The sequence below is a fragment of the Bacillus solitudinis genome (genome assembly GCF_002797395.1).
GTDB lineage: Bacteria > Bacillota > Bacilli > Bacillales > Bacillaceae_D > Halalkalibacter_A > Halalkalibacter_A solitudinis.
The window spans coordinates 196,395-254,065 of sequence record NZ_KZ454943.1 but is presented as its reverse complement, the minus strand read 5'-3'; the positions used below and the strand labels follow the sequence as shown (position 1 = coordinate 254,065).

51 protein-coding genes and 2 pseudogenes (2 of these 53 cut by a window edge) are annotated in these 57,671 nt (G+C 36.7%); 39 read left to right on the top strand and 14 right to left on the bottom strand.

The features are described from left to right. Positions 1–739, bottom strand: the 5' portion of a protein-coding gene (locus CEF19_RS01270) for a tyrosine-type recombinase/integrase (protein WP_100404401.1). It extends 263 nt beyond the left edge of the window; the window shows 739 of its 1,002 coding nt (coding positions 1–739); it begins with the start codon at positions 737–739; the stop codon falls past the left edge of the window. 140 nt (positions 740–879) lie between these two features. On the opposite strand from CEF19_RS01270, the gene spoVK reads away from it, so the two are divergent. The 5 genes from spoVK to glnA all read left to right on the top strand — a co-directional run bounded on the left by spoVK (position 880) and on the right by glnA (position 6,469). Further along, positions 880–1,833: a stage V sporulation protein K gene (gene spoVK / locus CEF19_RS01265; RefSeq protein WP_100404400.1), complete on the top strand. Its 954-nt coding sequence runs from the start codon at positions 880–882 to the stop codon at positions 1,831–1,833. A 154-nt stretch (positions 1,834–1,987) separates the two neighbouring features. Further along, on the top strand, positions 1,988–3,259 hold the full coding sequence (hflX, locus tag CEF19_RS01260) for a GTPase HflX (protein WP_100404399.1): 1,272 nt from the start codon (positions 1,988–1,990) through the stop codon (positions 3,257–3,259). Between the two features lie 4 nt (positions 3,260–3,263). Beyond that, positions 3,264–4,520 carry a methionine gamma-lyase family protein gene (locus tag CEF19_RS01255; protein ID WP_100404398.1) on the top strand — a complete coding sequence of 419 codons (1,257 nt, stop codon included), beginning with the start codon at positions 3,264–3,266 and terminating at the stop codon, positions 4,518–4,520. Between the two features lie 119 nt (positions 4,521–4,639). Beyond that, positions 4,640–5,041: a MerR family transcriptional regulator gene (locus CEF19_RS01250; protein ID WP_100404397.1), complete on the top strand. Its 402-nt coding sequence runs from the start codon at positions 4,640–4,642 to the stop codon at positions 5,039–5,041. A 78-nt stretch (positions 5,042–5,119) separates the two neighbouring features. Then, positions 5,120–6,469, top strand: coding sequence for a type I glutamate--ammonia ligase (gene glnA / locus CEF19_RS01245; protein ID WP_100408155.1), 1,350 nt, complete (start codon positions 5,120–5,122; stop codon positions 6,467–6,469). A gap of 71 nt (positions 6,470–6,540) precedes the next feature. Here glnA and CEF19_RS01240 read toward each other — a convergent pair whose 3' ends face one another. Further along, positions 6,541–6,810: a hypothetical protein gene (locus tag CEF19_RS01240; RefSeq protein ID WP_100404396.1), complete on the bottom strand. Its 270-nt coding sequence runs from the start codon at positions 6,808–6,810 to the stop codon at positions 6,541–6,543. A 177-nt stretch (positions 6,811–6,987) separates the two neighbouring features. On the opposite strand from CEF19_RS01240, the pseudogene CEF19_RS23650 reads away from it, so the two are divergent. Then, positions 6,988–7,083: pseudogene (locus CEF19_RS23650) on the top strand (YjcZ family sporulation protein); the annotation flags it as partial. A gap of 149 nt (positions 7,084–7,232) precedes the next feature. Here CEF19_RS23650 and lexA read toward each other — a convergent pair. Further along, on the bottom strand, positions 7,233–7,853 hold the full coding sequence (gene lexA / locus CEF19_RS01230; protein ID WP_100404394.1) for a transcriptional repressor LexA: 621 nt from the start codon (positions 7,851–7,853) through the stop codon (positions 7,233–7,235). Positions 7,854–8,003: 150 nt separating this feature from the next. On the opposite strand from lexA, the gene CEF19_RS01225 reads away from it, so the two are divergent. The 9 genes from CEF19_RS01225 (at position 8,004) to mnmH (ending at position 17,535) form a co-directional block, all read left to right on the top strand. Further along, positions 8,004–8,210, top strand: coding sequence for a hypothetical protein (locus CEF19_RS01225; protein WP_100404393.1), 207 nt, complete (start codon positions 8,004–8,006; stop codon positions 8,208–8,210). After that, positions 8,207–8,854 (top strand): YneB family resolvase-like protein, encoded by a 648-nt coding sequence (locus CEF19_RS01220; RefSeq protein WP_100404392.1) that lies wholly within the window; start codon positions 8,207–8,209, stop codon positions 8,852–8,854. The genes CEF19_RS01225 and CEF19_RS01220 overlap by 4 nt, the downstream gene beginning before the upstream one ends. Before the next feature lie 72 nt (positions 8,855–8,926). After that, positions 8,927–9,166, top strand: a complete 240-nt coding sequence (locus CEF19_RS01215; protein ID WP_100404391.1) for a DUF896 domain-containing protein — start codon at positions 8,927–8,929, stop codon at positions 9,164–9,166. A gap of 426 nt (positions 9,167–9,592) precedes the next feature. After that, the gene (locus CEF19_RS01210) at positions 9,593–11,341 is read left to right on the top strand and encodes an ABC transporter ATP-binding protein (RefSeq protein WP_100404390.1); all 1,749 of its coding nucleotides are present in this window, start codon (positions 9,593–9,595) and stop codon (positions 11,339–11,341) included. 11 nt (positions 11,342–11,352) lie between these two features. Then, positions 11,353–13,158: an ABC transporter ATP-binding protein gene (locus CEF19_RS01205; RefSeq protein ID WP_100404389.1), complete on the top strand. Its 1,806-nt coding sequence runs from the start codon at positions 11,353–11,355 to the stop codon at positions 13,156–13,158. A gap of 279 nt (positions 13,159–13,437) precedes the next feature. Continuing rightward, the gene (gene tkt / locus CEF19_RS01200) at positions 13,438–15,432 is read left to right on the top strand and encodes a transketolase (protein WP_100404388.1); all 1,995 of its coding nucleotides are present in this window, start codon (positions 13,438–13,440) and stop codon (positions 15,430–15,432) included. A gap of 170 nt (positions 15,433–15,602) precedes the next feature. Then, the gene (sirA, locus tag CEF19_RS01195; protein WP_100404387.1) at positions 15,603–16,043 is read left to right on the top strand and encodes a sporulation inhibitor of replication protein SirA; all 441 of its coding nucleotides are present in this window, start codon (positions 15,603–15,605) and stop codon (positions 16,041–16,043) included. Positions 16,044–16,146: 103 nt separating this feature from the next. After that, positions 16,147–16,362: a YneF family protein gene (locus tag CEF19_RS01190; protein ID WP_088105199.1), complete on the top strand. Its 216-nt coding sequence runs from the start codon at positions 16,147–16,149 to the stop codon at positions 16,360–16,362. A gap of 126 nt (positions 16,363–16,488) precedes the next feature. Further along, positions 16,489–17,535 (top strand): tRNA 2-selenouridine(34) synthase MnmH, encoded by a 1,047-nt coding sequence (gene mnmH / locus CEF19_RS01185; RefSeq protein ID WP_227522070.1) that lies wholly within the window; start codon positions 16,489–16,491, stop codon positions 17,533–17,535. 14 nt (positions 17,536–17,549) lie between these two features. Here the strand turns inward: mnmH and CEF19_RS01180 are convergent, their stop codons facing one another. After that, positions 17,550–17,705, bottom strand: a complete 156-nt coding sequence (locus CEF19_RS01180) for an aspartyl-phosphate phosphatase Spo0E family protein (RefSeq protein WP_100404385.1) — start codon at positions 17,703–17,705, stop codon at positions 17,550–17,552. Positions 17,706–17,895: 190 nt separating this feature from the next. Between CEF19_RS01180 and CEF19_RS01175 the strand changes: the two genes are divergently transcribed. Then, the gene (locus tag CEF19_RS01175; protein WP_227521889.1) at positions 17,896–18,399 is read left to right on the top strand and encodes a CcdC family protein; all 504 of its coding nucleotides are present in this window, start codon (positions 17,896–17,898) and stop codon (positions 18,397–18,399) included. A gap of 49 nt (positions 18,400–18,448) precedes the next feature. Here the strand turns inward: CEF19_RS01175 and CEF19_RS01170 are convergent, their stop codons facing one another. Beyond that, positions 18,449–18,880, bottom strand: coding sequence for a DUF2621 domain-containing protein (locus tag CEF19_RS01170; RefSeq protein WP_100404383.1), 432 nt, complete (start codon positions 18,878–18,880; stop codon positions 18,449–18,451). A 130-nt stretch (positions 18,881–19,010) separates the two neighbouring features. Between CEF19_RS01170 and CEF19_RS01165 the strand changes: the two genes are divergently transcribed. The 14 genes from CEF19_RS01165 (at position 19,011) to CEF19_RS01100 (ending at position 35,120) form a co-directional block, all read left to right on the top strand. Then, on the top strand, positions 19,011–19,427 hold the full coding sequence (locus tag CEF19_RS01165; RefSeq protein ID WP_100404382.1) for a hypothetical protein: 417 nt from the start codon (positions 19,011–19,013) through the stop codon (positions 19,425–19,427). A gap of 73 nt (positions 19,428–19,500) precedes the next feature. Beyond that, entirely contained in the window at positions 19,501–20,616 is a 1,116-nt protein-coding gene (gene ald / locus CEF19_RS01160; protein WP_100404381.1) for an alanine dehydrogenase, read from the top strand. A 240-nt stretch (positions 20,617–20,856) separates the two neighbouring features. Beyond that, entirely contained in the window at positions 20,857–21,699 is an 843-nt protein-coding gene (locus tag CEF19_RS01155; RefSeq protein WP_198510222.1) for a tyrosine-type recombinase/integrase, read from the top strand. A 164-nt stretch (positions 21,700–21,863) separates the two neighbouring features. Beyond that, complete coding sequence (locus tag CEF19_RS01150) at positions 21,864–22,058, top strand: hypothetical protein (protein ID WP_100404379.1); 195 nt, start codon at positions 21,864–21,866, stop codon at positions 22,056–22,058. Positions 22,059–22,113: 55 nt separating this feature from the next. Then, positions 22,114–22,317, top strand: a complete 204-nt coding sequence (locus tag CEF19_RS01145; protein WP_100404378.1) for a hypothetical protein — start codon at positions 22,114–22,116, stop codon at positions 22,315–22,317. Positions 22,318–22,576: 259 nt separating this feature from the next. Continuing rightward, complete coding sequence (locus CEF19_RS01140; protein ID WP_157800859.1) at positions 22,577–23,764, top strand: oligogalacturonate lyase family protein; 1,188 nt, start codon at positions 22,577–22,579, stop codon at positions 23,762–23,764. A 19-nt stretch (positions 23,765–23,783) separates the two neighbouring features. Further along, positions 23,784–26,357: an exo-rhamnogalacturonan lyase family protein gene (locus tag CEF19_RS01135; protein ID WP_100404376.1), complete on the top strand. Its 2,574-nt coding sequence runs from the start codon at positions 23,784–23,786 to the stop codon at positions 26,355–26,357. Between the two features lie 342 nt (positions 26,358–26,699). After that, the gene (locus CEF19_RS01130; RefSeq protein ID WP_100404375.1) at positions 26,700–28,250 is read left to right on the top strand and encodes an extracellular solute-binding protein; all 1,551 of its coding nucleotides are present in this window, start codon (positions 26,700–26,702) and stop codon (positions 28,248–28,250) included. A 68-nt stretch (positions 28,251–28,318) separates the two neighbouring features. Continuing rightward, positions 28,319–29,278, top strand: a complete 960-nt coding sequence (locus CEF19_RS01125; protein ID WP_406565331.1) for an ABC transporter permease — start codon at positions 28,319–28,321, stop codon at positions 29,276–29,278. Between the two features lie 33 nt (positions 29,279–29,311). Then, positions 29,312–30,184: a carbohydrate ABC transporter permease gene (locus CEF19_RS01120; RefSeq protein ID WP_100408153.1), complete on the top strand. Its 873-nt coding sequence runs from the start codon at positions 29,312–29,314 to the stop codon at positions 30,182–30,184. Between the two features lie 219 nt (positions 30,185–30,403). Further along, complete coding sequence (locus CEF19_RS01115) at positions 30,404–32,749, top strand: helix-turn-helix domain-containing protein (RefSeq protein ID WP_100404374.1); 2,346 nt, start codon at positions 30,404–30,406, stop codon at positions 32,747–32,749. A gap of 172 nt (positions 32,750–32,921) precedes the next feature. Continuing rightward, positions 32,922–33,617: a DUF1961 family protein gene (locus CEF19_RS01110; RefSeq protein ID WP_100404373.1), complete on the top strand. Its 696-nt coding sequence runs from the start codon at positions 32,922–32,924 to the stop codon at positions 33,615–33,617. Positions 33,618–33,629: 12 nt separating this feature from the next. Then, positions 33,630–34,289 (top strand): YesL family protein, encoded by a 660-nt coding sequence (locus tag CEF19_RS01105; protein WP_100404372.1) that lies wholly within the window; start codon positions 33,630–33,632, stop codon positions 34,287–34,289. A 69-nt stretch (positions 34,290–34,358) separates the two neighbouring features. Beyond that, on the top strand, positions 34,359–35,120 hold the full coding sequence (locus tag CEF19_RS01100) for a DeoR/GlpR family DNA-binding transcription regulator (protein WP_100404371.1): 762 nt from the start codon (positions 34,359–34,361) through the stop codon (positions 35,118–35,120). 48 nt (positions 35,121–35,168) lie between these two features. Here CEF19_RS01100 and CEF19_RS01095 read toward each other — a convergent pair whose 3' ends face one another. The 5 genes from CEF19_RS01095 to glgB are packed head-to-tail and all read right to left on the bottom strand — an operon-like array spanning position 35,169 to position 43,250. After that, a complete protein-coding gene (locus CEF19_RS01095) occupies positions 35,169–37,604 on the bottom strand; it encodes a glycogen/starch/alpha-glucan phosphorylase (RefSeq protein WP_100404370.1) in 2,436 nt (811 codons plus the stop codon). Positions 37,605–37,626: 22 nt separating this feature from the next. After that, a complete protein-coding gene (gene glgA / locus CEF19_RS01090; protein WP_100404369.1) occupies positions 37,627–39,042 on the bottom strand; it encodes a glycogen synthase GlgA in 1,416 nt (471 codons plus the stop codon). Positions 39,043–39,064: 22 nt separating this feature from the next. Further along, on the bottom strand, positions 39,065–40,171 hold the full coding sequence (glgD, locus tag CEF19_RS01085; RefSeq protein ID WP_100404368.1) for a glucose-1-phosphate adenylyltransferase subunit GlgD: 1,107 nt from the start codon (positions 40,169–40,171) through the stop codon (positions 39,065–39,067). Between the two features lie 14 nt (positions 40,172–40,185). Beyond that, complete coding sequence (locus tag CEF19_RS01080) at positions 40,186–41,340, bottom strand: glucose-1-phosphate adenylyltransferase (RefSeq protein WP_157800858.1); 1,155 nt, start codon at positions 41,338–41,340, stop codon at positions 40,186–40,188. Beyond that, the gene (gene glgB / locus CEF19_RS01075; protein ID WP_100404366.1) at positions 41,337–43,250 is read right to left on the bottom strand and encodes a 1,4-alpha-glucan branching protein GlgB; all 1,914 of its coding nucleotides are present in this window, start codon (positions 43,248–43,250) and stop codon (positions 41,337–41,339) included. Before glgB ends, CEF19_RS01080 begins: the two co-directional genes overlap by 4 nt. Before the next feature lie 365 nt (positions 43,251–43,615). Here glgB and CEF19_RS01070 point away from each other — a divergent pair, with 365 nt between their 5' ends. From CEF19_RS01070 to CEF19_RS01055, 4 genes are all read left to right on the top strand, one after another. Next, on the top strand, positions 43,616–44,191 hold the full coding sequence (locus CEF19_RS01070; protein ID WP_100404365.1) for a restriction endonuclease: 576 nt from the start codon (positions 43,616–43,618) through the stop codon (positions 44,189–44,191). Between the two features lie 102 nt (positions 44,192–44,293). After that, a complete protein-coding gene (locus tag CEF19_RS01065) occupies positions 44,294–44,473 on the top strand; it encodes a hypothetical protein (RefSeq protein WP_100404364.1) in 180 nt (59 codons plus the stop codon). A gap of 295 nt (positions 44,474–44,768) precedes the next feature. After that, entirely contained in the window at positions 44,769–47,375 is a 2,607-nt protein-coding gene (locus CEF19_RS01060; protein WP_100404363.1) for a transglycosylase domain-containing protein, read from the top strand. A gap of 198 nt (positions 47,376–47,573) precedes the next feature. Continuing rightward, positions 47,574–48,740 carry an FAD/NAD(P)-binding protein gene (locus tag CEF19_RS01055; protein WP_100404362.1) on the top strand — a complete coding sequence of 389 codons (1,167 nt, stop codon included), beginning with the start codon at positions 47,574–47,576 and terminating at the stop codon, positions 48,738–48,740. Positions 48,741–49,135: 395 nt separating this feature from the next. On the opposite strand, the gene CEF19_RS01050 is transcribed toward CEF19_RS01055, so the two are convergent. Further along, positions 49,136–50,317 (bottom strand): GTP-binding protein, encoded by a 1,182-nt coding sequence (locus CEF19_RS01050; RefSeq protein WP_100404361.1) that lies wholly within the window; start codon positions 50,315–50,317, stop codon positions 49,136–49,138. 269 nt (positions 50,318–50,586) lie between these two features. Between CEF19_RS01050 and CEF19_RS01045 the strand changes: the two genes are divergently transcribed. The 3 genes from CEF19_RS01045 to CEF19_RS01035 all read left to right on the top strand — a co-directional run bounded on the left by CEF19_RS01045 (position 50,587) and on the right by CEF19_RS01035 (position 53,531). Continuing rightward, positions 50,587–51,561: a CobW family GTP-binding protein gene (locus CEF19_RS01045; protein WP_100404360.1), complete on the top strand. Its 975-nt coding sequence runs from the start codon at positions 50,587–50,589 to the stop codon at positions 51,559–51,561. Between the two features lie 143 nt (positions 51,562–51,704). Next, a complete protein-coding gene (locus CEF19_RS01040) occupies positions 51,705–52,700 on the top strand; it encodes a permease (RefSeq protein ID WP_100404359.1) in 996 nt (331 codons plus the stop codon). 42 nt (positions 52,701–52,742) lie between these two features. Next, positions 52,743–53,531 carry a TIGR03943 family putative permease subunit gene (locus CEF19_RS01035; protein WP_157800856.1) on the top strand — a complete coding sequence of 263 codons (789 nt, stop codon included), beginning with the start codon at positions 52,743–52,745 and terminating at the stop codon, positions 53,529–53,531. Between the two features lie 101 nt (positions 53,532–53,632). Here CEF19_RS01035 and CEF19_RS01030 read toward each other — a convergent pair whose 3' ends face one another. Next, positions 53,633–54,241, bottom strand: coding sequence for a GTP-binding protein (locus tag CEF19_RS01030; protein ID WP_157800855.1), 609 nt, complete (start codon positions 54,239–54,241; stop codon positions 53,633–53,635). Between the two features lie 9 nt (positions 54,242–54,250). Here CEF19_RS01030 and CEF19_RS01025 point away from each other — a divergent pair. After that, a pseudogene (locus CEF19_RS01025) lies at positions 54,251–55,062 on the top strand (NmrA family NAD(P)-binding protein). 401 nt (positions 55,063–55,463) lie between these two features. Continuing rightward, positions 55,464–56,111: a pentapeptide repeat-containing protein gene (locus CEF19_RS01020; protein WP_100404356.1), complete on the top strand. Its 648-nt coding sequence runs from the start codon at positions 55,464–55,466 to the stop codon at positions 56,109–56,111. 160 nt (positions 56,112–56,271) lie between these two features. Here the strand turns inward: CEF19_RS01020 and CEF19_RS01015 are convergent, their stop codons facing one another. Together CEF19_RS01015 and CEF19_RS01010 are read right to left on the bottom strand one after the other, a co-directional pair. After that, a complete protein-coding gene (locus tag CEF19_RS01015) occupies positions 56,272–56,886 on the bottom strand; it encodes a class D sortase (RefSeq protein WP_100404355.1) in 615 nt (204 codons plus the stop codon). A gap of 3 nt (positions 56,887–56,889) precedes the next feature. Then, a protein-coding gene (locus CEF19_RS01010; protein ID WP_100404354.1) for a processed acidic surface protein crosses the window boundary here: on the bottom strand, positions 56,890–57,671 show its 3' portion. It continues 181 nt past the right edge of the window; the window shows 782 of its 963 coding nt (coding positions 182–963); its start codon lies off the right edge, out of view — the gene reads right to left on this strand; it ends in the stop codon at positions 56,890–56,892.

The following is a 57,671-nucleotide window of genomic DNA, read 5'->3' as shown; positions in this document are numbered from 1 at the left end:
CGGCTTCATAGGACCAGCGAAAAGTTCCTCGTTGAAAATCATAAGCAACAAAGAAAGGATCCGAACTATAAAGGCGTGGTCTAACAGGTTCGGGTATCGTTGAATAATAACCATATGCAAGTTGTTTATCACTTTTACTTAAGTGAACAATTCTTCTTGAGCGATCATGATTCTCAATGATTAATTCATTTTTTTCAAAACGAATATCGTGCATTGTAAGTTGAGCTGTTTCCTTAAGGGAAAGCCCATAGCTCAGAAAGAAACGAATAATTAATTCATTTCGACCTGAAAAATGAGGGCGTACTTGTTGTTGTTTCTCACTAAGCCCGTGCAACGATGAAATTGTAGATATTAGGATTTTTTCTTCATTGTAAGAAATCCATTCAGAAGTTTGTAGAGCTGTTTGTTTTAAATCCGGAGGAGAATAAGAAAAAATGGCATGCGTTTTAACAGAATGAGAATGAGAGAGCGCTAGTTGTTTTAAGACGGAATAAATACGTCGAACGGTCCTAACTTTATAGTCTCGCTTCTTAATAAGATATGTAAAAAACTGTTCTATCATCGCGGGGGTTAAATTTTTCCACGCCTCGAATGAGCGTGTACCACTATTAATCTCAAGCCATTCGAAGAAATCCAATAAATCATACGTATACCGTTTAATCGTCGAAGGTTGTCTATCTTTTTCAGTTAAATCTTGTATAAAGTCATCAGCAAATGAAGGTAATGCTTTTTCATTCATACTTTAAATCCTCACTTTCTATACATAAGTATAGCAGATTTTCTAAGAATGCTTATGGAAAGAAATAGGCAAGAGTCACAAATTTGGGCTTACTGCGTATACTATGAGTAAGGCGCGTGAATCATTGAAGGGGTGACATCATGAGTAACCCAATGCATACAAGAAAAAATGGACGAATTAATGTTGTACTTAATCATAAACAAAATAAACAGGAGCAAACAAGTAATCCGCTTTTACTAACTGAAGAGGAAAAAGAGAAGCATCAAATATTAGAAAACTTTGAAAAGGAATTAGAAGAGTATGTTGGTTTAGGAGAGGTAAAAAGACTAATCAAGGAAATCTATGCCTGGCTTTACATCAACCGTTGTCGGGAAGGGCATGGGTTAAAAACATCCAAACAAGTATTTCATATGATTTTCAAAGGGAATCCAGGAACAGGGAAAACGACCGTCGCACGGCTCATCGCAAAGTTTTTTCATGAGATGGAAGTATTGGCAAAAGGACAATTAATTGAGGTTGAACGCGCTGATTTGGTGGGAGAATACATTGGTCATACTGCACAAAAAACAAGAGAAGTGATAAAAAAAGCTAGTGGAGGCGTGTTATTTATTGATGAAGCGTATTCGCTTTCAAGAGGCGGAGAAAAAGACTTTGGCAAAGAAGCGATTGATACTCTAGTTAAGGCAATGGAAGACCAACAGCATGACTTTGTGCTAATATTAGCTGGTTATTCAAGAGAGATGGATTATTTTCTCTCATTAAACCCTGGTTTGCCTTCTCGTTTTCCAATAGCGATAGACTTTCCGAATTACACAACGGATGAATTAATGGAAATGGTTCGTCGCATGATTAATGAGAGGGAGTATGAGTTAACGATGGAAAGTGAGCGACATGTGAAGGAGCATTTAAAAAAATTAAAACTCGAACAGGAACGAACATTTAGCAATGGTCGTTATATTCGTAATATTATAGAGGAAGCCATTCGCATTCAAGCTGTACGATTGCTCCGACAAGGATTATATGATCGAGATTCTTTAGTAACAATTATGAAAGAAGATTTTAATTTTGACACGTCTCATGTTAAGCTTAATTAAATGTGTCGATGCCGGGTGAAGACTCGGCTTTTCTTAGTGTTTAGGAAACCACAATTTTCTAGTCAATAGTCAAGAAAAGGCTGCTGCGCAACTCTAATGCATTCAAAATAAAAAAGTTAACAATAATTGTATAGCATAAAAAGGTGGGATAATATTGCAAGATGTAAAGAGAGAAACGCTAGAACGGGTTATATTAGTTGGATGTAATATTCAAAAAACAGAGGATGAATTTGAACAGTCAATGAATGAGCTCAAAAGTCTAGCGGAAACAGCCAAAGGAACGGTGGTCGGTGTGATTGACCAAAAAAGAGACAGAGTAGAATCCTCAACCTATATTGGAAAAGGCAAGGTACAAGAGCTCACGGCATTAATTGAAGAGTTAGAAGCTGATATTGTTATCTTTAATGACGAATTAACATCAAGTCAAATGAGAAATCTTCATCAACAGTGCAATGTTCCAATAATAGATAGGACTCAACTCATACTTGATATTTTTGCATCACGTGCACGTTCAAGAGAAGGGAAACTTCAAGTTGAATTAGCTCAGTTAAGTTATATTCTTCCACGTTTAATGGGACAGGGACAAGCACTCTCAAGGCAGGGCGGAGGAATTGGAACTAGAGGTCCAGGTGAAACTCAGCTTGAAACAGATCGTCGCCATATCCGACGTAGAATGAATGAGATTGAAAGACAGTTAAAAACCGTTGTCGATCATAGAGAGCGTTACCGTGACCGTCGTAAGCTAAATTCATCAGTTCAAATTGCTATCGTTGGGTATACGAACGCTGGAAAATCAACGATATTAAATCGGTTGACAGAAGCCGGTACTCTTGAAGAAGATAAACTCTTTGCTACTCTAGACCCGACTACACGAAAACTATCCCTACCGAGTGGGTTTTCTGTGTTATTATCAGATACAGTAGGATTCATTCAAGATTTACCGACTACACTTATCGCTTCGTTTAAATCGACCCTAGAAGAGCTTCAGCAAGCTGATTTTCTCTTGCATGTCGTTGATTGTTCAAATCCGGACTACGATCAGCATGAAAGAACGGTTCGAAAGTTATTCCTTGAGTTAAAAGCGGATGCAATTCCACAATTAGTCATCTATAATAAGAGTGACAATGAAACAGAGGATTTTATTCCGAATCATCGTGAAAAGTCTTTACAAATAAGTGCTTATAATGAAAAAGATTTATCACGATTATTATGTGAAATAGAAAATGAGATAAAAGCTCTAATGATTCCCTACTCTTTGACGATACAATCGACAGAAGGTAAATTACTTTCCCAGTGTCGACAGGAGACGATTGTTGTAAAACAAGAATGGGATGAGAAAGAGCATTATTATCATGTAGAAGGATTTATGCTCCCTGAATCAGCTCTTGGGCATATTTTTTCCGGTAGGATGAAAGAGAAGGAGTAAATAGATGTTTGAATTATTAAGAAACCAACAAACAATCGAACCTCTTGTTCGAGAAGTAGAAGAGCAAATTACAAGTCATCATCAGGAAGTTGATACCATTGCTCTTAAGAACCAAGCACGTGTAATGAATGCTTTTAAAGAAAATCAGGTTTCAGATTTTCATTTTACTCCTTCAACAGGGTATGGGTATGATGATGCTGGAAGATCAACATTAGAAGATATCTATGCGCAGGTGTTTGGAGGAGAATCCGCTCTTGTTAGACCACAAATCATTTCAGGAACGCACGCTATTGCAACTGTTCTTTTTGGTCTCCTTCGTCCTGGAGACGATTTATTATATATTACTGGAAAGCCATATGATACCCTTGAAGAAATCGTCGGAATCCGTGGTTCAGGACAAGGGTCACTGAAAGAATTCCAAATTGGTTACCAAGCGATTCCCTTAACGGAAGAAGGTTGGATTAATATAGAGTTGATTCGTCAATCGATTACAGATAAAACAAAAGTAATTGGCATACAGCGCTCAAAAGGATATGGTGATCGACCTTCATTTACAGTTAGTCAAATTGGAGAAATGGTTCGACTAGTTAGAGCAGTGAAAGAAGATGTTATTATTTTTGTCGATAACTGCTACGGTGAGTTTGTAGAAACATTAGAACCCTGCCATGTAGGAGTTGACATTATGGCTGGTTCGTTAATTAAAAATCCGGGTGGTGGGATTGTTAAGACTGGGGGGTATATTGTCGGAAAAGCCGGGCTCGTTGAAGGCGCTTCATTTCGTTTAGCGGCACCAGGGATTGGTGCGGAAGGTGGAGCAAGTCTATATAGCCTTCTCGAAATGTATCAGGGATTTTTTCTTGCTCCTCATGTCGTGGCTCAAGCGGTGAAGGGAGCCATATTTACAGCAGCCTGTTTAGAAAAAGCTGGTTTGAATACAACTCCACATTGGGATGAGCGTCGAACTGATTTAATTCAATCGGTTCGATTTAAGAATGCAGAGCAGATGATTGCTTTTTGTCAGGCAATCCAAATGGCATCACCTGTGAATTCCCATGTTGTCCCACATCCAAGTCCAATGCCAGGCTATGAAGATGATGTGATAATGGCAGCAGGGACCTTCATTCAGGGGGCAAGCATTGAACTAACAGCTGATGGACCTATTCGTCCACCATATATCGCTTACGTACAAGGCGGCTTAACCTACGAGCATGTCAAGATTGCTGTTATTCAAGCTTTAGATCACTTGTTATCTTCTAAATAAACCTTGGATAAGGTTAAGTTTGTGTTCAAATTAATTATATGTGAAGTTAGGTGACGTTTGATTGACATCTGATCGACCGTTTAGTAACATAAATAGTGGAAGCTAAGGAGGGTAAAGGGATGAATGATCACATTCGTCGTAACATGCCGTTGTTTCCAATCGGTATCGTGATGCAACTAACAGAGTTAACCGCTAGACAAGTTCGATACTATGAACAAAATGATTTAATTAAACCAGCACGAACGAAGGGTAACCAACGATTGTTCTCATTTCAAGATGTAGATAGGTTGCTTGAAATTAAGAACTTACTTGAACAAGGCGTTAATATTTCTGGTATTAAACAAATTATTCAAATGAAACAGCAAGTAAAAGACCGCGCACTAGAGCAAGAAAAAGAACGTGCAAACAAACAAATGACAGATAGCGAGTTGCGTAAACATCTTAAGCACGATTTGTTTATGGCTGGTCGTCATGGACGAGCTTCAATAATACAAGGACAGTTATCAAGATTTTTTCACTAGATTACCTGAGAAGAACAAGTTTTCCTACTAGTTTTAGGAAGACTTTTCTTAATAAATATTTTGTTGGAAGGGGTTTACATAATGGCATATACAAAAGAAGATATTTTAAGTATTTCTCAAGAAAATAATGTTCGTTTTATTCGCCTTCAATTTACAGATTTACTAGGTACAATTAAGAATGTTGAAATTCCAGTAGATCAGCTAACAAAGGCTCTTGATAATAAGATGATGTTCGACGGTTCTTCAATTGAAGGATTTGTTCGTATTGAAGAGTCAGATATGTATTTATACCCTGATTTAAGTACATGGGTCATTTTCCCTTGGACTCCTGAAAAAGGACGCGTTGCTCGCTTAATTTGTGATGTGTATTTACCAGGAAAGCCTGGGGAGGAGCCAACACCATTTGCAGGAGATCCACGAGGTATCCTTAAACGGGTTCTAAAAGAAGCGCAAAGCCTTGGATTCACAGCGTTTAACATTGGACCTGAACCAGAGTTCTTCTTATTCAAAAATGATGAAAAGGGTGAACCAACCCTTGAATTAAATGATAAAGGTGGGTATTTTGACCTTGCGCCAACAGACTTAGGTGAAAACTGCCGTCGTGATATTGTTCTTGAGCTTGAGGATATGGGCTTTGAAATTGAAGCTTCTCATCATGAAGTGGCTCCTGGTCAGCATGAAATTGATTTTAAATATGCTGACGCTGTTCAAACTTGTGATAATATCCAAACATTTAAACTCGTTGTTAAAACAATTGCACGTAAGCATGGTTTACATGCGACATTTATGCCAAAGCCACTTTTTGGAGTAAATGGCTCAGGAATGCATTGTAACATGTCATTGTTTACGAAGGAAGGCAATGCATTCTACGATGAAAGCACAGAATCTCAGCTTAGTACGACAGCGCTACAATTTCTAGGAGGGATTTTAGCTCACGCAGAAGCATTTACGGCAATTACTAACCCAATTGTAAACTCATATAAGCGTTTGGTTCCTGGTTATGAAGCACCTGTTTACGTGGCTTGGTCAATGCGCAATCGGAGTCCACTTGTTCGTATACCTTCTTCGCGTGGTGTAAGTACACGTATTGAAGTACGTAGCCCAGATCCAGCAGCTAACCCATACTTGGCAATGGCAGCAATGCTATCAGCGGGAATTGATGGAATTAAAAAGAAAATGTCTCCTCCTCCAGCTACGGATCGTAATATTTACGTGATGAGTAAAGAAGAGCGTGTTGAAGAAGGAATTAATGATTTACCTGCTACACTTAAAGATGCAATTGAAGCGTTAATAAAAGATGACGTGCTAATTAAAGCTTTAGGAGAGCATGCGGTTGAACACTTTATCGAAGCAAAAGAAATTGAATGGGATATGTTCCGTACTCAAGTTCATCCTTGGGAACGCGACCAATATTTCGAGAACTACTAAGAAGATAAAACCCTTAACACAACTCGTGTTAAGGGTTTTTTTGTAATGAAAAAACACGCAAATTCTGCGTGCTACCTATTCAATCGTTTAATTTTGTTCATCTTTAACATTTGTGGAAAAATAATAATAATAAAATAGATGCCAATAACATCTGTTGTTGAAAATAAGTGTTGTGGGAGAAGGATAAGAATGAGTCCTATGTAAGTTAGAAACAAAAGAATATTATAACGAGTTAATTGTTTTTTTGAGTAAAATTTATATTTATGAAAGTTATAGATAGCTAAAATGAACGCAAACAAACTTGTGTTTTTGGACTGTGGTTTGTTTTTTTTGTTGTGCATGGAACCCCCCCTTACTTAATGATCTTTAGTTTACCATAGAAAAAAACCTGATACTATACAGAAAAGTTATTCAAACTAAGCAGCGGTAAATTAAAGTTGCGCCCAAACAAAATTTTGAAGTCTGCATACAGTGTAAACGTAAGGTTAATTTGATTTTTTAAAAAGGAGTGTTGTTACATGTCAGCAGGAGCAGTTGCAGGAACAGGTTACACTGGAGGCTTTGCGTTACTCGTCGTTTTATTTATTTTATTGATAATTGTTGGTGCAAGCTGGTTTTCAGGTGGCTACGGAGTAGAAGCAGGCGTACCAGGATATGGATATGGTTACGGTTACTAAGAAATATGCAAAAAAGCATCGAATGATTTATTCGATGCTTTTTTGCATATTAACCGGACAAGCTTCATATATTCGAAGGAGGATAATCAATGAATTGTGCGAAACACGCCAATTACTTTTCCAAGAACGGTGCAATCTCGTAAAATGATTGGTTCCATTGTTGAATTTTCCGGTTGAAGACGAATGTAATCTTTTTCTTTAAAGAAACGTTTAACGGTAGCTTCGTCATCTTCGGTCATAGCGACAATAATATCACCATTATTTGCCGTACTCTGTTGCCTAACAATGACCATATCACCATCAAAAATTCCTGCTTCAATCATTGATTCACCCTGAATGACGAGTACATACACTTGTTCATTGCTCATCAAGTGTTCGGGGAGGGGCATATAATCTTCAATGTTTTCAATTGCAGTTATTGGAAGTCCTGCAGTGACTTTACCAATAATTGGAGCATACATTGTTTGTCTTTCTTCAACAATGGAAACTGGATCAACATTTATTACCTCAATAGCCCGTGGTTTTGTAGGATCGCGACGTATAAGTCCTTTTTTTTCAAGGCGAGAAAGGTGACCATGTACAGTAGAGCTTGAGGCAAGCCCAACAGCCTCACCAATTTCACGAACAGACGGTGGATATCCTTTTTTTCTTACTTCATTTTTTATATAATCTAGTATTTCCTGTTGCCGTTTTGATAGTTTTGACATTGATACACCTCATTCCTGTTTCCTAATTAGCTAAATTGTACCATGCGAACGTATGTAATGCAAACATAGGTTCTAAAAAGTTATTGACACAAACGAACGTTCTCGTTTATCATAAAATAAGAACAAGCATTCTCATAGGAGTGATATAAAATGATAAAGAACCTATCAAGCCAAGAAAAATTTATAGTTGTTGCAGCGATTTTAACATTACTTTTTATTTATAGTACGATTTTGTTCACGGCTAATTCTGGAAATCATGAAGGTGTAACCTTAAATTCAGTTAACATTTATGAGGAAGAACTTTCCGTTCCTGACAATAATTCCTCGACGGCTTTTGTTTTTGAAGAAGAACAATGAAAAAAGCGATAATTTATTGCCGGGTTAGTACAACTAAAGAGGTTCAACAAACATCGTTACACAGACAAAGAGTAGAATTAGAAGGAGTAGCAAAAGAGTATGATTTATTTGTCATTCGGACAATTGAAGAAACAGCTAGTGGATATGATGTCGATAGAGATGGAATTTTGGAACTACTCTCTCTCTTTCGAGAACAAAGAGCGACTATTTTATTAATTCAGGATGATACAAGAATTGGACGAGGCAATGCAAAAATGGCTATTATCCATCAATTGCGAAAGTTTGGTATCCAGATTTATACTATTCGTGACCAGGGCGAGCTTCAGTTATCAGAAGCTGACACAATGGTATTAGATATCGTTTCAGTTGTAGAAGAGTATCAACGTAAATTACATAATGTAAAAATTAAACGGGGTGTTTTATCGGCAATTAGCCAAGGGTACAAGCCTCATGAAAATTTTAAAGGACGTGCTGGAGGCGGTCGTGAAAAAAAGGAGCTCCCGATTGAAGAAATTGTTAAGCTTCGTAACCGAGAGCTTACGTTTCATGAAATAGCCGCGACATTAAGAGGTTTAGGTTATGACGTTTCAAAAGCAACTGTTCATCGGCGGTTTAAAGAATTTCAATCGTTGAATAACCTCTAACTTGATACTCATCATTATGACGTGCTAAACTTAATGAACAATTCTTGTTTGCTAAGAAAGCAGGTGAAATAGATGCTATCGAAAAATCAACTTGCTCGGATTAACGAACTTTCTAAACGAGCAAAGCAAGGTGTTTTAACGAATGAAGAAGCAAAAGAACAACAAGAGCTTCGTCAGCAATACATTCAGCAATTTAGGCAGTCCTTTAAAAAACAACTTCATTCAGTTAAAGTTGTGGATGAAGAGGGTAATGATGTGACCCCCAATAAATTAAAAACTAGCAAAATAAATAATAATCGATTCATGCATTAAAAACTTCTCTAAGCTAGAAGTTTTTTTATTTTCATTTAAACCAGTCTGTCTAGAGCTAAAAAAAAGAATTTTATAAACCGCCTCTAGGCAAAATGAGTGCAGTATAAAAGAACGACCAAGCCCAACCATGATACTTGGTTCCAAAACAAACTTTTAACCGAGATGGAGGAGGACATGAAATTTCATGCGATATCTGTGAAATTTTGTGATCTGCATGTTAAGGTTCTTAGTATTGTGCAAGTAACAGTTAATTTTTTCTATGTTGGTTCATGCGGTTTATCATTATAATGAAACAATCCTTTAAAAAGGGTAAAACAGGAAGGTCTTTTTAGAAAATGTTAGGTGGTGTTTTGATTTCATCTTTTTTGTTCGTAACAACTACTCGTTTCATGCTACAAGAATCAACAACATAAGGCGGTGTTTTTAATGGATACGTTTAAACGTTTAAAGGAATATTATTGGCCATTCAAATCTTATTTTATTTGGTCTTTGTTAGCACTTATTGTTGTTACTGGGATGACGGTTATGTATCCTGTAATTTTACAATATACAATTGACCACGCTATAGACGCAGGAAACTATGAAATAATCCCTTATTTAGTCTTGGTTTTATTTATTGTTATGGGCGTAAAAAGTCTGGCGGCCTATATTCATCAATATCTTGGCGATTTATTTGGAATTACAGCGGTTCATCGACTTCGAAATATGTTATATAAGAAGCTACAATTTTTACCTTTTCGTTATTACGATAACGCAAAAACAGGGGATTTAATGTCCAGACTAACAGCAGATGTTGAAGCATTTCGATTCTTTCTTTCATTCGGTTGTGCCCAACTTTTGAACATTGTCATGCTTGTTGGTTTAAGTATGGCCGTTATGTTCTATTATTCGGTACCGCTTACACTTGTCACACTTTGTGCTCTTCCTTTTTTAGTGGTCGTTGTATCAAAGTTCGATAAACGTGTTCACCCTGGGTTTAGAGGTATTCGTAAATCACTAGCTCAACTAAATACAAAAGTTCAGGAAAATGTTAGTGGTATGCATACTGTTAAGGCTTTATCTCAAGAAGATCAAGAGATTGAAAGATTCGATACAAATAATGAAGATTACCGAAAACGCCATTTAGATATTTCTAGAATATGGGGCAATTATTTTCCGTTAATGGAGTTCATCGGAAATGTGTCTGCTGTATTTTTACTTGCATTTGGTGGTTATTTAACGATTATTGGAAGTCTACAAAAAGGTGAGCTTGTTGCTTTTTTTAGTTTAGTATGGTTTATAATGGGGCCAATTATGCAATTAGGTTTTATTATAAATATGTTTTCGCAATCAAAAGCGTCTGGGGAAAGACTACTTGAAATCCTGGATGAAAAAGAACGTCTAGATGAAGCAACATCTGATAGTCAGCACAGATTGATAGGAGAAGTAACCTTTGAGAATGTATCACTTAAGTACAAAGGGAAAGATAATTTGGCTTTAGAAGATATTTCATTTAAAGCTGAAAAAGGTAAAACTATTGGACTTGTTGGAGCAACTGGATCTGGTAAATCTAGCATTGTTCAATTAATTACCAGGTTTTACGAACGTACAGATGGTAAGGTTCTCATCGATAATAAGCAAATTGAAAACTATTCACTTGAAGAGTTACGCAGGAATATTGGCTTTGTGTTACAAGAAACATTCTTATTTTCCTCTACGATACGAGATAATTTAGCATATGGAAGAGCTGATGCAACGATGGCAGAGATTATCGATGCAGCGAAACGTGCGGATGCTCATGACTTTATTCAAGAACTTCCTAATGGATATGAAACAGTGCTTGGAGAGAGAGGAATGGGTTTATCAGGAGGACAGAAGCAAAGGGTAGCGATAGCTCGTGCCATCTTAATGAATCCGAGTATTTTAATCTTAGATGATGCGACAAGTGCAGTTGATATGCAAACGGAAGTCAAAATACAGCGTGCTTTTCGTGAACTCATGAAGGGCCGAACTACGTTTATCATTGCCCATCGAATTTCTTCGGTCAAATATGCTGATGAAATTCTTGTACTCGATAAAGGTAAAGTCCAGGAACGTGGAACTCATCAAGAACTGCTAAGTAAGAACGATGGAATGTACAGAAGAATTTATAGTATCCAGAACCAAGATCAGAAATATGTGTTACAACAAGCGTAGGGAGTGACAAGATGGAACAAGTAACGAAAAAAGCACGTTTTCATTATTCAACAGACCAAGTCATTGAAAAACCGTTTAATTGGTCGCAAATGTATCGGTTACTTGGTTATATGAAACCATATGCTACATCTCATTTACCAAAGACTATTATTATGATGCTCATCGCAACTGCTGTTCGTTTAGCAGTTCCGATATTTATCGGAGTTGTGGCCGTGGATTGGGCAATCGACTCAGGTAGCTTAACCGTTTTATTTGGGTCAGCGGCCATTGTCCTTTTTTTATATTTAATTGCCTGGATTGCGAACGTTTTCCGAATAAGATGGATGAATGAGTTAGGTCAACATATTATTTTTGATATAAGAACCGCTCTTTTTAAACATATTCAACGTCTTTCGCATCGCTTTTTTGATCAACGATCGGGTGGATCAATCCTAGTCCGAGTTATAAATGATGTAAATTCATTACAGGATTTATTTACAAATGGTGTTGTTAACTTAATTATGGATATTGTCATGCTTATAGGGATAGTTGTTATACTTTTTACCTTAAGCCCAGAACTTGCGATTATGGTGCTAATTGTCCTGCCACTGATGTTTTTTATTTCGACGAAGCTTCGGAGAAGAATACGTCGTTCTTGGCAGGAAGTGCGCCAACGTCAATCGAAGTTAAATTCTCATTTAAATGAAAGTATTCAGGGAATTCGTGTGACTCAGGCTTACGCCCAGGAAAAGGAAAACATGGATTTCTTTGACGATGTGAATACTGATAATTATCAAAGCTGGAAAGATGCTTCACGAATGAATGCACTTTTTCGTCCTTTTGTTGAGATGTCTAGTGCGATCGGGGCAGCCGTTTTAATTTGGTATGGTGCTTCCTTAATTCAATCTGAGACGATAACAATAGGGGTGTTTATATCGTTTGCGTTTTATTTAGGGATGTTTTGGGAGCCAATTTCACGTTTAGGTCAAGTGTATAATCAACTACTAGTGGGGATGGCATCTTCTGAACGTATTTTTGAGTTTTTAGATGAAAAACCTTCTGTACCAGAGGCTAAGCACGCTGTTTCCTTAGGGGATGTAAAGGGTGAAATAGTGTTTCAGAATGTAGAGTTCTCGTACGAAGCAGATCGAAAAGCTTTACACGAAATTAGTCTTCATTTTGAAGCAGGTCAGACGATTGCTTTGGTTGGGCATACTGGATCAGGAAAATCAACAATTGTAAACCTGATGAGTCGCTTTTATGATCCGACAAAAGGAACGGTTTACCTTGACGGAATAGATTTACGTGACATTAAATTAGATGAATTACGTTCAAATGTTAGCTATGTCCTTCAGGATACATTTATTTTCGCCGGTACCATTCTGGATAACATCAGATTCGGCAAACCAAGTGCATCAGATGAAGAAGTAAAAGCGGCAGCAAAAGCTATCGGGGCACATTCATTTATTGAACGCTTGGAAAATGGTTACGAAACAGAAGTTGAAGAAAAGGGGAATATACTTTCTGTAGGTGAAAGACAACTTTTATCATTTGCAAGAGCACTTTTAGCGGATCCAAAAATCTTAATTCTAGATGAGGCAACTGCCAGCATTGACACAGAGACGGAACTTAAAATTCAACAAGGTTTAAAAAAGCTCCTTCACAACCGAACGGCCATCATGATTGCTCATAGACTGTCAACGATTAGAGATTCCGATAAAATTATTGTATTAGATCATGGACACGTGATGGAACAAGGAACGCATGAACAATTGATGGAAAGCAAAGGTGTATATTATCAGCTTGTAAAATCTCAATACACAGCAACTGCAGAATAAAAGGTAGACTTTTAAATAAACTATAAAGAGATAATTGCTCAATGAGCGTCCTAAAGAAGAAAAATCATTTTAGGACGCTTTTTTATAATTTCAGTTAACATATTTAATTATTTTTGAGTATTTTTGAGTATTATTACGTAAATATGTTCGTTTTTATGTTGCTTATTATTAAAATATTGTTGATTTATCATTAAATATTACAAGAATACTTGTGAAAAGAGCAAAGAAAGTATATGATTTAAACGAGAAAGTTTTATTTGAAAGGAAGATGAATAAATTATGTCAACGAAAATTGAAAATTTAGCTATTAATACGATTCGTACCTTATCAATTGATAGTGTCGAAAAAGCAAACTCAGGGCACCCTGGTATGCCTATGGGTGCAGCTCCAATGGCATTTAGCCTTTGGACGAAATTTTTAAATCATAATCCTGCAAATCCAGAGTGGGTGAACCGAGACCGTTTTGTATTGTCTGCTGGTCATGGCTCTATGCTTTTATATAGCCTCCTACATTTAACTGGCTATGACTTATCACTTGAAGATTTACAAAACTTCCGTCAGTGGGGTAGTAAAACACCGGGTCATCCAGAATACGGTCATACTCCAGGAGTGGATGCAACAACTGGACCACTTGGACAAGGGGTTGCAATGGCAGTAGGTATGGCAATGGCTGAGCGTCACTTAGCTAGTACATACAATAAAGAAGGCTTTGAAGTGATGGATCATTTTACTTACAGTATTTGTGGTGATGGAGATTTAATGGAAGGTGTTTCTGCTGAGGCAGCTTCACTTGCAGGTCACCTTAAATTAGGTCGTTTAGTTGTATTATATGATTCTAATGATATTTCTCTTGACGGAGATTTGCATATGTCTTTCTCTGAAAATGTAGAAGACCGTTACAAGGCATATGGTTGGCAAGTTATTCGTGTTGAAAATGGTAATGATGTTACTGAAATTAGTAACGCGATTGAATCGGCAAAAGCGGATGACCGTCCTACACTAATTGAAGTTAGAACGACAATTGGTTTTGGGTCACCAAATAAATCAGGTAAATCAGCCTCTCACGGTGCTCCACTTGGTGCTGATGAAGTTAAATTAACAAAAGCTTCGTATGAGTGGGTATCCGAGGAAGAATTTCATGTTCCGGCTGAAGTTGCACAATTGTTCGCTAAGGTTAAAGAAGAAGGCGTGCAGAAAGAGCAAGCTTGGAATGAATTATTTTCATCTTACAAGAAAGAATATCCAGAATTAGCACAACAATTTGAGTTAGCCGTAAACGGCGAATTACCTGAAGGTTATGATGTGGATGCTCCAGTATATGAAGCTGGAAAAAGCGAAGCAACTCGTAACTCTTCTGGTGCAGCTTTAAATGCATTTGCTCAACATGTTCCTCAATTATTTGGAGGGTCTGCTGACCTTGCAGGTTCTAATAAGACGAACATGAAAGGTTTAGGAGATTTTGGCCGAGATAATTATTCTGGACGTAATATTTGGTTTGGTGTTCGTGAATTCGCAATGGGTGCAGCGGCAAATGGTATGGTCCTTCACGGAGGATTAAAAGTATTTAACTCAACATTCTTTGTGTTTTCTGATTATTTACGTCCTGCGATTCGTCTAGCAGCATTGATGAAGTTACCAGTTATTTATGTATTTACTCATGACAGTATTGCTGTTGGTGAAGATGGCCCAACACATGAGCCTGTTGAACAATTGGCCGCTCTTCGTGCCATTCCAGGACTATCAGTTATCCGTCCTGGCGATAGCAATGAAACGGTTGCTGCTTGGAAAATGGCACTTGAGAGCAAAGATACACCTACAGCTCTAGTGTTAACTCGTCAAAATTTAAAAACAATTGAAGGAACAGACCAAACTGCTTATGAAGGTGTAAGCAAAGGAGCTTATGTTGTTTCAAAGGCAAATGGTCAGGTAGATATGCTTCTGCTTGCTACTGGTTCAGAAGTCCCTCTTGCTGTTGAGGCACAGAAAGTGCTTGAGAAAGATGGTATTCACGCTTCTGTTGTTAGTATGCCAAGTTGGGATCGTTTTGAAAAGCAGCCACAAGCTTATAAAGACGAAGTGATTCCTCCAACAGTAAAGGCGCGTCTAGGACTTGAAATGGCTACATCTTTAGGATGGGCAAAGTATGTTGGAGATCAGGGAGATGTTCTTGCAATTGATGGATTTGGTGCGTCTGCTCCTGGCGAAAAAATTATGGCTGAATATGGCTTCACAGTTGAAAATGTTGTTGCTAAGGCAAAGGCATTGCTTCAGTAATAAATTAGTTTGAAATGAATTATTAGGGAGGGTATTTCAAAAGGCTTTATAACCTTTTGAGATACCCTTTTTTCGACAAAACTAGTGAGGCTCTGCTCCAACTTCAGACAATGATTTTACTCGTTATCACCTATAATGACTTTAAGTACATGGGTGAAAGGGTGAGGATCATGCGGCATTATGAATTATATTTGTTAGAAGAAGAAGTCGCTCGCCGGTATTTCGGACAAGAATCAAAGTTATTCCATCTATTTCTGGAACATTCTAAGTCTTCCATTGAGCAACGAATACTGATTGAAAAGCAAATTGAGTATATTTCGAAACCGCTTCCTAGTCTCTTAGTACAGCAAAAGTTAAAGCAATCATTTAAACATTTAGTGAGCTATAATGTATATAAGCAAACACATTATTTAGAATGGCAACAACCTGCGAGTTGTGCAGAATTAATCTTATACAGTAATCACCTTTCATTAACAACAGAAGGTGGTATAGAGGCTGAAATGATGTTTTTTGAAGTGCTTCGCAAAGTGGATCCTTGCTTTTTTGCTGTTAATCTTGAAGGTCATCGCTTTGGCTGGCTGAACCCAATTAAACAAGTGAAACTTCTTTAAGGGGTTAGAAAAATGGGTTATTTTTTTGGTTGCTACTTTTAAATGATGCGCTGTTACGATATAATAAATAAGGTTGATTTAGTTGAAGGAGGACGTTTTACGTATGTGGATTCATATTATAGGGTATACGGTGGCAGTTCTTGCAGGTTTAGCCATCGGTTTTTTCATTGCAAGAAAAACGATGATGTCATATCTAAAGAAAAATCCGCCCATCAATGAGCAAATGCTACGTGTCATGATGATGCAAATGGGGCAAAACCCATCACAAAAGAAAATTAATCAAATGATGAAAGCCATGCAAAAACAACAAACAAAATAATGAATGGGACAAGCACCTCGCGATGGGGTGTTTTTCTACTATTAGTACACTTCTCGAAAGGAACAATGACTTCGGTCAGCTACCTAATCATATAGATTAAAAAAGAAGGTGTTTTAATTGTCAACAGTGGATGTTGCTCAACTCACTTTAGACCAAATTTCATATGAGACTGATATATTTATTGATGTTCGGTCACCGGATGAATTTGCCGAGTATTCGTTACCAAGAGCTATAAATATACCTATATTTACTAATGAAGAACGTGCAATCGTTGGGACAACATTTAAACAGCAAAGCCGAGAGGCCGCGATGAAGGTAGGGTTATCTATCTTTGCGCCAAAATGGCCAGATGTTGTTCGACAAGTAACCTCATTACAGACCGAAAACCGTCGCATTATTATTTACTGCTGGAGAGGCGGGATGCGAAGTAAAACAATTGCAGCAACTCTTGGCTTAATGAACATACCCTGCTATCAGCTTGTGGGGGGAATTCGCTCCTTTCGTCGCAATATTCAGCATAGATTAGCAGAAGAATCAAAAAAAGAACGTGAATTTATTGTTATAGCAGGACATACCGGAACGAGAAAAACCGAATTTTTAGAGGAATTACAAACGAATGGGTTTCCTGTTCTAGACTTAGAACGATTAGCAGGTCATAGAGGTTCGATTTTTGGACATATCGGCATGATACCTAATAGTCAAAAGCAATTCGATTATTTACTACTGTGTCGTTTGGAAGAACTAAAGGATCATAAAACAGTGATTATAGAAGCAGAAAGTAAACGAATTGGACATGTTGTCTTACCCGATTTTATCATCGAAGGAAAACAACGAGGTACGCGAGTTGAGTTAGTCTACCCGTTTTGGAAACGTGTTGATCATATTCACAGAACATATCAACCTGAGAAAAATGCGGAGCATATCTGGGAGGCTATCGAATATTTGAGAAAACGACTCTCAAAGCAAGTGTATGATGAAGTAAAGGAGTGCTGGGAAACACAAAACTACAAGCAGGTGTTTGCTCTATTGCTTGAATATTACTATGACCCAAGGTATAAGCATGCATTTCAAAAATATAGCGAGGCTTCATGCATGGTGGAATTTACAACATTTCAAGAAGGGTTAGAAAAAGTAATCACTCTACTTCATGAACGAACAGAAAAAACGTCTTAAATAACTAAGCCGTTTTAATTTTTTAATTTACTTCTCTCATATTCATTTAATAATTTATCAAGCTCTTGACTAAGTTCAAGGACAGCTTTCGAGCTTAGCCCTTTAGATAAAGCAATTTTATATAAGTAATCACGTTTTTGTTCAATAACTTCTCGGAGCATTACTGCCATAACTAGTCCCTTCCCTTTCCTATTAATAATACAAATATTTGGTACAAATGACAAGTAAAAGGTGAAGGGTTTCTTATAGAAAAAACTCTTTTTATGTTTAATGAGGTTTGAACGTCAATTAGGTTTGAAAGATCATCGTTTTTCCTGTATCTTTAAAGAGGTGTCAACGAGAAAGAATGGGGTGAGTGGCTTGAATGACATCTATGTAGTCATTTCGACGATCGGTGCTGTTTGTATGGCAATTATAGTGATGATAATCCGATTGAAGGCAACAAAGCGACCTGCTTCTATCAAAAAAATTGTTCTTCCGCCGTTGTTTATGTCTTCAGGCTTTCTCATGTTTTTATATGAGCCTGCTAGGCCAGCTACACTACAAGTAGCGGAGGCGCTTGCTGTTGGAATCATTTTCTCACTTTTCTTGATCAAAACGTCAAAATTTGAAATTAGAGAAAATCAAATTTATTTACGACGTTCAAAAGCTTTTATATTTATTTTAATTGGACTTTTACTAATACGGATTATTTTTAAAATAGTTATGGGGGATATGATAGAAATTGAAGAGTTAGCAGGAATGTTTTTCTTGCTTGCCTATGGAATGATTCTTCCTTGGAGGATTTCTATGTTCATTTCTTTCCGTAAACTTCAGAAAAAAATGCGGAATAGTCCTAATCTGGTCGTCACAGCACAGCCATAATTAAGAGAGGTGGGTTAAGAGGTTGTTTTACCTCTTAACCCACCTTTTCTTATGATATTTCAAGTAAATCTCGGTAAGGAGACATGTCGATATTTTTTTCTTTTAATTTCTTAATTAAGAATTTATGGTCTCTTTTAGGTGTGGCTAAGATATAGCCACGAACAATATAGTCAAGTGTTAAAACCTTTGCCTGGTCCTTAAGCACGAGTTCACCAATTTTACCAGCTATTTTTCCTTTGGCGACGTCACGAAAAAGCTCCGGTACCGGTTCAACTAAATCATTTAATAATTTTTTTTGTTCGTCCTCCCAAAGATGAAGGGTTTGTTCAATATGAAAGTCTTGCCAATCCAAGATGGACTTTCCATCTTCTTTTGGTAGGCGTTTTAAAAATTTTCGAAACATAAAATATCCACCAATAAACATAACCGTAATCAGTACGATTGTCCATAGGACGATAAACCACGAAAACCATGTAGGCATTCTTTTCACCTCGTCTATTCATTCAATCCTATCCTATCATAAAACAAGTTAGTCTGCTAATGCTAGACTAAAATTAAAGTAATATGTCTATCCTTCGAAACATTTGATATGATAGAGACGAGGTGAGTTTATGACGTATTTAATTAACTATGCTATTCATTTATTAATTTCTGTCTTGTTCTTTATATTAATTGCATTCCCTTTCCTAATTAAAGGGACAATGGAAGAAAAGCAGAAACAATCCCGAATTTTGAACACATACCAACGAGTTATTTGGCTCGCACATGGCGGTTTAATTATTGCTCTGGTTTCGGGCATTCTAATGACAACAGATTGGCTCTCAATTTGGGTTTGGCTTGTTCTTCTATGTTGGATTGTACTGGGTGCATTCTTAGGTCTTACAGCCAAGATGTGTAGGCTAACGATAGAGAAATTAAAGAAAAATGAGGATTCAAGCGTTGAGTTTGAGAAATTACGACGTTTTAGTCTGCTACTATCTATCGCCATCATCGTGATGTTTGCTCTTAAGTTTATTCGATACGTATAGAAAAACATAAAGAGAAAATCCTATCCAATTATGAGTTTTTCTTAAACCGAAATAATATGAGGGAGGTTTACAGATGATAATTGGAATACCCAAAGAAGTAAAAAATAATGAAAGTCGTGTGGCAATTACTCCGTCTGGTGTTTCGACCATTGTAAAAGATGGACATCAAGTTTTGATTGAACGGGATGCAGGGAAGGCTAGTGGATTTGACAATGAGATCTATGTAGCGGCTGGTGCAAGCATCGTAGACGGAGCTAACAATGTTTGGGAAAAGTCTGAGATGATTATTAAAGTGAAAGAACCTATTCAAAGTGAATATAAGCATTTTCGTAAGAATCTTATCCTGTTTACATATTTACATTTAGCGGCAGAACCTGAATTAGCAAAAATGCTCGTCGAAAAAGAAGTCATAGCCATTGCGTACGAAACAGTGCAAGTTGGTCAATCACTTCCGCTTTTAACACCAATGAGTGAGGTAGCAGGACGTATGGCGTCTCAAATAGGTGCTCAATTTCTTGAAAAACCCCATGGTGGCCGAGGAATTTTACTGTCAGGGGTACCTGGAGTAAAACGTGGGAAAGTAACAATTATTGGAGGCGGTGTGGTAGGGTCAAATGCTGCTAAAATTGCGATGGGGCTAGGATCTTCTGTTACGTTAATTGATGTAAATCCTGAGCGATTACGTCAGTTTGATGATTTATATGGGAGTGATATCCAAACATTGATGTCAAACCCTCTAAATATTGCAGATTCAGTAGCAGAGTCAGATTTAGTAATAGGTGCCGTTCTTATACCAGGAGCAAAAGCACCAAAGTTGGTAACAGAGGAAATGGTTCGTTTCATGAACTCTGGATCCGTTATTGTCGACGTGGCAGTAGATCAAGGTGGGATTTTTGAAACCATTGACCGCGTGACAACTCATGACGAACCGACATACTTAAAGCATGAAGTTGTGCATTACGCGGTTGCTAATATGCCTGGAGCTGTTCCGAGAACATCCACAATTGCCCTTACAAATGTTACAATACCATATGCTCTTCAAATAGCTAATAAAGGAATATTAAAAGCAATAAATGATAATATAGCCCTTGAATTAGGGGTGAATACTGCATTAGGTAAAATAACGTATCCAGCCGTTGCAACTGATTTAGGGTATCAATATACTCCGGCTAAGGAAGCTCTTTTCTAGATTAGATATCAAATAGGGAGAAGTCGAAGTAAAGCTCTTTGACTTCTCCTATTTTTTATAATGAAAGACCAAATGCGCATCTCGAAACAGACAATTTTATCCACTTAATGTAAGGTTAAAAGTCGACGGATATACATGATTCGGTGATGTATAGCTGTGAAGAGTAAATAGATTTAGTTGCGTAGAATTTGACGTATGTTTTAGATGTGGTATACTAAATCCATTAGGGGGGTAATCACATTGAATAATAAATGCGCTGGAGACACAGAAGATTTTAAAGATGTTATTGAAATGTTTTCTACCTATCTCTCTACTAAGGGAAGAACAGAGAATACAATAAAAACGTACTGTGGGGTTATCCAATCATTTTCAGTATGGCTTGATGAGCGAAATCGTTCACTTAATCAGCTAACAAAACAAGATGTCCAATCCTATTTAGATTTTCTTAAATTAGAAAATCGAAGCGATACAACGATAAATAAAATATTTAACTCAATCCATACATTTACGAAATCAATTGGTCAATCGGAATTAATGGTTGATGTTAAACGCACAAAGGTGGAACCGCAGAAAGGATTGCCAGAATGCTTAACAGAGGAAGAAGTAAATCGCTTGTTAGAAAAGGTGAAAGAAGAGAAAAATATTCGTAATACCGTGATTGTCTATATGCTTTTGCACACGGGGGTTCGAGTTTCTGAGCTTTGTCAGCTTAATAAAAATGACGTACAAATAAATTATCGGAGTTCAACAGGTCAACTTGTTGTTCGAAATGAGAAAACGGAGTACGATCGCAATATTCCGCTTTCAAAAGAGCTTGTGATTCATATAAAACAGTATATTGAGGCAAGGAATGACCAAGAAGAAGCCTTATTTATTTCAAATTATGAGAAGCGAATCGCTGCGCGTACGGTGCAGCATATGTTAAAGAAGCAATACGGTATTCATCCACATAAATTAAGGCATACCTTTTGTTATAATTTGGTGAAGAGGGGTATCGATTTATCTATTGTTAGTCAATTAGCTGGTCATTCTGACCTAAATATAACAAAGCAATATGAAGAATCTGAAAATCATGTAAGCTAGAAGCTAAGAAAAGGGTGTCCTCTGCGGCACCTTTTAAAGTTATTTAAATCGTTTCCCTTCCACCTGCTATTGCTTAGTGTAATTGGTGAAATTCTTACCATAACTCTATCGACTCTATAAAAAATATCGACTATAAAAAAACGTTTCTTAAAAGGGTGAAGCAAATGATAAAAGAAGAAGCGCTCCAAATATTACAACAGCTACGGACACAAGAAATCTCTTCTTATCGAGTAAATAAACAAGACTTTCTTGACTTTAGATCTGTTTTATCAGAGCAAGGGGATATGAAAAACTTTCGGGGCAATGCCCAACACGGAGGAGAAGCTATTTATACATTTGAGCCAGGTTGGACAAAGTAAATTAAATGAATGATAAATGGATCATGGGTAAACGATAACATAGAGGTGATCCACTATGACAAAAAAGAAAACAGAGAACATGCCTTCTCAAACTTTCGAAACAGGAAAAGTCGGTATACAAAATGAACTGAGATCCAATTTTCCATTTGATACGACAGACCAGTATGCTGGCGACTCGGTTGACAAACATAAGGAATTAGAAAATGCGAATGAGGACCTAGCAAAAGAAGAACTGGATCAGATGAATAATAATTTGTAAGAGTGTCTTTCTAAGTTTTCATACTAGCTCAGACGCTGAGACATTTGGTGCGCTAATCCAGCAAATCTCCTATTTGTCCAATACTCTAATAGCAAAATGTGATAAGTATGACAAGAAAGTTCTTATAGAAAAATCAGAACTTTTTTTCTATAAGATGGACTAAATTGAAACAAGCAAGAATGTGATATTGTCGGAAAAGATGTTCCCCTGTAGAGTATGTATTGTATGTAACAGCTACTATCAAGAGGAGAGTGAAAAGATGAAAAAAGGGAAGGTTTGGCCAAGTGAGAACAGTCAGTATCAAGATCCTATTACAGGAACGACGATTAAGCAACTAACAAATTATATGGCTCATAGTTATCACTTGTATTTTACAAACCCAGGCTGGATTGAAGATGGGCGTCGATTGCTATTTGGTTCAGAACGAGAAAATACAGCTAACTTATTTTCTGTTGATATAGAAAATGGTGAGATTACACAATTAACCGATTTTCGAAAAGAATCACAAGTTGGTATTCAAGGAACCTATGTAAATCCAATTTTAAAAGAGGCATATTATATTGTTGATAATTATATTGTCAGCCTTGACTTGAAAGGGCTTACAGAAGAGAGGATTTACACGCTTCCACAAGGTTTTCGTTTTGGTAATATAAGCTGTATAGCTGATGGCAAATCATTATGTTTTAGTTTGAGTGAAGATTTATCTAGCAAAATCTCTAGTAATCTTGGGAGTGGCTATGTAGGATTTGAAGAGACCGAGGCGGCTAGACCACTTTCGCAAATCTGTTTACTTGATTTAGGTTCGGGCGACGTTCAGGTCATTCATGAGGAACAGCGGTGGATAGGTCATGTTAATGCTTCACCTACGCAAGCTAATTTAATTACATTTTGTCATGAGGGACCTTGGGAAAAGGTTGACCACCGGATTTGGGGTATGAATTTAGAAACAAATCAGATTTGGAAAATTAGAGATGGTGCACAAAACCAGTATGCAGGCCACGAATACTGGCACGCGGACGGTCTTCATATTGGTTATCATGGGTTTACGGAATCATTAGATCGAAAAGATGGCAAATTTATCGGGTTTGTCAAATATGACAATTCGGAACAGGAAGAGTATGAGTTTCCATATCAAAATATGCATATCCATTCGAATTCGAAAGAGTATATTATCGGTGATGGTCAACAAGCAAGTGCGTATCATGGAGAGACTTATAAGGATTGCATTTTTCTTTGGAAGCGAACAACAACAGGGATGGAGGGCCCGCGAGTATTATGTAAGCATCGTGGCAGTTTTCATTCACAAAAGGTACACGTTCATGCATGCTTTAGTCCAGACGGTTCGAAAGTATTATTCACAAGTGATATGTCAGGATATGGAAATGTTTATATGGCGGAAGTACCAGATTTCGAGAGTCTACCCAAGCTAGAAGATTTGAAAAAATGAACATGAAAGGATGACGTGTATGAATGTACATTGGTTACATACTAAGCCAAAAACTCCAGTAGGTATCACCTGGGGTGTTCCATGGGGGAAAGGTGAACGAAAGCGAAACGAAACACTTCAATTAAAAGATAAGTCAGGTAGATTAACCCCATTACAAACATGGCCAATGGCATACTGGCCAGATGGAAGTGTGAAATGGTCAGGCCATGCGGCTGTGTTAGATAGTAAAGCAGACCACACATATGAAGTAGTCGTAGGAAATTCAAAAAGTACTAGTAAGGGATTGCAAGTAAACGAAACGGATAAAGCAGTCACGATTCATACAGGAACGACAGAATATATAATTTCAAAGGGACATACTCATTTCATTGAAAACGTGAGCACGAATGCTAAAGGAAACCTTATTGCAATGACTGAAACGAGAACGGAAGATGATGAGGGTACTATAACTCGTCAACATAAACTAACACCTATTATTCAAAAGATTGAAGTAGAACAGTTAGGACCAGTACGTGCTGTGATTAAAATTGAAGGTATTTTTAAACATAAAAGTCGAGAATGGTTACCGTTTACACTGAGATTATATTTCTATGAAAATCTTGACTCATTTCGCATTGTTCATACATTCTTTTATGATGGGGATCCAGCCCAGGATTTCATCAAAGGAATAGGAGTAGAGTTTACATTACCTCTTGAGGGTGATGCATGGAATCGTCATGTTCGATTTGCTGGGGAACTTGGTTTATATCAGGAACCTGGACAGCTTTTATTAACAAGACGTTACCCTGATGGAGATGGTTACTTTCAAGACCAAATTAACGGAAAGTATATCCCTTTAAATGAGGATAAGCACCAGGAATTTAAAAAGCATGTTACCGACAATGCTCAGTGGAACGATTTTAAACTTTATCAAGCTTCTTCTGACCACTATATTATCCAGAAGAGGACGAAAGAAGGCTTTTCTTGGATTGATGTGACAACAGGCGCTAAATCTAATGGATTAGTGTATGCAGGTGGAGAAAATGGAGGTCTTGCTGTTGGATTTAAGGATTTCTGGCAAAAGCATCCATCATCACTAGAAGTGAATCACCTTCTCAAGGAAGAAACATCATTAATCTGTTGGTTGTGGTCTCCGGATTCAATGGCAATGGATTTACGGCATTATGATGACGAGACTCATGTACTAAGTGCTTATGAAGGCTTTCCTGAAATGCGTGCAACGCCGATGGGGATTGCTAATACGAGTGAAATTTCTGTACAATTATTCACACAAACACCATCTCAAGAAGATCTAATGGATTTAGCTAACGAATGGCAGACGCCATCAAGATTAATTTGTTCGCCGCAAACCTATTATAATAGTAAAGCGATTGGCACATGGAGTTTACCTGACAGAGAGGATCCTCTAAAGGCTTATTTAGAAGAACAAATGGATCTGGTTATCACATTTTATCAAAATGAAATTAAACAACGAAAATGGTATGGATATTGGCATTACGGCGATGTCATGCATACGTACGACCCGATACGTCACCAGTGGCGCTATGATTTAGGAGGATTTGCTTGGCAGAACACAGAACTTAGTCCGAACATCTGGCTTTGGTATGCATTTTTACGGTCTGGGAGAGAGGACATTTTCCGGATGGCAGAAGCTATGACGAGACATACAAGTGAAGTCGACCGTTATCATTTTGGAGAATACGCTGGGCTAGGATCACGACATAATGTCGTTCACTGGGGATGCGGATGCAAGGAAGCTAGAATTAGTATGGCAGGTATTCATAAATTTTATTATTTTTTAACTGGTGATGAGCGGACTAGAGATTTATTAGAAGAAGTAAAGGACGCTGACTTTGCAACGGAAAAACTAGATCCAATGCGAGAGTTTTACGCGAAGGACGACTATCCAACACACACAAGAGTGGGTCCAGATTGGGCGGCCTTTACGTCAAATTGGCTTTCTGAATGGGAAAGAACTGAAAATACGTTGTATAAGGATAAAATTCTACAAGGCATTAATGATTTAAAAAAGCTTCCTTATCGATTATTATCCGGACCAACCTTTGGTTATGATCCGAAAACTGGAAAGTTGTATCATATGGGAGATGGCAACGAAGGTGGCTATCATATGGTCATCGCCTTTGGGGCACCGCAAGCTTGGATTGAACTAGCAGATGTTTTGGAAGATGAAGAATGGAAAGATATGCTTGCAGACTTTGGAGAATTCTATCTTCTAAGCGATAAAGATAAGAAAAAACGGAGCAACGGATCGCTGAATAACAGACTCTATAGTCTACCAATGCTTGCTAGTGGGATAATGGCATATGCTGCAGCAAGAAAACAAGATCATAATTTAGCGGAAAAAACGTGGAAGACACTACTAGATGAATCAATTAGTTTTATGACACTACCAATAACGCCAGAGAAAATATCAACATGGCGTGAATTTCAAGAATTACCGACTAATTCTGTGATTTCAACCAACACAATTTCACAGTGGTGTCTGAATACCATCATGGCACTTGAATATATCGGTGATGATATTCCGAAAGACTTGTTGCAAAAAATGATAGGCATAGGAAAAAAGAAATGATACTCGCCTAAAGTGCCTCATTACCTAGAAAAGGGTATGTGATTTCGTTTGAAAGCTAAATATTTAAAAAGTTCAACTGGGCAAAAAAGTGATAATTTAATAAGTTGAAATTGCTATTATCCTTTATGGAACAAGGGTTTTAATTAATATTCATTCAAAAAATACAAGAAGACAAAAAATGAATATTGTTGGAAACGTGAAAGCGCTTTATATTTTGGGTAGGCCAACGGAAGACGTTTGCTCGGAACTTTAACGATAAGAAGGGGGGATAAAATCCTTTTCAGTTTTATTAGCTCAGAAAAAACATTACAAAAAAACGAGAAGATTTAGGGGGAATTTAATGTGAAACGGTCAACATCATTTTTACGTTACTTAGCACCAACAATTGGAACAGTTCTTATGGCTGGTTTAATCGGATGTAGTAATGACACAACAACAGAAACTGAGAGTAATACGAGTGATTCGTCAGAGCAGTCAGAGCAATCAGAAGAAAGATATGAGATTGATATTATGACGATGCATCATCAGCCTGAACCGCCAACTCCAGATAGTCCAGTATGGCAAGCTATTGAGGATTACACTAATACTGAAATGAATATTCAATTTGTACCTTCCGCTTCATATGAAGAACGCTTTAATATTACCTTAGCATCAGGAAGCCTTCCTCATATTATGTTGACAGAACAAAAGAGCCCAAGTTTCATTAATGCTGTAAAAGATGGAGCTTTTTGGGATTTAACAGATTATCTTGACGATTATGAAAGCTTAAGTCAAATGAATGAAATAGTTAAAAATAATATTTCAATTGACGGCCGAATTTATGGAATTTATCGCTCAAGACCACTAGGAAGAAATGCGACGATTATTCGTAAAGATTGGTTAGATAATGTTGGAATGGAAATTCCAGAAACAATTGATGAGTTCTACGAGGCGTTACATGCATTTACTTATGACGACCCAAATCAATCAGGTGCGGACGATACGTATGGTATGGTCGTTACTGAATATGAGGGACCATGGGATATTATGCAAACATGGTTTGGTGTACCGAATAAATGGGGTGAAGATAGTAATGGGGATCTTCAACCAGACTTTATGACAGATGAATACCGTGAAGCATTGAAATTCTTTAAGAAATTATACGATGAAGGTCTTGTTAATGAAGATTTTGCAGTTATGGACCCAGCTCAGTGGTCAACTCCTATTGTAAATGGGGAAGCCGGTGTGCAAGTAAACGTTGCCGATGAAGCAAACCGTATTCAAAACAAAATTTGGGATGCGAACCCGGATTCAGAGGATGTTATGGAAATCTTCCGTTCTCCAGAAGGCCCTAATGGTCACTTTAATCTTCCAACACAAGGATATGCAGGAATGTTTGCAATTTCCACTACTTCGGTGAAAACGGAAGAGGAGCTAAAAAAGGTTCTTCAATTTTTGGATGATTTAAATAGTGAAGAAGGACAAACTCTTGCTAATAATGGAATTGAAGGAACACACTATAATATTGTCGATGGGGAGCTTGATCAAGTTTCACTTGACGATCCAAACTTGATGAACGATTATGAGGATTTAAACCAGCTTCAAATGTTTATCCCAGAAAATCGTTTCCTTAAAGGAAATCAAACACGATTAAATATCTTGTCTGATGAGATTATTGCGGCAAATGAAGAAATCGTTGTCGGAAATCCAGCAGCACCATATATTTCAACTGTTTATGCTCAAAGAGGTCAACAATTGGATAACATCATTAAAGATGCACGAATCCAATATATAGTTGGTCAAATTGATGAAAATGGATTGGATGAAGCCGTTGAACTTTGGAAGCGTTCTGGTGGAGACGACTACATCGCTGAAATTAACCAATTACATGATGAAGCTCAAGCTGCACAATAATGTAACACTTAGCAGGTGGTGCATTGCCACCTGCGCTTCTTAAAATGGGTGAAAGGAGAGAGATGCATATGCTTAAACCAAAAACAGAGCAAGCCGTAGATTTAAATACAGTTCCAATTAATAAACCAACAACATTGGCATTGCTTAAGAGAGATAAATGGCTTTATGTATTATTGCTACCAGGAATTCTTTATTTCCTAATTTTTAAAATTGTACCAATGTGGGGGGTTCTCATTGCCTTTCAGAACTATTCTCCGTTTTTAGGTTTTTGGGATAGTACATGGGTTGGGTTTTTACATTTTGATAATTTTTTTACGAACCCTGATTTTTTCCGACTATTAAGGAACACATTGATTCTAGCATTATACGATTTAGTATTCTTTTTTCCAGCACCAATTATCTTGGCGCTCATGTTAAATGAAATACGGATTAGAATGTATAAAAATGTGATTCAGACACTTGTGTATGTCCCACATTTTATGTCATGGGTTATTATTGCTAGTATCTCGTATGTCTTTTTAACAACTAGTGGTGGTGTTGTTAACGAGATCGTTTCAAATGTAACTGGAGAGAAAATTTCGTTCCTTTCCCATCCAGATTGGTTTCGACCAATAATTATTTTGCAAATTATTTGGAAAGAAAGCGGTTGGGGAACGGTTATCTTCTTGGCTGCACTTGCTAGTGTGAGTCAGGAACAATATGAAGCCGCCATTGTGGATGGGGCAGGAAGATTTAGAAGAATGTGGCATGTTACATTACCAGCTTTACGTAGTACGATCGTAATTTTATTAATTCTACGACTAGGTAATTTCCTTGATCAAGGGTTTCAACAAATTTATTTAATGACAAATTCATTGAATCGTAACGTGGCTGACGTCTTTGACACTTATGTATACTTTGTCGGTATTACACAAGGAGCGTTTAGTTATAGTACAGCAGTTGGTTTATTTAAAGGTGTAGTTGGGCTTATATTAATCTTCGGAGCCAATTATATTGCCAAAAGATTAGGTCAAAATGCATTATTTTAAAAGTCAGCATGGATAGGAGGTTAAAACATGAGTATGCATAAGTTACACAACACACCAGCAGGTCGGGTGTTCGATGTGTTTAATCATATCGTTCTCTTAATTATCGGACTAGTAGCGTTTATTCCATTCGTCTATGTAATCGCTGGATCGTTTGCCACGGAGGCCGAGTTAGTAAGGAGATCATTTTTTGTTTTTCCAGAAACCTTTTCACTAGAAGCCTATAAATATGTATTCTCTACAGGCACCTTTATAAAAAGTATTGGGGTATCAATATTTGTTACTGTTATTGGGACAATCGTTAGTTTAGCGTTAACAATGACAATGGCTTATCCACTGTCTAGGAAAACCTTATTAGGGAAAAACCTAATTTTAAATATTATTATACTCACGATGGTGTTTAGCCCAGGGATGATTCCGTTATATATTGTCGTTCGTTCGCTAGGATTATTAGATACCTATTGGGCTTTAATCCTCCCATTAGCTATTAATCCCTTTTATTTAATTATAGTTAAGGCATTTTTTCAAAACCTTCCGAATGAATTAGAAGAGGCTGCGAAAATTGACGGGTGTTCAGAGATAGGTATTTTTTGGAAAATAGTACTTCCATTATCAAAACCAGTTATCGCAACTTTTACATTGTTCTATGCTGTGTTTTATTGGAATGACTTTTTCCAGGCGCTATTATATATAAGTGACAGCGCAAAGTACCCTGTTCAACTTCTTCTTCAGCAAATTGTTATGCTCGCAAACACAAAGATTGGCGAAGTAGATTCACTTGTGGAGCCACCTGAAGAAACGTTAAAGCTAGCAGTTATTGTTGTTGCGACAATCCCTATCCTCATATTCTACCCATTTTTGCAGAAGCACTTTGCAAAAGGTGTGTTAATAGGATCGGTAAAAGGATAATAAAGAAAAACCATATTACTTCAACACGTAATATGGTTTTTTTTTTATTAAACTTATGTTTTTGTTAGAAAAACCTTAAAAAGTAACACATTTAACAATTATTTTATTAAAATAAATAGATTTCACTGAATTTTGTGGACGTTTAAATTATAATAGAAGTATAACCAATAAGTAAACGCTTACAAATGACGTCCGTAAATTAAGGTGGGGAACAAAGTATTGAAAACGCTTATTCAAACTCAGAAACTCAAGAAAATAGAATGGGGTAGCCAATATTTCAGAAAAAGCTTTATTCTAATATTATTAATTACATTTATACCGGGGCTCATTTCTGGTATTGGTATTTACTGGTTTGGTGTTGGGAAAGTAGAGGATGAGTTAAAAGATTTACATGAAAGTCAAATTAGTCAAAGAGCCCAGAATATTAATGATCAATTTGATTACCTGGAAATGTCTCTTTCACATTGGGCTTTTGAACCTAGATTTAATATGTCCTTAAATGAGTTAAACTTTGTTCAGGAATACCAAGAAACTCGTGATATTATTCGAACATTGCTAGTATTACGAGGAAGTCATCCATTAATTAATAAAGTGGAGCTTTTTGTAGATAATGTAAGAAATCCGATTATATTTAAACCGAAATATAATGTAATTGAAAATGCTGATGAATATTTATTTTATCAGTCTTTGCATGAAAATGAACACACTGTGAGTTGGACACAGTTAAGTTCGACTCCACTTGGAGTGGAATATGAGGATAGACGCCCTATTGTATTAACTCACAGCATTCCTGGTAATAGTGCAGTGCCGTTTGGGACGATAATTGTAACCCTAGATCGAACAAAAGTAGCTCAACTTCTCCGGACGTTAACGCCATATAACGAAGGAGCAACGATGTTATTAAACGGAAAAGAATTACTTCTAGCTACTGAAAGCTCAAACAATTCGACACTAGCGGCATTATTACGGACGGAGGTTCTTAACCAAACAGAACCTGAAGGGTCATTTACGCTCTCCTTTGAAGAGGAGACGTATTCGGTTTCCTTTGGGAATATGACAAGAATTAATTCGAATTGGACGTACATTTCGGCAGCTCCATTATCATCGATTACCTCTCCAATGGTATTTATATCCAAGATAATTGTTATCATAAGTCTGAGTGGGTTGTTTATTGCGTTAATTATGTCATGGTTTGCTTCGAGAAGAATATATAGTCCAATTGCAAAACTAGTTCGCCTAATTGATCATGGGGAATATAAAGAGAAACGTCCTCAGGATGAGTTCAAATTAATCGAGCAACAATTTCAAGAGCTTTCCAAAGAAAGTAAAACCCTGCAAAGTCGACTTACTTCCCACATTCCTCAGTTGAAGATAAGTTTCTTGTCGCAGTTGATTGAAGGGTATCTATACTATTATTCGGAAGAAGATTTACGTAAGCGGATGATAAATTATGGTTGGGTAATTGAAGACCATTCATTTCTTGTCGTGGATATTCAGGTCACTGGGTTATCAGAGTCTAATGTGTCACTCATAAATCAAGATGAAAGTCTAGTGTCATTTGCTGTAACAAATATGATTGAAGAATTAACTCAAGAGTATTTTAAGCAAGTTAATATAATTAACTTTCATGATTTATCGATGGACGTATTCATTGTTTATTCTAAAGATGAGGAAATTGATGGTCTATTGAAGGGCTTCGCAAATCAAGTTATGAATGTGTTAAATCGAATTTTACAAGTACAAGTAACAGTAACAATTAGTGAAGCTACAGATAATGTAAAACGTATCTCTCATCTGTTTGAGGAAGTCAGACAAGGAAAAAGGTACAGAAATTTCCAAAATGAAAATCAAATTATTAACCTTCAAGAACTTGATTATTCGAAAACACAAGGCCAAATCTTTTATCCTTTTGAAATTGAGAAAGAAATTCTTCAATCTATTCGGATGGGACAAGTGGATCAAGCAGAACGATTGATACGAGAATTCATTACAGAGTTAACAGAAAAAGGAATAAAGGAGATTAATATTCAACCAGGAATGGTGCAATTGTTTAGTAGTATTCAGCATGAAATCCTACACTCGGGAATCCATCCGTTTGAAATTTTTGAAGGAAAAAACATGTTTGATGAGGTGGCCCAAATTCGAGAACCTGAACTGATGATTTCATGGTTAATGGAAGAAGTGATTGTTCCGTATGTACAAACCCTCGAAGGACGCATGAATTTTGAATTAAAACTGTTAGTTGAACAAGTTTGTGGACAGCTTCAAGATAACTATATGGAAGACATCTCTCTTGAGAGTTGTGCGGACGAAGTGGGTACCAATCCTTACACATTAAGTAAAGCTTTTAAGAAGGTAATTGGAGTTAATTTTATAGATTATCTCACAACGCTTAGAATTGATAAGGCGAAGGAACTTTTATTAAACACATCTTTAAAAATCAATGATATATCGGAGCAAGTTGGATACCGGCATAGTTATTTTAATCGAATTTTCAAAAAACAAGTAGGTATTCCACCAAGTCAATACCGAAGAGCAAACAGTCAGGATAAGCCTAATTCCTAAAAAAGTGTAAACCACCTTTCTAGGGCAAAAAAGTATGGTTGAGGGAAAGTTTATATGATTTTAAAGTAAGACTAGAATATATAATTTGATATATTGTAAATGCTCTCCAATTGATAATGAAATGTGTCAAGATGGTTTATTGAGCAGTATCGTTAGAATAGGAGGAGAACAAATGGGATTTTATGAATTTAAACAAGGTGAATGTTTATATGCCAATCGTTTATCTTGCGAAGCAGATATAAAAGATTGGCATATCGAAGGAAAAGCAAAACAAAGCTTTTCTGATAATAGACTGCATTTAGAAAATGAATTAGACCCAGAAATCCATGGGGACAATGCTCATTGGGTATTATGGTGTCCACAGGAATTTCCAGATCGAGTCTGCATTACTTGGGATTTTTATCCTCTTAAAGAACCAGGTTTATGTATGATTTTCTTTGGAGCAAAAGGTCGAAATGGTGAGGATCTTTTTGATGCGAAATTACCAAAAAGAGAAGGCAAGTATCCTGAGTATCACTCGGGTGCGATTAATGCTTTGCATTTGTCTTACTTTAGGCATAAATGGAAAGAAGAACGGGCGTTTCGAACATGTAATCTAAGAAAAAGTCATGGTTTTCATCTAGTCGCTCAAGGTGCCGATCCTCTTCCGCCAGCAGAAGATGCGGTGTCGCCTTATAAGATGAAGCTAATAAAGCATGAAGAGGTGGTTCAGTTTTCAATCAATGATCTACCGATACTTGAATGGGAAGATGATGGTGAAGCCTTTGGGCCATTCATTCAAGGGGGGAAGATTGGATTAAGACAAATGGCACCGATGAAGGCTGCATATGCGAATTTAGCCGTGCATGAAGTTTTTCGAAAAGGTTAGGGAGGTGAGAGGATGAATTCGAGTGGTTTTTTCGGTGGCTTTTATCGCTTTGGTGAGGCATTTTTTCTAATGGCGTATGTAAATCTACTATGGATTTGTTTTACGGTTTTAGGACTTGGCGTATTTGGGTGGGCACCAAGTACAGCAGCAATGTGTGCAGTGCTGAGGCGTTGGATGAGAGGCGAAACTGATCGACCTGTCTTTTCAATGTTCTGGGAGACGTATCGTAAAGAATTTGTAAGATCTAATATAGTAGGGCTTGTTTTTGTTTTTGTAGGATATATGCTTTTCGTGAACTTTAAATTTTTTCAAGTTGAAAGCCAATGGATTTTTATTAGCGTACGGTATATGATGATTGCAGTTATGATTGTTTGTTCGATTATGCTTATTTATATTTTCCCACTAATGGCTCATTATGAAGCCACAATTTATCAGCATTTTAAAAATTCATTTATGGTATCTGTTTTTCAACCGTTGCGAACAATCTATACTGTTGCTGCTGCTGTGACGGTGTATCATATTTTATTTACAATCCCCGGACTAATTCCCTTTTTAGGTATTAGTTTGCTAGGTTTTGTTATCATGTGGACAACGTATCGAACGTTTTTACGAATGGATTACAAACAGGAACAACTTCAAAAACAAATGCACGAAAATGCCATCAGCCATTAATTATTTTAGGCTTCTTTCATTTTCATCGTTTATAATAAGAGAAAGACGAACGGAGAAAGAGGTTAAGTCATGTTGATGGAAGAAAGATACAAAAAAATTATTGACCTTGTCAATGAACATGGAAGCATGCGAGTTACACAGCTTAGTCAAATATGTGAAGTGACAGAGGAAACGATACGTCGAGATCTTGCGAAGCTTGAATCCGATGAAAAGATCGTTCGAAGTCATGGTGGAGCGGTTTCAATTCAAGATAAGCATCATGAAATTCCATATGATAAGCGAGAAGTGATAAATGCAGAGGAAAAGAAGAGTATCGCTGCTGAAGCGGTAAGACTCGTCTTACCAGGCGACCGAATTTATTTAGATGCAAGCACTACTGCATGGTATATGGCAGCAATTATCCCTAATATCGTGGTAACCGTTCTTACTAATTCGATTAAAGTGGCGTTAGAATTAAGTGAAAAAGACCGAATTGAAGTTATCGTCATTGGGGGAACATTGAGCCAGCATACACTTTCATTTATTGGTCCACTATCCGAACGATCTCTCGAAAGTTATTTTGTAGATAAGGCATTTATATCATGTAAAGGGATTGATATGAAACGAGGATTAAGTGACTCTAATGAATTACAGGCGCGTTTAAAACAAAAAATCATGGCACTTTCCGATAAAGTTTATTTGCTAGCCGATTCTAGTAAATTTGGGGTTCATGCGTTTACGCGTGTAAGTGAAATCAAAGCTGTTCATGCTTTGATTACGGACAAAACAACGACAAAGGAATTGATTCAGGAGTTGAACGAGTTCGGTGTTAATGTTATCGTTTCCGAATAAAAGAGAAGGTGTCCCCACGTAATGTGGAGACCCCTTTAAGTGTGTTTATTATCTTTTAATAGGTCGAATGTTCCAAATTTCCGATGCGTATTCTTGAATCGTCCGATCGCTTGAAAATTTACCTGAATAGGCGATATTTGTTACACTTTTCGTCAGCCAATTCGTCTTATCACGATACGATTGCTCAATAAATTCATGAGTATCAATATACGAATCAAAATCTTTTAATACAAAATAGGGATCATTATGATAAAGCATATGATAGTATAAATCTTTAAATTCTAAATCATTCGAACCAAAAACACCTTGAAATAACTGATCCAATATTTTTCTGATTCGCTCATCGGTTTGATAAATATCTTTTGCAGAATATCCCCCAAATTGATAATAGTTAAGCACCTCATCAGCATTTAATCCAAAGATAAATATATTGGAGTCACCGACTAAGTCTCTTATTTCAATATTAGCTCCATCAAGCGTGCCGACTGTTAATGCTCCGTTCATCATCAGTTTCATATTACCAGTTCCTGATGCTTCCTTACTAGCAGTTGAAATTTGTTCACTAATATCTGCAGCCGGAATTATTTTTTCAGCTAAACTCACATTATAGTTTTCTAAAAAGACAACTTTGATTCTGTCTCGTACATCCACGTCATTATTAATGATGTTACCAACCTTGTTAATTAATTTAATGACCTCTTTAGCCAGATGGTAACTAGGAGCTGCTTTTGCCCCGAAAATAAACGTCCGGGGAGTTAAATGTTGGTTTGGATTTTCCTTGAGCTCATTATATAAATAAATAACATGAAAAATGTTTAAAAGTTGGCGCTTATATTCATGCAATCGTTTAATTTGCACATCAAATATTGACTGGTCATCGACAAGAATTCCTGTTTTATCTTTAATATATTTTGCAAGAGCTTGTTTGTTCTGATGTTTAACCTGATCAACTTTCTCCAAAAAAGGCTTATCCTTTGAATGTCGAAGTAAACTGATTAATTGCTTTGGTCTTTGGATCCAAGAGGGTCCGATGACCTCTGTAACTAAATTTGCGAGGTTGGGGTTCACTTGAAGTAACCAACGACGATGCGTGATTCCATTTGTTTTATTATTAAATTTAGCAGGGTAGAGCTGATAAAAAGACTTCATTTCTTTTTTCTTCAAAATTTCGGTATGAATACGTGCAACACCATTTACACTAAAGCTTCCTACAATAGCTAAATGTGCCATATGAACTTGTTCATCTGCAATAATGGCTAGTTCTGGTATTTTGTCACGAAGCTCTGGATGGTCGAACCAGATGCCCTGACAGAAACGTTCATTTATCTCATTGATAATCATGTAAATGCGAGGGAGGAGACCCTGAAGCATAGTCTTAGGCCATTTTTCTAAAGCTTCGCTCAGTGTTGTATGATTTGTATAAGCAATCGTTTTCGTCGTAATCTCCCATGCTTTATCCCACCCGAATTTTTCCTCATCCATTAAAATTCTCATTAGTTCAGGGACGGCTAAACTTGGATGAGTATCATTAATTTGAATAGCAATAAATTCGTGAAAATGGTGTAACGAAGGGTTACTCGTTTTTTTGTACTGCATAATAATGTTTTGGATACTAGCTGAAACTAAAAAATATTGCTGTTTAAGTCTTAATTCTTTTCCTTCATTGCTTGAGTCATCAGGATATAAGAAGCCTGAAATCTGTTCAATCGCATTTTTGTGATCTAAATGATGATAGTAGCGAGCATTTTGAGTCGTGAAAAATTCATCTTCTTGTTTGGGCGATTCGGCACTCCATAGACGGAGACTATTTACAACCTGATTATTATAACCAACAATTGGAATGTCATACGGAATCGCTCTTACTTGATCGGTATGAATATATGAAAATTCGAGCGATCCATCCTTAGACTCCTCAGTTAGGACTTCTCCATTAAAATGGATGATGAAAGCCTCATCTGCTCTACGTGTTTCCCACGGATACTCTTCTGTAAGCCAATAATCGGGAATTTCAACTTGGTAATCTTGGATGATTTTTTGTTCAAATAGCCCATAGCGATAACGAATGCCATAGCCATGTCCAGGGTAACTTAAGGATGCTAGAGAATCAAGGAAACAAGCAGCTAACCGTCCTAGCCCACCGTTGCCAAGTCCAGCATCGTGTTCCTGCGCATAAACCTCGCTTGGGTCAAATCCTAGTTTCTTCAAGCTTCTTGTACAAATATCGTGTAATCCACAATTAAGAAGATTGCTCTCTAAAAGTCGACCAACTAAAAATTCCATTGATAAATAGAACACTTGTTTAGGTTGCTTTTTATTATAGGTTTCTTGTGTTTGTAGCCAATGGGGGTGGACTTTATCATTAACGATCGAAGCAATGACATAGTATAAGTCTTTGCTTGTGGCATCCTGTACATGTTTGCCTCGTTTTGTTTTCATTTTCTCTGTGAGCAGTTCAGTAAACGCCTCGATCGGATTGTGGGTCATAACTCATCACTCCTTGTTTTCTCTAAATCGATAATGAATGATAAAGCGTTATATACTCATAAGCGGAATGGTTCCAACTAAATTGACTTTTATTCACATTTTTCAAGAGTGTTTTCCAATACGTTGAGTGCTGATAAACTCTTAAGGAGGACTGTAAAACATGAAGGAGATCATGCGCATTGTAATTAGTAAAGCTGAAACCATTTCCTTCACCCGTCATTTCATCAAAAGCAACAACGGTATCTTTTAGTCCACCTGTTTCTCTAACAATAGGAACTGTTTTATACTGCAAAGCGATAAGCTGGGATAAGCCGCATGGCTCGAACTTTGATGGCATGATTAGAAAGTCAGCCGCTGCATACATTTGCCTGGCTAAAGCGTCGTCAAATATGAAATGAACAGATAGTTTTAGGGGAAATCGTTTAGAAGCGTTATAGAAATAGGTCTCAAAATCAATATTCCCAGTTCCTAGCAAAATAAACTGTACATCGTCTTGGAGAAACTCATCCAAACAATGTTGCAATAAATGAAGACCCTTTTGTTCCTCTAATCTTGTTACCATAATATACAAGGGTATATCCGCATTTACGGGTAAACCTAATTTTTCTTGAAGAACTATTTTATTTTCCTTCTTCTTCATTCTTGAGTACTGATAATTCATAAAAAGATGGGGGTCTGTTTTAGGGTTAAATTCATCAATATTTATTCCATTTAAAATACCTAGTAAATCTTTTGAACGTTCCTGTAATATGGGGTGTAGTCCTTCACCAAAATAGGGCTGTTTAATCTCTTCAGCATAACTAGGACTAACTGTTGTTATTTTATCGGCGTGGTACAGTCCACTTTTTAAGCAATTAAGCATGCCTCGCCATTCAAATCCTCCAAAATGAGAGAGAGGAAGATTGAAAAAATCAGCAAATGTATGATGAGGCATAATGCCTTGATACTTAATATTGTGGATGGTTAATACAGTTTTTAGTTGCTCAACTGGGTTTAGAATTTTTGCTAGTGCTACAGTCATCCCCGCCTGCCAATCGTGAGCATGAAGCACATCAGGTTTGAAATCAAGAAAGGGTAAAGCCTCAATGACGGCTTTGCTAAAAAAGATAAAGCGTTCGCCATCATCATAGTAACCATATAAACCTTTCCTTGAAAAATAATAATCGTTCGAGATGAAATAATAAGTGATTCCTTCATATACCAATGAATATAAACTTGCCGACTGTTTACGCCATCCAAGTTGAATAGGGATGGTCGTGATTTGTGACATTTTCAAATGCCACTTTTTAGGTATTTCATCATAAAGAGGAAGAATAACCCTAGTTTCAATTTTTTTTGTGCGATTAAGAGCTTGAGGGAGGGAACCAATAACGTCAGCTAATCCTCCTGTTTTGACGAAAGGCGTGCATTCTGATGCAACAAACAGAACTTTTTTCATAGGATTCTTCCTCTCTATTTAATTAAATAATTTTTCGCTTGGCAATCACATAAGGCATTTCCTTCGCCCCAATAAACTTTTGATTTGCTGTAATATGGACATCCTTATCTAAAATAACATTTTCCAAATAAGCGCCTGATTCTATAGTACAGCGTTGCATAATAACTGAATTTTTTATTATTGCTCCTTCTTCCACTGTTACACCGCGAAATAAAACGCTATGACTGACTTCCCCGTCAATAACACATCCATTTGCTAGTAAAGACTGACTGACACAAGTTTGCTTTCGGTATTTCGTGGGGGGTTCGTTACTAACCTTTGTACGGATAAAAGGTGCTTTTGAAAATAATGCCTTATAATTATCTTCATAAAGCAGATTCATATTGTGACGATAGAAGCTTTCAACGGAATTAATGAAGGCAGAATAACCTTTATATTCGTATGTCTGAATGTGTAATCGATCTAGGTTTTCTTTAATACCGTGATAGAAAAAGTCGCCATGATGGTGAGCGATGCACTCATCTACAAGCGAAAGTAATAATTCTTTGCTAATAATATAAACCCCTGTAAAAACCTTATGATTCTTTTTATCGTACGTAATATCAGTGACCATGCCTTTATAAGTTGTTGAAATTCGTAAACAAGAATCGTGCTCTTGATTTAAGTCATCAACATGTATGGTTACCAGAGTGATATCCGCCTTTTGTTCAAGATGTTGTTTGAAAGCGAGCTTATAATCATTATTTGAAACAAATTGACTGCCACTTATGAGAACATAATTAGCTTTTCCACGATTAAAATAGTCTCGATTGTTATGAAAATGACGAAGGTCACCTTTTGAAATATCAGTAGGGTCATTCCAGTCAGGGGGAAGAATAAAGAGACCGCCATGCCTACGATCTAGTTCCCAGTTGGCTCCTGTACCAAGATGATCCATTAATGATCGATATTTGTTACGTGTAAAAATAGCAACCTCGTGAATGTTCGTTTTTACCATGTTTGATAAAGTAAAGTCTATAAGACGGTAGCGGCCTCCAAAAGGAACTGCTGCCCCGCAGCGAAAATAGGTTAATTCATTTAAAAAATCCTGTTCATGATCTAGGTTAATAAGTCCCATTAAAGAGTCCATATCGGCACCTTCCTCTAATTAGTTTCTGAAATAGATAATAGTGAATGAAGATTCTCTGATGAAACAATAAGTGGATCTTTCTCAGGATTTGAACGAATGAGCGTATTTTCTGGAATGAGTGTATTTTCAGTAACAATTACACGCTCCAAGATAACATTTGGACCTACTTTAACACTGGGATGCAAAATGGATTGACGAACAACACTATTACTACTAATTGTTACATCCTCAAATAATATAGAATTTTCGACTGTTCCACTTATCCAACAACCTGAATTGATAAGGGAACGATTTACCTTAGCATCTTTATTAATAAATTGAGGAGAATAGTTTGAGTCGTGAGAATAGGTCCGCCAACTTTTATTATTTAATGATAAAGAAAGGTCTTCATCTAATAAATCCATGTTCGCTTCCCAATAACTTTGTATGGTTCCGACGTCTTTCCAGTATCCATTAAAGCGGTAAGCGAAAAGGCGAAGATTATCTGATAACATGGCGGGGATGATATCTTTTCCAAAATCATGACTAGATTCATTCATATTCGCATCTTGTAAAAGGTATGATTTCAGCTTTTTCCAATTAAAAATATAAATCCCCATGGATGCTAGATTGCTTTTAGGGTGCTGAGGCTTTTCTTCAAAGTCAAGAATGCGCAAATTGTCATCAGTATTTAAAATCCCAAAACGCGGGGCATCTGGAGGAGGAACCTCCATAACGGAAATGGTTGCATCTGCATCCATTTTAATATGATGATTTAACAATATTTTATAATTCATTTGATAAATATGGTCACCTGAAATAACGAGAATGTGTTCTGGGTTATACTGTTCAATAAATTGGATGTTTTTATAAATTGCATCTGCAGTTCCTTTATACCAGTTTCCACCTTCTTGTGCGGTGTAAGGAGAGAGTATGGAAATCCCATCAAATTGCCGGTCTAAGTCCCACGGCTTTCCAATTCCTATATGTTTATTTAACTCTAAAGGTGCATATTGGGTTAGAACACCAATTGTATTGATTCCTGAATTGGTACAATTACTTAAAGTGAAATCGATGATACGGTATTTTCCACCAAAATGTACAGCTGGTTTCGCTAATTTCTTTGTTAGAAGTCCCAGACGTTTTCCCTCACCACCAGCTAACAGCATTCCAATGCACTCTTTTTTCATGATTTACCCTCCTCGTTAATTTGGTCTTTCTCTATATAACGAAATACAGATATGGCAAGCGGAGGTATTTTTATTTTTATATGCTGTTTTAAGCCATGCCATTTTGTCGGAAAGCTAAAATGTTGCCCTGCATTTAGTTGGTTGGAACCACTAAATTCAGCTGCATCAGAATTAAATATTTCTGTATAGCGCCCAGGGAAAGGAACCCCGATTTTATAATCGTAATAAACATTTGTGGTGAAATTACATATAATAATTAACTCATCCGTTGTACTACGGCGCCGATATACAATGATGCTTTGATCGGTATTATTAGGATCGATCCATTCAAAACCTTCCTGTTCATGGTCAAGTTCATAGAGCGATGTTTGAGTTTTATAAAAATGATTAATTGTTTTTACGTAGTGAAGGGTTGAAGCATGTAGCGGGTAGTCCAATAAATGCCAATCAAGTTGTTCCTTATCCTTCCACTCGGAATATTGTCCGAACTCGCCCCCCATAAACATCAACTTTTTCCCTGGGTGGGTCATCAGATAGCCATATAGGAGTCTAAAACCGGCAAACTTTTGCCACTGGTCGCCAGGCATTTTGTCTAATAAAGATTTTTTTCCATGAACTACTTCGTCATGGGATAGAGGTAAGATGAAATTTTCGGTATGGGTATACATTATTGAGAAAGTTAGTAATTCATGGTTCCATTTGCGATAAAGAGGATCAATCTCCATATAATCAAGAACATCATTCATCCAGCCCATGTTCCATTTAAAAGTGAACCCTAATCCTCCTATATAGGTGGGGGAGGTGACTAAGGGTAAATTAGAGCTATCCTCAGCCATCATCAGTACTTTTGGATCATAGTCGAAAACCACTTGATTAAGCTTTCGAATAAAGGCTAATGCTTCAAGATTCTCTTCACCTCCAAATGAATTTAGGATTTTCTCATCATGCCCATTTCTATCAAAATTTAGGTTGAGCATACTCTCTACTGCATCAACTCGTAATCCGTCAATATGAAACTCTTGTAACCAGAAAAGCGCATTAGAAATTAGGAAGCTTTGCACCTCTGGACGTCCGAAGTCGAACGTTAATGTTCCCCAAGAAGGTTTTTCGGATTTATGAGGGTCGGCATATTCATATAATGGTGTTCCATCAAAAAGTCGTAGTCCATGATTATCCTTACAGAAGTGACCGGGCACCCAGTCCATAATGACTCCAATGTTATGTTGATGACATTGGTCGACGAAATATTTAAAATCCTCAGCTGTACCGTAACGAGTTGTAACAGAAAAATAACCGGTTATTTGGTAACCCCATGATAAATCAAATGGATGCTCTGATAGTGGAAGAAGCTCAATATGGGTAAATTCAAGTGAATTTACATAAGGAACTAATTGGTCAGCCAACTCACGATAGGTTAGAAATTCACCATCGCTTTTCTTTTTCCAGCTTCCTAAATGCACCTCATAAATAGAAAGAGGAGAGCGAATCATATTCATTTGTCGCTTCCTGTCCTCCCAGATTTTATCTCCCCATACGTAGGAGGATTTCCTAGCAGTGATTGAGGCTGTAGAGGGTCTAACCTCTGATTGAAAGGCATATGGGTCTGCTTTTAAGGTTACTTCTCCGGTTGCCTGAACAATTTCATATTTATAAGGAGAATGTATGGGTACATCTGTAAAGAAGCCAAACCATAGTCCTTGCTCAGTAAACTTTGTTAAAGTATGAGAAGAGCTATCCCAGTTGTTAAAATCACCGACGACCCGAATGTCATGGGCATTTGGAGCCCAGACGCCGAAACGAAAACCCTCCTGTTCCTCGTAAACAATTCGGTGACATCCGAGTAACAAGTGAGACTGATACTGGGTACCTTGATGAAAGAGATAAATATCTGCCTCAGATATGTTGTACATAGTGAACCTCCAATGATGACAGCGAGAATTTTGAACTGAACTGCGCACGAAACAAAAGTATTCATAAAGAATTGGAAAGATCGAAAGGTAAGAATGAAATGGTACAGTTGTGTCTTATTAGTTTAATTATGAAGAATAACAAAAAGAACAAATCAATTAAAAGACTTATTAAGTAGTTCTATGTTTGAATACGAATTTCCTTGCGAAAACGACAAAATATTATAATATTTTCCAACGTTGTGAATATTCTATTTATTATTAACGATTTTGGATGTTAATCATATATATCCAAATAAAAGAAAATATACATTGTGGTTGTATACATGAATTTGTATTGGTTGAAGCTATAAAAAAAGGAGGTGGCTATGATGAGGGTTGAAACAATTATTCTTGTGGTGTCCGTGTTCGTTTTCTTTATCTCCACATTCGTGTGGTTTCGTTATCACCGAAAGTATGAGGAGTTAACAGAATTAATAATTACAGACTTTGAACGTAGAGAAGAATTGTTAAACACAATTGCTGCGGGTCTGACCTCTCGTTTTCATAATGAAAAGGAAAATCTTAATAATTATTATGAGTTTGTAGCCGGAATCTTTGAACGACTGTTTGGAGGTAATGTCTATCTTTCATTAATTCAAGAGAAGCAAGAGAGGGTAGAGATGGAACACCAAAGAGAGGGAGAAAAGTATATACTCGCTATAAAACGTTCCGATCAAGAGCTTGGATTCGAACAAATTGCCATGCTACATTCAAGTATGGTTAAACAGAATGCAACAGGCGGTTATATTATAACGACTGAGGGATTTAGTGACGAAGCCAGGTCCTATGCAATAGGGCTTAACATTCAAATGATTGACGGGATTAACTTAGTTGAAATGTGGTTAGAAACCTTGCAAAGTCAGAATGGTTATCCAACAATTACCGAGCCGCTAAGAACATAGAAGCGGTAATAATTATAAAAATATTATTTTGTTAATTATTTATGATATCCTGCTTCTGAAAATCGAGTATAATAAAGAGGTTCATGTATAGGAGGAATTTAAATGACGGATACATCAAAAAAGAAAATAAGCTTGCAAGAAGCTATAAAACAACAGCTTGAACGGAAAAAAGCACAGTCGTCTTCAGACCAGTCAAACAGAAATATGAATCAATCAACAAAAAAATTGTCAACTCAATCAAACAAAAAAATTAACAATCAACGTCGAAGAACAGGCGTTTAAGAAGGTGGGGGATAAATCCTCGCCTTTTTTTTGTGGTTGATTTATATACTATACTACCCATTTATAATCGGTAACCTTATATTTATTTCTGTCCGATCCTTAGTAGACAAGAGTCAGCTAGCTATAATTGTTAATGATTTTCATAGTTTAGAAGAGTGAGTTTGGATATGTCTATTAACTTTCATTTAGAATGAGAACTTATGAACCTATTTTACTATTTTTACCTTGTTTGGTTTTCTTTAAAGAAGGGAACTTAAAACTGTAATCTAATTGTAATGTGGGGAGGAGAAGTTATATGGAAGAGAAAAAGGCTACAAGGAGTGGGAAAAAACATAGGAGAAAAAGACTTCTCCTAAAAGTATTTATCGTATTATCATTATTTTTCATTGTTGCTGGTTTAGTAACTAGCTTTCAGATATATAGCATGGTTCAAAGTGCACCTGAGATTAATGATAATACCTTTGATTTTGTGAAATCTTCAACGGTCTTTGATCAGAATGATGAACCGATGGTCTCTTTAGATAACGGAGAACACCGTAAACCTATCAAGGTTGAAAATATTCCTAAACATGTACAAGATGCGTTTATTGCAATCGAGGATCTGCGCTTTCATGAGCATTCAGGTCTTGACTTTAGGAGAATTGGTGGAGCGGTTCTTTCAAATATAACAGATGGATTTGGTTCAGAAGGTGGGAGTACAATTACACAACAAGTAGTCAAAAATTCTCTGCTAACTTCTGAGAAAACAATTGAGAGAAAAGTACAGGAAGCCTATTTAGCTCTTGAATTAGAGAAAGAATATACCAAAGATGAAATCCTTGAACTTTATTTTAATAAAATTTACTTTGGTAACGGGGCTTATGGTATTTTGACTGCGGCTAATACCTATTTTGGAAAAAGTATAGAGGAATTAACAACTGAAGAAGCAGCCCTCCTTGCTGGTCTACCTCAACGACCCTCAGGTTATGACCCCTATCAGAATCCTGAACTAGCTGAGGAACGGCGCAATACCGTATTATTTGCTATGAATGCTCATGGTTTTCTGACAGAGGAAGAATATACAAAAGCCAAAAGTGTTCCGATAGAGGACATGATAAAAGAAAAAAGTAGAAAAGAAGAAATTTCGGATGCCTTTATGGATCAAGTCTTTAAAGAACTTAAGAATATTGAAGGATTAGATTCTTCAACAATTTATAATGGAGGTTTAAAGATTTATACGACCTATGATAAGGAAGCACAAGAGCATGTCGAAAAGGTATTAAACTCAGATGAATTCATCTCGTATCCAGACGACCGCTTTCAAGCAGGGGTGGTACTTCTTGATAATCGAACAGGTGAAATCAAAGCAATAGGTGGAGGACGTAATCAGGACCCAGGAAAAAATCGTTCAAACTATGCTACCAATATCGAACGTTCGCCAGGTTCGACGATTAAACCTATCCTTAGTTACGGTCCTGCCATTGAATATTTAAAATGGTCGACGTATCAACAAATTGAAGACGAAGAAATTACTTATACAGGTTCGGAACAAATAATACAAAACTATGATGATAATTATCATGGAATTGTTTCAATGCGTGAAGCCTTAAAGCAGTCATGGAATATTCCGGCCGTAAAAACATTTAAGGAAGTAGGAAGTAAACGCGCCGGAGAGTTTGCAGCTAATGTAGGGTTACCATTTGAAGAACCTATTTATGAATCTTATGCTCTGGGTTCCTTCAAGAAAGGGATTTCTCCATTAGAGCTTGCTGGTGCATATTCCGCATTTGGCAATGAAGGAACGTTTAATAAGCCTCATGCAGTTAAAAAAGTAGTATTTCCAAATGGAAAAGAGATTAATCTGCAGTCTGATCCAGTTGTGGCAATGAGTGATTATACGTCATATATGGTGACAGATATGTTACAAACAGTAGTTGAAGAAGGAACGGGTAGAAATGCTCGGATTGAAGGAGTAACAGTAGCAGGGAAAACAGGTACAACAAATTTTAATGAAGAAACAAAACAAAAATATAACATTTCAGAAGGTGTCCCAGATGTATGGTTTGCAGGATACACCTCCAACTATACGGCAGCTGTTTGGACCGGATATCCGAGCACAAGTGAGAAAAACTATATAAAAACAAGAGAAGATAGACAAATTGCTCAACATATTTTCAGAGAAGTGATGACGAAAATCGCTCAAGAAGACATCGCTGATTTTAAAAAGCCAAGATCTGTTGAAGAAATCACTATTAATACAAAAACAGGGGAAAGAACAACGAAACGTTCAAATAATGCCAACATTGTAACAGAGTTATTTGTTCGAGGAACAGCAATTGAAGATGCATATAGTCTTGTAGAAGAAGAATGGGAGAAGAAGCAATCAAAGTCAAATTATCAACCAAAACAAACAAACCCAAATCAAAATGTAAGAACAGAAGAAAACGCTACTCCGAATTCTAGTGAAGAAAATTTTCCTGAAAATGATGAAGCTGAAATAGAAAAACCGGAAGAAGAGCGTGAGGCAAAGGATAAAGAAGAATTGAAAGAAAAAGAGAATAACAACCAAGAAGAACCAACAGAAGATCCTCAAGAGGGAACAACTGAACCAGAACCGGAAGAAGAAAATGCAGAGCAGGAACAACCTAAGGAGGAAGAACCACAGGAAGAACAAAATTCCAGTGAAGATACTACTGATACGGACTCAACAAATAATGATGCGGAAGGCAGAAATGAAGAGGAGGAAGAAAGTCAGGAACAAGATTCCAATTCAAGTAGTACGGAGGAAGAAAGTCAGGAACAAGATTCCAATTCAAGTAGTACGGAGGAAGAAAGTCAGGAACAAAAATCAAATTCAAGTAGTACAGAGGAAGACAATGATGGAAGTGAAGAAGAACAAGACAAAAGTGAAGAAGAGAGTTAATTGAATGTTAAGATTGTAAGAGGTGCCCTTAAGAGTTGAGGCACCTCTTTTAGTGCCTACGGCTGGGGAGCTTCAAATTGTAAATGCGTGAACCTTTTATTTATATTTGATTATTTCATAAGACTCCTTTAAAATATCATTAAACGTAATTATTACGATTTATGAAAATGATAAAAATTTCACAAGGGGGAGTCTTAATTGATTGAATGGACAATTATTGGAGGTGGGATTCAGGGATGCACACTTGCAAATTATTTAATAAAGTCAAAGCTTACTACTATTTCTAATCTTGCCATAATAGATCCACACCCTGAGCCGCTATATACTTGGAAAAGATGTACAAACAAAATCAACATGCCATTTTTGCGTTCACCATCCATTCATCATCTTGATATTGATCCATTTTCACTTGAAAAATTCGCAAAGTCGGAAAGTGGAAAGTTAGATTCTCAGTTTTATGGGCCATATAATCGGCCATCACTTAAGCTTTTTAATAAGCATTGCACTTCACTTTTTCATGATATCCAATTAGTGAACAGTTGGATTCAAGGTCGGGTTGAACAGTTAGAGAGGAGGAAACAACTTTGGCATATTAAATTAGCTGATGGAAAACAAATTGATAGTAAGAATGTTGTTTTAGCGATGGGATTAAGTGAGCACCCATCTTGTCCTTCATGGGCCAAAGAATTACAAATACAGGGGGGGAATATTAACCATATTTATGATGACAGAACCCCTGCAGACAGTAATCCTGCAAGAGATATGTTAATAATAGGTGGGGGGATTAGTGCCATACATACTGCACTAAAATGGAGTGAACGACTTCCAGGAAGGGTGAAGTTGCTCAAAAGACATCCATTTCGTGTCCACCAATTTGATTCTGATCCAGGATGGCTTGGGCCAAAACATATGAATTCATATACAAAGGTAACAAGTCTTAGTAAAAGAAGACAAATCATTACTAATGCGAGGTACCGTGGTTCTATCCCTAGAGAATTAAAAATGAAGGTTTTAAGAGAAGAAAAAGAAGGGCGACTAGAGATCATAATTGATGAAGTTTCCGAAGCATCTTATGTTAATGGTGAGATGAAATTAAATTTGAAAAATACTTCAATTATAACAAATCAAGTTTTACTAGCAACAGGTTTTCATTCGTCCCCACCAGGAATCTCTTGGTTAAACTCGACAATCGAGAGAGAAAATTTACAGTGCGCAGAATGCGGTTATCCAATCGTTTCTGAAAACTCTTTAGAATGGGGAGAGAATCTTTATGTTATTGGGGCGCTTGCCGAACTAGTTATTGGACCTGTTTCACGCAATATTTCAGGGGCTCGTAGAGGAGCTGAAAAGATTGTCAAACTATAATTATTAAATCGAAATGTTTTCGTTTTATTCCTTTTAAACTTTATCGATTAATCACAAAAGACTCAAGAAGGGATAGAAAATGCTAAAAGATATATATCGGATGTCGTTATGGACCATGCGAAATACATTCGAAATTATGGAAAACTAGAGTGGTATTTAATCCGAATGAAGATGCTCCTCAATTTGTGGAATCATTAATGTCTGGAAATAGGCTAAAAGACAAGGTTATCCATACATCTAATGGAGAATGCTTTGAATCAACAGAAGGGACGGTAAAGGGAGTTGAAAAAAAATGAAGAAATAGTAAAAAGAGTGGCAAAAAAATTATAAAAATTTTTCAAAAGTAAAAGGCTTCTAAGGTGCCATCTTAAAAGCCTTTTGGCTAATTAATCCGTTTAAGCTTCTATATATTCCGGAAGAGGATCAGTAAATGTGGTCCAATCTAATTCCATCTCACTATCCGTTAGCAAGCATTTATTAAGCGAGCCCGTTATTAGTTCATGATCCATATCAATCCCAATTAAAACTAGCTCTGTCATTCTATCACCGAATTCTGGATCCCATTTTTCTAAAAGCTCTGGTTCCTCAAGTAGTGTTTGTTGTTTTTCTGCTTCTGAGTATGCTGCAACCCATTCTCCAGCTCCTTGAATTGTTACAGTCGATCCTGATTGCGAAATTAAACCGGCCACCTGATTACGTGAGGCAATCCAAATGAAGCCTTTTGCTCGGACTACATCAACAGGCCAATTCTCCATCCATGTCATAAGTCGTTCTGGGTGAAATGGTTTCTTACGGCGGTAAACAAATGAAGAGATACCATATTCTTCTGTTTCTGGTGTGTGTTCGTCATTTAACTCTTTAATCCAACCAGCAGATTGACTGACCTTTTCGAAGTCGAATTTCCCTGTATTTAAAATAGTAGACAAGTCCACCATTGAAAAAGAAGTGGGGATTATATCAGCATCTGTATTTAACTTCCTTATAAAACCGAAAATTTCATTCCTATCAATTTCTGCTAACATTTCAATTTTATTAAGGACAATCACATCGGCGAATTCAATCTGGTCAACTAGAAGGTCTGAAATTTCACGGGTATCCGATTCATCTGTACCTTCTTTACGATCATGTAGGGATTCTCCTGATGCATAGTCCTCCCAAAAACTATTTGCATCAACAACCGTCACCATTGTATCGAGCCTACATTTTTTTGTTAAATCAATCCCAACTTCTTCATCACTATACGTAAAAGTTTGCGCGACAGGGACAGGCTCGCTAATTCCAGAAGATTCAATAAGGATATAATCAATATTTCCGGCATCAATAATTCGTTCAACCTCCTGCATTAAATCTTCACGCAGAGTACAGCAAATACAACCGTTTTGAAGCTCAACTAATTTTTCCTCTGTTCTAGAAAAACCACTATTTTTTACAAGAGTTGCATCAATGTTGACTTCGCTCATGTCATTTACAATTACAGCAACTTTTAATCCTTCACGATTGGTTAAGACGTGGTTTAATAAAGTAGTTTTGCCAGTTCCTAAATAACCACTTAGTACAGTAACAGGTACTTTTTTCATCAATAAATTCTCCTTATTATCTAGTAAGTCGAATGCTATCATTCATCCCACTTGGTTTTAAATAGTAATGATTACGATTTAAATTCTACCGTTCTTTACGCTATTTGTAAAGAAAAGTTTCTAAACAGAACCTTACAAGGGGAAATATCTTAATTTTTCAGTACTCTTTTGTAAAAAAATTATTTAAAAAAACAAAGAATTTAATAAATAAGAATAAATACGATTTACAATCTATAAAATAAAGGAGAACACTATTGGAGGTCAAAATTATGCCGAAAACACCTGTAATTGTATTGAGTGGATTTTTAGGAAGTGGAAAAACCACATTATTAGAGCGTCTACTAAGAGAATGTGTAGATAGAAACCTTACATCTGCTGTTTTAATGAATGAAATTGGGAAAACGGATACTGATGGAAAAACCCTCTTAGGTAAAAGTCCACTGATCGAAACATTATTAGATGGATGCATTTGTTGTAATAAAAAAAGTGAAGTGGTTCAATGTATGGAAAAGCTACTTGCTTTAAAACCTGATGTAATCTTTCTTGAATTGACTGGCGTAGCTAACCCAGAAGAAGTAGCGGATTCTTTAACGGAGCCGCAGCTAATCAAGCACTTATATTTAGAAAAAGTTATTACATTAATTGATGCAGAACATATTCTCTCCTATAATAGTGTGTTTGAATCTGATCGTGAACTTGTGAGAACGACGAGAAGCCAAATAGGGTTTGCTGACTTACTAATCGTGAATAAGACTGATTTAGTAACGGATTCAAAAAAACAAAAAATAAATAAGCTATTAATAAAACAAAATCCAGCGTCTAAGGTTATGTTTTCAACCTTTAGCAACATTGAATTAAATTCTTTATTCAGTCAATTAAAAACTCCTCAGGTAAAGGTTAAAGTAAGAATAAAAAGTACGAAGCAAGCTGAACAACATCATCTCGCACACACCCATCAATCATACTCCAAAATTAAAAGCATTACATTACCACTTTCCTCTAAAGTAGATAAGTTAAAAATTGAAACGTTTTTAAAAAAATGGAATACCAATCTTTTGCGAGCAAAAGGTTATTTATATCTAGAAGAAGGTACATATCTAATGCAATATGTTATGAACCGAGTAAGTTGGGAACGTACGACCTACAACGGTGACCATTACTTAGTCCTAATCGGGATGGATTTAAATGAGGATGAAATTAGAAAGGGGTGGGAACGCATCGTTCAGAAAACAAGTCTATTATAAAGAATAGAGAACAAAGGAGCTTTTGAAACGGCTGCTTTGTTTTTTTGTAAAAAAATAAATCGTAATAATTATTATTTATATTCATGAAGATTTCTTGTCCGCATATAAATAAAAAAACAAAAGGTGGAGGATTGTTAAAATTTATGCGTATCAACAAAAATTTCACAGAAATTGTGGGCTTTCTTCTTCTTGGAATGGCAGTCCTAGTCATTTTATTAAACGATCGCTTTATAATACACGGTCTAATATTCCCAGAATTATTGTTAACCTTTAATATGATATTTCTTAGTATTTTAATTGAAGCTATTCCTTTTGTCTTAATAGGTGTTTCTATCGCTGGTATCATTCAAGTATTTGTCACAGAACAACATCTAAAGAAGCTAATTCCTAAGAATAAATTTTTAGCTATTCTGACAAGTTGCTTAATAGGAGCTTTATTCCCAGCTTGTGAATGTGGGATTGTCCCAATCGTTCGTCGTTTAATCGCCAAAGGAGTTCCTCTTTTTGCTGGAGTAGGTTTTCTTCTTACAGGTCCACTAATTAATCCAATTGTTGTTTTCTCAACTTACATGGCTTTTGGTGAAAATCTTAGAATGGCTATGTTAAGAATGGGTTTAGGACTAGCAATAGCTATCATCATTACAAGTTTCATATGTATTCTTTTTAAGAACAATCAATTAAAAAGAAGTAGAGGGATCTTAAGTGAAAGTTTACCTGTTCATAAGCAACCAATTGCAAAACGTTTAAAAGCCATGTTTGAACATGCAATTGATGAGTTTTTTGATATGGGTAAGTTTTTAATTATGGGTGCGATTTTAGCAGCATTTGTTCAAACCTTTATTTCGACCAAGTCGATTCTTGGTTTAGGAGAGGGAATCCTTGCTTCTACACTTGTTATGATGGGGCTTGCCTATTTCCTATCATTGTGTTCAGAGGCTGATGCATTTATTGCAGCTTCATTCCGTCACCTTTTTCCGCAAACCTCGCTACTCGGATTCTTAATTTATGGTCCTATGCTAGATTTAAAGAATACGTTTATGATGATGGCTGTATTTAATATTCGCTTCGTGATTGTTCTTATGATAATCATCACAGGTACTGTACTTGAAATTTTGCTTTTCGTTCACCCATGGATATAAAAGGAGGGAGAAGAGATTATATATATACAAGTACGACAGATCGTGAAGGCACTCGTTTTGCTACTGTTTGCTGTATTTATTTTCATTTTGCATGAAACGGGGGAGATTACACGGTTTATAAACCCTAAGTATCTTTTTTTCAGTCAAATAGCTTCTGTTATCTTTCTATTATTATTTTTTATCCAAGTACCTCGTATTTTTGCATCTTCTGCGTATGATCATAGTGAGTGTGGTCCTTGGGGATGTAGTCATGAAGATGAAGAAGAAGGGGGGATGGTAAAAATTATATTAGCTTATGGTTTAATTAGTCTGCCCCTTCTGACAGGTTTTCTTCTTCCATATAAAGATTTCGGCGCAGAAGAAGCGCTTAAGCGAGGAATTAGTTATTCAACTCTTGATCATGGTCACTTAGAAGATCATGATGAAGTCCTTAATCATCAAATAAATAAAACAGTACAAGAAATGTTAAAGCAACCTGTACTCGAATTCGATAATGAGAATTTTGCTAGATTTATTGGGGCAGTTACTACCCACCCTGAAAATTTTCTAGGAAAGCAGGTTGTAGTAGAAGGATTCATTCTAAATGATGATTCTCTTTCTAATAAACTGACTGTTATTACGAGATTTCTTGTCACTCATTGTGTTGCAGATGCTCATGCTGTGGGACTTGTTATTGAGAAAGGAGACACTTTGGGGATTAAAGAGAATACATGGGTTCGTGTAAAGGGAGAATTGAGTATTAAAAAGACTGATAACATTCTGCTTCCTACTATTAAAATTAGCAGTTGGAAAGAAATTCAATCGCCTATGGATCCATATGTATATCCCTAACCCATAGTGTATGTTCAAAGGCATCGTATGGACCGCCGCTAAACGCCCGCTATGTTCATAAACCTTGGTGTAAAAGGAAAAAATAACCATTTCACCAAGCTTTAATAAGCAATTCCATTTTCATATTTAATTTCTAAACAGTCATTGAGCATCATTTCAATCTCTTCTAGCTTCATTTTAGAACCGATGAACAGAAGCTCAGTTAATACATTAATTGATTTTGCAGAGCACATATTAGTAGCGTCAACTTGTATGGAGGACCCCACTTGAGAAAGGGAATAAAGTTCTTGAGAAAAGGGGATGTAGCATCTTCCTTTCATGCGAAAAACCTCACTGGGAAGTTCAGTTAAAAAATTTTCTAAACGACTAAAAACAACTGGCAAAAAGCTCTGATATACATAGGTTTCAATACCATAATGTCCGATGACTTTCATGTTACTTCTCGAGGTGAAAAGTTTGAGTTGATCATCATAGAGGGATGAGTCTGCTTTCATACTAAAAGCAGACTTCTTATTTTCGTTTATCCAATTCATCTCGTTTATCCCACTTATTAATGCTTTAGGTTGTAAGTATTGAATAAATACCATTATTTCACCTAATCGTTCATGTGAAAGCTGGTCTTTATTCGACAGGTAAATGGTCTCAGACAACTCTAATTGATTGATAAGTATTTCGCCAAGCGTAAACTGTAACGTAAGCTTAGAATCCAATTCCCGTATATGGGAGCGAAAGTTGTAGAGATGCTATTGAAGACTGTACCAGCGAATCAACTTGCCGTTAGTGTTCGTAATCCAGAGAAAGCGCAAGGGTTACAGGATCGTGGAGTAGAAGTTCGTCAGGGAGATTTTGATCGCCCAGAAACATTAGATTCGGCTTTTGCAAATATTAATCGTTTATTAATTATTTCTGCGGATGGGGACAACGAAACAAGAATCCGACAGCACAAGGATGCTGTAGCTGCGGCTGAGCGTGCTCAAGTAAAATTCATTGCTTATACTAGTATAGGGAACGCAACTGAAAGCACGATGTTCCTTGCCCCACCACACCGTGCTACGGAAGAAGCGATCTTAAAAACTGGTACTTGGAGAACGAAATTGCGAGCATTCAAGCGGTTTTAGCCGGAGCCCCTTGGGTGACATCTGCTGGAACTGGCAAAGTAGGTTGGGCATTGCAACAAGACTATGCGGAAGCGGCAGCAACGGTACTGGTAGGGAACGGACACGAAAATACGGTCTATGAGCTTTCTGGTCAGTTGACGACTCAAAAGGAACTAGCAGCTGCTCTTGGGACTGTATTGGGTAAAGAAATACCTGTGAAACAAGTTGATGATGCGACTTATACTGACATCATGAAAGGTGCTGGTATACCAGATTTTGTCATTCCGATTCTCGAGGGTATTCAGCAAGGCATTCGGGAAGGTTCACTCGAGATTGAAAGCGACGATTTCGAAAAACTGCTAGGTCGTCCAACAACCTCAATCTACGAAGCTCTGAGCCATATTGTTAGTGAACTCTCCAAAACCGAGAATTAATTTACGTAAGATAGGTGGTTTTTCAGCATCCTAAAAGAGATGCATCCAACCTAAGAATTATAGTTTGTGCAAGATGGGAAGTAGCATAAAGTTTATAACAGGACCAACATTGGTTCTGTTATTTAATTTTTGTTGTTGAAATGATGGTTTCAATCCTCTTATATCCTACATAGGTAAAAAATGGAGTCCCTTTGAAACCCCTCTAATAAAATGTTCTTATAAAAGGAATTATTAGCTTATTTATCGAAAGGGTACTTACTACAAAGAATTTACGAATGACCTGCATAGTCAATTGAATGTTCATAGAATGTTCACTTACGAGGAAATGTTGATATAGCTATAATAATCAAAGTTTTAAAAATAAAGGGATGAAGAACAACAACTAAAAATAGAGGTGTCTGATGACAAAAAAATTAAAGATTGACCTTCCAAAAATCACATCAGATTTAGAGAAAGGAAATTTTGAAGAAATTTATTATGAAGAAGATCCTCACTTAATGAACTGTATCGTAATTGGCTCACAAATTGATAACGAGACAATAGATAAAGCAATCTTTTCCAAAGTCATCTTTAAAAATGTAACATTTATCAATGCATCTTTTCTTTCCATTGATATGACCGATGTAATTTTTGAAAATTGCAATCTATCAAACGCTCGATTGTGTGAAGGTCTTGTGCATAGAGTCGTTTTTAAGGACTGCAAACTTATGGGCTTAGATTTTTCAAATGCCAGTCTTGGAAATGTTTCTTTTGAGAATTGTGATACGAATTTAAGTAACTTTACGGAAGGACGCTTAAAACAAGTAAATTTTGATAATTCGTCTTTACGAAGTGCTAACTTTTACGATTGTAAATTTACCAAGGTGAATTTTTATCGGTGTGATATTACTGATATTGATTTTATAGAAACAAGTCTCAAAGGTATCGATATTAGTACATCTACCTTCGAACAACTTAATGTATCTTTGGAAAGTTTAAACGGTTGTATAGTTTCTCCTGATCAAGCAATTGGATTTTCTAAATTGTTAGGATTAAAGGTTACAGATTAATATTCCCCTAGTGAGGACTGCCCAATATCATTTATTATTCTGAAAGCATGAAAAATATCACAAGTAAAAGGGAATGGGTAGACGCCAATGTAATATGCGTTCGCAATATTGCTTAAGGGGTGTATGCCATAAGGTCAAAAAAAGACCTTATGACATCCCTTTACTCTATTTGTGATATCAAATCCGAAACGAGAACATATCTTTGTGGGGCTGGTCCAATGAAACCGAATGGATAACAGGTTGTGACTGTTAATGTGCTTTGGGGTTTGGGAACAATCACCGTCCGGTCATCTTTATCAACAATTCTTACTTTCCTTACTTTGTATAAAAATTCCCCAGCATCAGTAGAAACGATAAGTGTATCGTTCACCCCCACTTCCCGTAGATCCCGAAAAACTGTATCTCTATGCCCAGATAAGATGGAATTATTGTTTTCACCTGGCAAAACGCTCCCGGCATAATGGCCTACACCTTTTTTTAAAACGTCTTCCGTGGTACCCTCAAAAATGGGGAGAGAGCGATTCAGCTTAGGTATCGTTAATTCTCCTATTAATTCCCCATTTGCGGGAAGGTTTTCGTACAACGTCTCTTCCGCGGAAAGTGATCCTTTAGAGACTCCTACAATTGAAGGATCCTCTTTTTGCTGTTGGAAGTCGTTCACTTCAATTATAGCTTTACTTTCCGCAGAAATCCCTTTATTGAATCCATAAATATTAACGAAAACAACGGTAACACCAAGGATGATTAACCCAAGGGAAACGCTCTTTTTCCACATAAGTTAATTAACCTTAGCTGTTTTTCTAGAGAAGAGATAGAATATAAACCCTACAAAAATAAGGAAACTCCCTAACAACATATTAAACCCATAAGGAGTTGCGGTATCTGGTAACTTCATCTCGTGCAATTCATTAGTAAGCTCTCCAGCCAAATCTCCTACATTTATCAGTTCGCTTCCAGCACTAAATAGGAAATCAGACGTCAGCATTTCGTTTGAAAGCTGCATGTCTAAAATGAAATTACCTTGAAGGTCATGAAGTTCAATTAGAACGTCGCTTCCGTTAAGGGCTTCAAGATTTGTTAAGTCACCATAGTTAATCTGAGTCTTTGTTCCATTAACAAGGTAAAAATTAGCCTTCAGGTGATAAGCAGCCAGCATATCTTCCCAGATACTAAATAGTTCCTGTTGTTGTTCATCAGGTAGTTGATTAGGATCTTCAACGGTCATAAACGGTTCTAAACGAGTTAATATTTGATTCATTTCAGATTCCAATTCCGTTTCATCTATTGACAGAAGGTGAGTGAATAGATGTTCAATCTCTTCATCTGTTAACCCAATATTCGCAAGGAGGTCTTCAATTTCTTCCATGTCTCCCTCATGGTTTAAATAAAAATCTAGAGACATATCTAAATCCTCAATAAAGTGATACTCCTCAATACCTTCTCCGAATTCTGCTAACAATGCTTCTAATTCTTCATAAGTTAGGCCATGCGTTTGAAGCAACTCAGCTAGATTTTCTTCAGTAATTGGCGTTCCTAACATCCATTTTAGTTCCTCGGTTG

Bases quoted from the DNA above. Each gene is read 5' to 3' on its own strand.
- CEF19_RS01215 (WP_100404391.1), top strand. From the start codon at position 8,927: ATGCTATCGAAAAATCAACTTGCTCGGATTAACGAACTTTCTAAACGA.
- CEF19_RS01220 (WP_100404392.1), top strand. From the start codon at position 8,207: ATGAAAAAAGCGATAATTTATTGCCGGGTTAGTACAACTAAAGAGGTT.
- CEF19_RS01170 (WP_100404383.1), bottom strand. From the start codon at position 18,880: ATGCCTACATGGTTTTCGTGGTTTATCGTCCTATGGACAATCGTACTG.
- CEF19_RS01205 (WP_100404389.1), top strand. From the start codon at position 11,353: ATGGAACAAGTAACGAAAAAAGCACGTTTTCATTATTCAACAGACCAA.
- CEF19_RS01105 (WP_100404372.1), top strand. From the start codon at position 33,630: ATGAATTCGAGTGGTTTTTTCGGTGGCTTTTATCGCTTTGGTGAGGCA.
- CEF19_RS01070 (WP_100404365.1), top strand. From the start codon at position 43,616: ATGATGAGGGTTGAAACAATTATTCTTGTGGTGTCCGTGTTCGTTTTC.
- sirA (WP_100404387.1), top strand. From the start codon at position 15,603: ATGCGGCATTATGAATTATATTTGTTAGAAGAAGAAGTCGCTCGCCGG.
- CEF19_RS01080 (WP_157800858.1), bottom strand. From the start codon at position 41,340: ATGAAAAAAGAGTGCATTGGAATGCTGTTAGCTGGTGGTGAGGGAAAA.
- CEF19_RS01190 (WP_088105199.1), top strand. From the start codon at position 16,147: ATGTGGATTCATATTATAGGGTATACGGTGGCAGTTCTTGCAGGTTTA.
- CEF19_RS01180 (WP_100404385.1), bottom strand. From the start codon at position 17,705: ATGGCAGTAATGCTCCGAGAAGTTATTGAACAAAAACGTGATTACTTA.
- CEF19_RS01095 (WP_100404370.1), bottom strand. From the start codon at position 37,604: ATGACCCACAATCCGATCGAGGCGTTTACTGAACTGCTCACAGAGAAA.
- ald (WP_100404381.1), top strand. From the start codon at position 19,501: ATGATAATTGGAATACCCAAAGAAGTAAAAAATAATGAAAGTCGTGTG.
- CEF19_RS01250 (WP_100404397.1), top strand. From the start codon at position 4,640: ATGAATGATCACATTCGTCGTAACATGCCGTTGTTTCCAATCGGTATC.
- CEF19_RS01210 (WP_100404390.1), top strand. From the start codon at position 9,593: ATGGATACGTTTAAACGTTTAAAGGAATATTATTGGCCATTCAAATCT.
- glgA (WP_100404369.1), bottom strand. From the start codon at position 39,042: ATGAAAAAAGTTCTGTTTGTTGCATCAGAATGCACGCCTTTCGTCAAA.
- CEF19_RS01240 (WP_100404396.1), bottom strand. From the start codon at position 6,810: ATGCACAACAAAAAAAACAAACCACAGTCCAAAAACACAAGTTTGTTT.
- CEF19_RS01165 (WP_100404382.1), top strand. From the start codon at position 19,011: ATGACGTATTTAATTAACTATGCTATTCATTTATTAATTTCTGTCTTG.
- CEF19_RS01145 (WP_100404378.1), top strand. From the start codon at position 22,114: ATGACAAAAAAGAAAACAGAGAACATGCCTTCTCAAACTTTCGAAACA.
- CEF19_RS01100 (WP_100404371.1), top strand. From the start codon at position 34,359: ATGTTGATGGAAGAAAGATACAAAAAAATTATTGACCTTGTCAATGAA.
- CEF19_RS01225 (WP_100404393.1), top strand. From the start codon at position 8,004: ATGATAAAGAACCTATCAAGCCAAGAAAAATTTATAGTTGTTGCAGCG.
- CEF19_RS01135 (WP_100404376.1), top strand. From the start codon at position 23,784: ATGAATGTACATTGGTTACATACTAAGCCAAAAACTCCAGTAGGTATC.
- CEF19_RS01150 (WP_100404379.1), top strand. From the start codon at position 21,864: ATGATAAAAGAAGAAGCGCTCCAAATATTACAACAGCTACGGACACAA.
- lexA (WP_100404394.1), bottom strand. From the start codon at position 7,853: ATGTCAAAACTATCAAAACGGCAACAGGAAATACTAGATTATATAAAA.
- CEF19_RS01020 (WP_100404356.1), top strand. From the start codon at position 55,464: ATGACAAAAAAATTAAAGATTGACCTTCCAAAAATCACATCAGATTTA.
- CEF19_RS01125 (WP_406565331.1), top strand. From the start codon at position 28,319: ATGCTTAAACCAAAAACAGAGCAAGCCGTAGATTTAAATACAGTTCCA.
- CEF19_RS01110 (WP_100404373.1), top strand. From the start codon at position 32,922: ATGGGATTTTATGAATTTAAACAAGGTGAATGTTTATATGCCAATCGT.
- CEF19_RS01065 (WP_100404364.1), top strand. From the start codon at position 44,294: ATGACGGATACATCAAAAAAGAAAATAAGCTTGCAAGAAGCTATAAAA.
- CEF19_RS01040 (WP_100404359.1), top strand. From the start codon at position 51,705: ATGCGTATCAACAAAAATTTCACAGAAATTGTGGGCTTTCTTCTTCTT.
- tkt (WP_100404388.1), top strand. From the start codon at position 13,438: ATGTCAACGAAAATTGAAAATTTAGCTATTAATACGATTCGTACCTTA.
- CEF19_RS01255 (WP_100404398.1), top strand. From the start codon at position 3,264: ATGTTTGAATTATTAAGAAACCAACAAACAATCGAACCTCTTGTTCGA.
- CEF19_RS01120 (WP_100408153.1), top strand. From the start codon at position 29,312: ATGCATAAGTTACACAACACACCAGCAGGTCGGGTGTTCGATGTGTTT.
- glgD (WP_100404368.1), bottom strand. From the start codon at position 40,171: ATGGACTCTTTAATGGGACTTATTAACCTAGATCATGAACAGGATTTT.
- CEF19_RS01015 (WP_100404355.1), bottom strand. From the start codon at position 56,886: ATGTGGAAAAAGAGCGTTTCCCTTGGGTTAATCATCCTTGGTGTTACC.
- glgB (WP_100404366.1), bottom strand. From the start codon at position 43,250: ATGTACAACATATCTGAGGCAGATATTTATCTCTTTCATCAAGGTACC.
- CEF19_RS01140 (WP_157800859.1), top strand. From the start codon at position 22,577: ATGAAAAAAGGGAAGGTTTGGCCAAGTGAGAACAGTCAGTATCAAGAT.
- CEF19_RS01060 (WP_100404363.1), top strand. From the start codon at position 44,769: ATGGAAGAGAAAAAGGCTACAAGGAGTGGGAAAAAACATAGGAGAAAA.
- CEF19_RS01050 (WP_100404361.1), bottom strand. From the start codon at position 50,317: ATGAAAAAAGTACCTGTTACTGTACTAAGTGGTTATTTAGGAACTGGC.
- CEF19_RS01045 (WP_100404360.1), top strand. From the start codon at position 50,587: ATGCCGAAAACACCTGTAATTGTATTGAGTGGATTTTTAGGAAGTGGA.
- spoVK (WP_100404400.1), top strand. From the start codon at position 880: ATGAGTAACCCAATGCATACAAGAAAAAATGGACGAATTAATGTTGTA.